Annotated in this window: 45 protein-coding genes and 1 pseudogene; 24 read left to right on the top strand and 22 right to left on the bottom strand. The window is 70.9% G+C overall.

The window, feature by feature from the left end; all coding sequences use genetic code 11:
* Window positions 1–204 precede the first annotated feature (204 nt).
* Window positions 205–1803, bottom strand: a complete 1599-nt coding sequence (locus Apa02nite_RS37420) for a cellulase family glycosylhydrolase (protein WP_203829256.1) — start codon at window positions 1801–1803, stop codon at window positions 205–207.
* A gap of 169 nt (window positions 1804–1972) precedes the next feature.
* Window positions 1973–4786, bottom strand: a complete 2814-nt coding sequence (locus Apa02nite_RS37415; protein ID WP_203829255.1) for an RICIN domain-containing protein — start codon at window positions 4784–4786, stop codon at window positions 1973–1975.
* Window positions 4787–4990: 204 nt separating this feature from the next.
* Between Apa02nite_RS37415 and Apa02nite_RS37410 the strand changes: the two genes are divergently transcribed.
* Genes Apa02nite_RS37410 through Apa02nite_RS37400 form a run of 3 tightly spaced genes read left to right on the top strand, consistent with a single transcriptional unit; the run spans window position 4991 to window position 8400 of the window.
* Complete coding sequence (locus tag Apa02nite_RS37410; protein ID WP_203829254.1) at window positions 4991–5878, top strand: alpha/beta hydrolase family protein; 888 nt, start codon at window positions 4991–4993, stop codon at window positions 5876–5878.
* Window positions 5879–5917: 39 nt separating this feature from the next.
* The gene (locus tag Apa02nite_RS37405; protein ID WP_203829264.1) at window positions 5918–6169 is read left to right on the top strand and encodes a hypothetical protein; all 252 of its coding nucleotides are present in this window, start codon (window positions 5918–5920) and stop codon (window positions 6167–6169) included.
* Window positions 6170–6174: 5 nt separating this feature from the next.
* The gene (locus Apa02nite_RS37400; RefSeq protein ID WP_203829253.1) at window positions 6175–8400 is read left to right on the top strand and encodes a putative bifunctional diguanylate cyclase/phosphodiesterase; all 2226 of its coding nucleotides are present in this window, start codon (window positions 6175–6177) and stop codon (window positions 8398–8400) included.
* Here the strand turns inward: Apa02nite_RS37400 and Apa02nite_RS37395 are convergent.
* The gene (locus Apa02nite_RS37395; protein ID WP_203829252.1) at window positions 8397–8684 is read right to left on the bottom strand and encodes a helix-turn-helix transcriptional regulator; all 288 of its coding nucleotides are present in this window, start codon (window positions 8682–8684) and stop codon (window positions 8397–8399) included. The two genes, Apa02nite_RS37400 and Apa02nite_RS37395, sit on opposite strands and share 4 nt — an antisense overlap.
* 159 nt (window positions 8685–8843) lie before the next feature.
* On the opposite strand from Apa02nite_RS37395, the gene Apa02nite_RS37390 reads away from it, so the two are divergent.
* The gene (locus Apa02nite_RS37390) at window positions 8844–9461 is read left to right on the top strand and encodes a class I SAM-dependent methyltransferase (RefSeq protein WP_203829251.1); all 618 of its coding nucleotides are present in this window, start codon (window positions 8844–8846) and stop codon (window positions 9459–9461) included.
* A 48-nt stretch (window positions 9462–9509) separates the two neighbouring features.
* On the opposite strand, the gene Apa02nite_RS37385 is transcribed toward Apa02nite_RS37390, so the two are convergent.
* Entirely contained in the window at window positions 9510–10166 is a 657-nt protein-coding gene (locus tag Apa02nite_RS37385) for an HAD family hydrolase (RefSeq protein ID WP_239164811.1), read from the bottom strand.
* Between the two features lie 89 nt (window positions 10167–10255).
* On the opposite strand from Apa02nite_RS37385, the gene Apa02nite_RS37380 reads away from it, so the two are divergent.
* Both Apa02nite_RS37380 and Apa02nite_RS37375 read left to right on the top strand, forming a co-directional pair.
* Window positions 10256–11077: a hypothetical protein gene (locus Apa02nite_RS37380; RefSeq protein ID WP_203829250.1), complete on the top strand. Its 822-nt coding sequence runs from the start codon at window positions 10256–10258 to the stop codon at window positions 11075–11077.
* 78 nt (window positions 11078–11155) lie between these two features.
* A complete protein-coding gene (locus Apa02nite_RS37375; protein ID WP_067698578.1) occupies window positions 11156–11737 on the top strand; it encodes a hypothetical protein in 582 nt (193 codons plus the stop codon).
* Window positions 11738–11791: 54 nt separating this feature from the next.
* Here Apa02nite_RS37375 and Apa02nite_RS37370 read toward each other — a convergent pair whose 3' ends face one another.
* The 4 genes from Apa02nite_RS37370 to Apa02nite_RS37355 all read right to left on the bottom strand — a co-directional run bounded on the left by Apa02nite_RS37370 (window position 11792) and on the right by Apa02nite_RS37355 (window position 16208).
* The gene (locus Apa02nite_RS37370; RefSeq protein WP_203829249.1) at window positions 11792–12982 is read right to left on the bottom strand and encodes an LCP family protein; all 1191 of its coding nucleotides are present in this window, start codon (window positions 12980–12982) and stop codon (window positions 11792–11794) included.
* A gap of 174 nt (window positions 12983–13156) precedes the next feature.
* Window positions 13157–14344, bottom strand: a complete 1188-nt coding sequence (locus tag Apa02nite_RS37365; RefSeq protein ID WP_203829248.1) for an ABC transporter permease — start codon at window positions 14342–14344, stop codon at window positions 13157–13159.
* Window positions 14341–15009, bottom strand: a complete 669-nt coding sequence (locus tag Apa02nite_RS37360; protein WP_373873086.1) for an ABC transporter ATP-binding protein — start codon at window positions 15007–15009, stop codon at window positions 14341–14343. The genes Apa02nite_RS37365 and Apa02nite_RS37360 overlap by 4 nt, the downstream gene beginning before the upstream one ends.
* Window positions 15010–15011: 2 nt before the next feature.
* Complete coding sequence (locus Apa02nite_RS37355) at window positions 15012–16208, bottom strand: efflux RND transporter periplasmic adaptor subunit (protein ID WP_203829247.1); 1197 nt, start codon at window positions 16206–16208, stop codon at window positions 15012–15014.
* Between the two features lie 91 nt (window positions 16209–16299).
* Between Apa02nite_RS37355 and Apa02nite_RS37350 the strand changes: the two genes are divergently transcribed.
* Window positions 16300–16995, top strand: coding sequence for a response regulator transcription factor (locus Apa02nite_RS37350; RefSeq protein WP_067698572.1), 696 nt, complete (start codon window positions 16300–16302; stop codon window positions 16993–16995).
* Entirely contained in the window at window positions 16992–18794 is a 1803-nt protein-coding gene (locus Apa02nite_RS37345; protein WP_239164810.1) for a sensor histidine kinase, read from the top strand. Before Apa02nite_RS37350 ends, Apa02nite_RS37345 begins: the two co-directional genes overlap by 4 nt.
* On the opposite strand, the gene Apa02nite_RS37340 is transcribed toward Apa02nite_RS37345, so the two are convergent.
* The gene (locus Apa02nite_RS37340) at window positions 18737–19363 is read right to left on the bottom strand and encodes a TetR/AcrR family transcriptional regulator (RefSeq protein ID WP_203829246.1); all 627 of its coding nucleotides are present in this window, start codon (window positions 19361–19363) and stop codon (window positions 18737–18739) included. The two genes, Apa02nite_RS37345 and Apa02nite_RS37340, sit on opposite strands and share 58 nt — an antisense overlap.
* Window positions 19364–19449: 86 nt before the next feature.
* Here Apa02nite_RS37340 and Apa02nite_RS37335 point away from each other — a divergent pair, with 86 nt between their 5' ends.
* The gene (locus Apa02nite_RS37335) at window positions 19450–20625 is read left to right on the top strand and encodes a macrolide family glycosyltransferase (protein ID WP_203829245.1); all 1176 of its coding nucleotides are present in this window, start codon (window positions 19450–19452) and stop codon (window positions 20623–20625) included.
* On the opposite strand, the gene Apa02nite_RS37330 is transcribed toward Apa02nite_RS37335, so the two are convergent.
* The 5 genes from Apa02nite_RS37330 to Apa02nite_RS37305 all read right to left on the bottom strand — a co-directional run bounded on the left by Apa02nite_RS37330 (window position 20622) and on the right by Apa02nite_RS37305 (window position 27735).
* Complete coding sequence (locus Apa02nite_RS37330; protein ID WP_203829244.1) at window positions 20622–20906, bottom strand: hypothetical protein; 285 nt, start codon at window positions 20904–20906, stop codon at window positions 20622–20624. The two genes, Apa02nite_RS37335 and Apa02nite_RS37330, sit on opposite strands and share 4 nt — an antisense overlap.
* A gap of 215 nt (window positions 20907–21121) precedes the next feature.
* Window positions 21122–22576 carry a beta-propeller fold lactonase family protein gene (locus Apa02nite_RS37325; protein WP_203829243.1) on the bottom strand — a complete coding sequence of 485 codons (1455 nt, stop codon included), beginning with the start codon at window positions 22574–22576 and terminating at the stop codon, window positions 21122–21124.
* 241 nt (window positions 22577–22817) lie between these two features.
* On the bottom strand, window positions 22818–25616 hold the full coding sequence (locus Apa02nite_RS37320) for a S8 family serine peptidase (protein ID WP_239164809.1): 2799 nt from the start codon (window positions 25614–25616) through the stop codon (window positions 22818–22820).
* Window positions 25617–25750: 134 nt separating this feature from the next.
* Window positions 25751–26953, bottom strand: coding sequence for an MFS transporter (locus Apa02nite_RS37315; protein ID WP_203829241.1), 1203 nt, complete (start codon window positions 26951–26953; stop codon window positions 25751–25753).
* A gap of 374 nt (window positions 26954–27327) precedes the next feature.
* Entirely contained in the window at window positions 27328–27735 is a 408-nt protein-coding gene (locus tag Apa02nite_RS37305) for a DUF6069 family protein (RefSeq protein WP_203829239.1), read from the bottom strand.
* A gap of 310 nt (window positions 27736–28045) precedes the next feature.
* Between Apa02nite_RS37305 and Apa02nite_RS37300 the strand changes: the two genes are divergently transcribed.
* Both Apa02nite_RS37300 and Apa02nite_RS37295 read left to right on the top strand, forming a co-directional pair.
* Window positions 28046–29206, top strand: a complete 1161-nt coding sequence (locus Apa02nite_RS37300; RefSeq protein WP_203829238.1) for a sensor histidine kinase — start codon at window positions 28046–28048, stop codon at window positions 29204–29206.
* Window positions 29194–29883, top strand: coding sequence for a response regulator (locus Apa02nite_RS37295; RefSeq protein WP_203829237.1), 690 nt, complete (start codon window positions 29194–29196; stop codon window positions 29881–29883). Before Apa02nite_RS37300 ends, Apa02nite_RS37295 begins: the two co-directional genes overlap by 13 nt.
* 275 nt (window positions 29884–30158) lie before the next feature.
* On the opposite strand, the gene Apa02nite_RS37290 is transcribed toward Apa02nite_RS37295, so the two are convergent.
* Complete coding sequence (locus Apa02nite_RS37290) at window positions 30159–30443, bottom strand: antibiotic biosynthesis monooxygenase (RefSeq protein WP_203829236.1); 285 nt, start codon at window positions 30441–30443, stop codon at window positions 30159–30161.
* Between the two features lie 95 nt (window positions 30444–30538).
* Between Apa02nite_RS37290 and Apa02nite_RS37285 the strand changes: the two genes are divergently transcribed.
* Complete coding sequence (locus Apa02nite_RS37285) at window positions 30539–30976, top strand: MarR family winged helix-turn-helix transcriptional regulator (protein ID WP_203829235.1); 438 nt, start codon at window positions 30539–30541, stop codon at window positions 30974–30976.
* A gap of 39 nt (window positions 30977–31015) precedes the next feature.
* Here the strand turns inward: Apa02nite_RS37285 and Apa02nite_RS37280 are convergent, their stop codons facing one another.
* Window positions 31016–31708 carry a hypothetical protein gene (locus Apa02nite_RS37280; RefSeq protein WP_203829234.1) on the bottom strand — a complete coding sequence of 231 codons (693 nt, stop codon included), beginning with the start codon at window positions 31706–31708 and terminating at the stop codon, window positions 31016–31018.
* A 790-nt stretch (window positions 31709–32498) separates the two neighbouring features.
* Window positions 32499–32831, bottom strand: a complete 333-nt coding sequence (locus Apa02nite_RS37275; protein WP_203829233.1) for a hypothetical protein — start codon at window positions 32829–32831, stop codon at window positions 32499–32501.
* Between the two features lie 16 nt (window positions 32832–32847).
* Between Apa02nite_RS37275 and Apa02nite_RS51415 the strand changes: the two are divergent.
* A pseudogene (locus Apa02nite_RS51415) lies at window positions 32848–32997 on the top strand (hypothetical protein); the annotation flags it as partial.
* Window positions 32998–33074: 77 nt separating this feature from the next.
* Here Apa02nite_RS51415 and Apa02nite_RS37270 read toward each other — a convergent pair.
* The gene (locus Apa02nite_RS37270) at window positions 33075–33923 is read right to left on the bottom strand and encodes an SDR family NAD(P)-dependent oxidoreductase (RefSeq protein ID WP_239164807.1); all 849 of its coding nucleotides are present in this window, start codon (window positions 33921–33923) and stop codon (window positions 33075–33077) included.
* Between the two features lie 124 nt (window positions 33924–34047).
* On the opposite strand from Apa02nite_RS37270, the gene Apa02nite_RS37265 reads away from it, so the two are divergent.
* The 5 genes from Apa02nite_RS37265 to Apa02nite_RS37245 all read left to right on the top strand — a co-directional run bounded on the left by Apa02nite_RS37265 (window position 34048) and on the right by Apa02nite_RS37245 (window position 39553).
* Window positions 34048–34893, top strand: coding sequence for a helix-turn-helix transcriptional regulator (locus tag Apa02nite_RS37265; RefSeq protein ID WP_307872018.1), 846 nt, complete (start codon window positions 34048–34050; stop codon window positions 34891–34893).
* A 186-nt stretch (window positions 34894–35079) separates the two neighbouring features.
* Complete coding sequence (locus Apa02nite_RS37260; protein WP_203829232.1) at window positions 35080–36936, top strand: alpha/beta hydrolase family protein; 1857 nt, start codon at window positions 35080–35082, stop codon at window positions 36934–36936.
* Between the two features lie 33 nt (window positions 36937–36969).
* A complete protein-coding gene (locus tag Apa02nite_RS37255; protein WP_239164806.1) occupies window positions 36970–37503 on the top strand; it encodes a S1 RNA-binding domain-containing protein in 534 nt (177 codons plus the stop codon).
* A 102-nt stretch (window positions 37504–37605) separates the two neighbouring features.
* Window positions 37606–38862, top strand: a complete 1257-nt coding sequence (locus Apa02nite_RS37250; protein ID WP_203829231.1) for an alkaline phosphatase — start codon at window positions 37606–37608, stop codon at window positions 38860–38862.
* Between the two features lie 28 nt (window positions 38863–38890).
* Window positions 38891–39553 carry a hypothetical protein gene (locus Apa02nite_RS37245; protein WP_203829230.1) on the top strand — a complete coding sequence of 221 codons (663 nt, stop codon included), beginning with the start codon at window positions 38891–38893 and terminating at the stop codon, window positions 39551–39553.
* On the opposite strand, the gene Apa02nite_RS37240 is transcribed toward Apa02nite_RS37245, so the two are convergent.
* Window positions 39550–40311 (bottom strand): GNAT family N-acetyltransferase, encoded by a 762-nt coding sequence (locus Apa02nite_RS37240; protein WP_239164805.1) that lies wholly within the window; start codon window positions 40309–40311, stop codon window positions 39550–39552. The two genes, Apa02nite_RS37245 and Apa02nite_RS37240, sit on opposite strands and share 4 nt — an antisense overlap.
* Before the next feature lie 470 nt (window positions 40312–40781).
* Between Apa02nite_RS37240 and Apa02nite_RS37235 the strand changes: the two genes are divergently transcribed.
* Window positions 40782–42002 carry an MFS transporter gene (locus Apa02nite_RS37235; protein ID WP_203829228.1) on the top strand — a complete coding sequence of 407 codons (1221 nt, stop codon included), beginning with the start codon at window positions 40782–40784 and terminating at the stop codon, window positions 42000–42002.
* Between the two features lie 225 nt (window positions 42003–42227).
* Here the strand turns inward: Apa02nite_RS37235 and Apa02nite_RS37230 are convergent, their stop codons facing one another.
* Together Apa02nite_RS37230 and Apa02nite_RS37225 are read right to left on the bottom strand one after the other, a co-directional pair.
* Complete coding sequence (locus tag Apa02nite_RS37230; protein WP_203829227.1) at window positions 42228–44495, bottom strand: S9 family peptidase; 2268 nt, start codon at window positions 44493–44495, stop codon at window positions 42228–42230.
* A 25-nt stretch (window positions 44496–44520) separates the two neighbouring features.
* Entirely contained in the window at window positions 44521–45186 is a 666-nt protein-coding gene (locus Apa02nite_RS37225; RefSeq protein WP_203829226.1) for a DUF4097 family beta strand repeat-containing protein, read from the bottom strand.
* A gap of 265 nt (window positions 45187–45451) precedes the next feature.
* Here Apa02nite_RS37225 and Apa02nite_RS37220 point away from each other — a divergent pair, with 265 nt between their 5' ends.
* Window positions 45452–46090, top strand: a complete 639-nt coding sequence (locus Apa02nite_RS37220; protein WP_203829225.1) for a hypothetical protein — start codon at window positions 45452–45454, stop codon at window positions 46088–46090.
* A 27-nt stretch (window positions 46091–46117) separates the two neighbouring features.
* On the opposite strand, the gene Apa02nite_RS37215 is transcribed toward Apa02nite_RS37220, so the two are convergent.
* A complete protein-coding gene (locus Apa02nite_RS37215; RefSeq protein ID WP_239164804.1) occupies window positions 46118–49210 on the bottom strand; it encodes a PAS domain S-box protein in 3093 nt (1030 codons plus the stop codon).
* A 218-nt stretch (window positions 49211–49428) separates the two neighbouring features.
* Here Apa02nite_RS37215 and Apa02nite_RS37210 point away from each other — a divergent pair, with 218 nt between their 5' ends.
* The 4 genes from Apa02nite_RS37210 (at window position 49429) to Apa02nite_RS37195 (ending at window position 54571) form a co-directional block, all read left to right on the top strand.
* The gene (locus tag Apa02nite_RS37210) at window positions 49429–51063 is read left to right on the top strand and encodes a methyl-accepting chemotaxis protein (RefSeq protein ID WP_203829224.1); all 1635 of its coding nucleotides are present in this window, start codon (window positions 49429–49431) and stop codon (window positions 51061–51063) included.
* 425 nt (window positions 51064–51488) lie between these two features.
* A complete protein-coding gene (locus Apa02nite_RS37205) occupies window positions 51489–52499 on the top strand; it encodes a DUF3500 domain-containing protein (RefSeq protein WP_203829223.1) in 1011 nt (336 codons plus the stop codon).
* On the top strand, window positions 52499–53896 hold the full coding sequence (locus Apa02nite_RS37200) for a nickel/cobalt transporter (protein WP_203829222.1): 1398 nt from the start codon (window positions 52499–52501) through the stop codon (window positions 53894–53896). The genes Apa02nite_RS37205 and Apa02nite_RS37200 overlap by 1 nt, the downstream gene beginning before the upstream one ends.
* A 54-nt stretch (window positions 53897–53950) precedes the next feature.
* Entirely contained in the window at window positions 53951–54571 is a 621-nt protein-coding gene (locus Apa02nite_RS37195) for a TetR/AcrR family transcriptional regulator (protein ID WP_232344521.1), read from the top strand.
* The last annotated feature ends 107 nt before the right edge of the window (window positions 54572–54678 follow it).

Raw genomic sequence — 54678 nt, 5'->3', positions numbered from 1 at the left:
CGCCGGCCAGATCGTCGTGGTGGACTGCGAGGGTGACCCGTCCAACATCGAGAAGTCCAAGTTGGTCTTCCGCGGCGCCGAGAAGGCGGGCGCGGTCCCGGAGACGGTCCCGGACGATCTGGAAGCCGCTCCCACCACCGAGGAGTGACGCACTGAACCGAACGGCCCGCCCCGACCAGGGGCGGGCCGTTCGTCGTTGTGCTGTCAGCTGCAGGTGGCGCCGTTGAGTTTGAAGGTGGTGGGTGCGGCGGCGTTGCCGGTGTGGTTGGCCTGGTAGCCGATGGAGGTGGAGCCGCCGGCCGGCAGGGCGCCGTTGTAGCTGGCGTTCGTCGCGGTCACCGTGCCGCTGGCCGGGGTGTAGGTGGCGCTCCAGCCGGAGACGATCGTCTGCCCCGAGGGCAGGGTGAAGGTCAGGGTCCAGCCGTTGACGGCGGCCGTGCCGGTGTTGGTGATCGTGATGGTGTTGGTCAGGCCGGTGTTCCACGCGTTGACCGCGTTCACGACCCGGCAGGTGCCGCTGGGGCCCGCCGTCGGAGAGGAAGTCGGCGCGGAGGTCGGAACGCTGGTCGGTGCCGAGGTGGGTGTGGTGGTCGGTTGGGTGCCGCCGGCGGCGGTGACGATCGCGCTGATGATGCCCTGCTGGGTCACCGTGGCGGAGCTGCGGTTGAACAGGCCGAAGCCGTGCTGGCCGTTGTAGCCGTTGTCCCAGTAGGCGGTGGCCGCCCCGTACTTCTTGGCCGTGGACACCAGGGCTTTCGCGTAGTTCGCGCGGTACGTGTTGCTGGCCGCGTCGTAGGTCGTCTTGTCGATCGCGCCGTACTCACCGACGAAGACCGGGTAGCCGCGCGTGACGAAGGCGTCGTACATCTTCTTCAGCATGGTGTCCATGTAGTCCTCCTGGCCCCAGGTGGACTTCTTCGCCGGGTTGGTCGCGGCCGCTCCCCACTGCGTGATGGTGCCGTCCTCCTGACCCGCGAAGTCCCAGGGGTCGTAGTAGTGGACGGAGATCATCAGTCGCTGCTCGGCGCTGGGGATGGACGTGGACCGGTACTGGTCGGTGGGCAGCACGAAGCCGTAGTTGCCCGCGGTGTACTCGATGTTGGTGTTCCAGCCCGGCACCAGCAGCCAGCGCGAGGCGTTGGTGCCGCCGGTCTTCCGGACGGTGTCCACGAAGATCTGGTTGTAGGCGTTGATGTTGGAGTAGCAGGCCGAGGTCGGGTTGCCGTACTGCCCGTCGAACTCCTCGTTCATCGATTCGAAGACCAGGTGCTCGTTGTAGCTCTGGAACTTCGTCGCGATCTGCTGCCAGACCTTCTGGTACTTGTCCTTGATCGTGGTCTGGTCGGCGGAGTCGCAGATCAGCCAGGAGCCGGTGACGGTCTTGTAGCCGTCGCCGTGCATGTTGATCAGCACGTACAGGCCCTGGTTGTAGGCGTAGTTGACGACTTCCGCGACGCGGGTCAGCCAGGCGGCGCTGACCGTGTAGTTCGGGCCGGCCCCGATGTTGCCCAGGTAGGAGACCGGGATGCGGATCGTCTTGAAGCCCGACGCCTTCACCCGGTCGATGAGGGCCTGCGTGACGACCGGGTTGCCCCACGCCGTCTCGTTGGGGATGCCGTTGGCGTTGGCTTCCAGCTGGTTGCCGAGGTTCCAGCCGGCACCCATGTCGGCGACCAGCTGAGAGGCGGTCAGCTGGGCGGTGACGTCGGCCGAGGCGGGCCTTGTCGCGCCGTACACGGCTCCGGTGAGGGCCAGGGCTGCGGCGACGATCGCGAGCCCGGCCCTTCGTGCTGTCGTACTCATGGCTCTTCCTCTCGTGGGGACTCGAACGCTGGAACCGGCGGTGTCTCCGGTCCGCGCCCGGCGATGGGGGTCGCCACGGCGCGCCAGCAAGGCCATCGAAGCGCTTCGATAGCGCCGCGGTCAAGAGGAAGGGGCCGCCGGTGATTCCGGCGGCCCCGTGTCCGTCCGGCTACGCCGGGATGATGCGCCAGCGCTGGTGGGGCAGGCCCAGGTCGGGCCATTGGCCGACATCGGCGCTGTTTGTCGTGGACTGGCCCTGGACCTCCAGGACCTTGCCGCTGTGCCTGGCGACCAGGGTGAAGACGTTCGGGGTGGTCCAGACGAGGCGGAACTGCTGGTTGGTGCCGCCGACGTTGTCCCACTGGACGGCTTTGGCGCCGTCGGCGGTGGACTGGCCGGAGATGTCGACGCACTTGCCGGTCAGGGTGCTGACGATGGTGAACCAGCCGCTGCCGGCGTCCTGGAATTTCCAGACGTGGTCGGGGGAGCCGACCGGCGGGTACTGCTGCAGCTGGGCGCCGTTCGCGGTGGACATGTTGTTGATCGCGAGGACCTGGCCCGAGTGGGTGGCCTGCAGTTTCACCGAGCCGTCCGGGATCAGGTGCCAGTTGTGGTCGGCCGAGCCGTTGTCGGCGAACTGGACGACGTTCGCCGAGTCCGCGGTCGACATCCCGGCGACCGCGAGCACCTTGCCGGAGTTTTTGTTCTTTATCCGGACATAGCCAGCAGCATCCTCGACGATCTGCCACAGGTGATCAGCCGTACCGTTGTCCTCGTACTGCACGACCTGCGCCGAGTCCCCGGTCGACATGGTGGAAACGCCCAGCACCTTGCCGGAGTTCACGTTCTGGATCTTCAGCCAGCCGCCGCCGTTGTCCAGGATCCGCCACAGGTGGTCCGCCGTGCCGGTGTCGCCGAACTGGACGACCCGGGCGCTGTTCGCCGTCGACATGCCGTCGACGCCGAGGACCTTGCCGCTGTTCTGGTTCTGGATCCGGAACGCGACCCCGGGGGTCTGCCACGGCGTGCCCGCGCCGATCGTCGGGAACGAGGTGATCCGCAGCCGGGCCGCGCCCATCGGGATCAGCGTGACCTGCTCGAGCGGCTCGCTGGACGGCGTGGGGCTGTCCTGCAGCGGCGTGACGATCGTGTCGGCGTCCGCGGTCCAGCCCGGGATCTTCCGCGCCGGGGTGGTGATCCGGATCGGGGCGGTGGCCGGGGTGAACGGGTCGTTGGCGTTGCCCAGGCCGGTCGTCACGGCGAACTGGGTCGCGCCGTCCAGCCCGTAGTTCCAGGCCGAGCCGGGGCGCACCTCGCGGGTCGGCCAGGTCGCCGTCCCGCCGGTCTGCGACCAGTTCTCCGTGATGGCCAGGGAGAACGTGAGCGGGCCGAAGTCGACCGAAACCGCCTTGCGGTTCGCGGGCCAGCTGCGGGTGGTCGTCCGCATCGGCAGACGGAAGACGATTTTGTCGCCGTTGTTCCAGGTCCGGGCAATTTTTGCGTACGACGGACCGGCGGCCACTGCCACTGCCGACCCGTTCACGGTCAGCGTCGGACTCGCACACCACGCGGGCACGCGCAGGTAGACCGGGAAGGCGAGCGCCTTGGGCGTGCTCACCTCGTACGCAATCGTGTCTTGAAAGGGATAAGTGGTGGTGGCCTTGATCGAGACGGTGGTGCCGTCGCCGACCTTCGCGGTGACCGTCGCCGGGCCGTGCAGGGTCGCGGCCAGCCCGCCGTCCGGGGTGGCGACCCACATCTCCTCGACGTAGTACGGCCAGCCCATCCCGTAGTTGTGCGGGCAGCACCGGTAGTTGTCGATGCCCAGCATGTACGCCTGCATGGCGAACCCGTTCTGGAACTGCCCGGCGTGCCCGGGGGAGTCCAGCAGCGCGACACTGTTCGCGCTGGTGATGTAGTGGATGCCGCGCTGCTGCGGGTCGAGTGACGCGGGCAGCGAGTTGAACGCCAGGTCCTCGGTGCGGTCGCCCCAGACCGGGTCGCCGGTGATCCGGGTCAGCATCTCGTGGCTGGCCATGAACTCGACGATCCCGCACGTCTCGAAGCCCTGCCGCGGGTCCCCGAAGCCGGGCCGGGCGTTCTCGTCACCGGCGAAGCCCCCGCCGGCGAACTGCCCGTACGTACCCATGATGGTGTTGTAGTCGGTGTAACTCGCCTGGCGGTGCGCCGCGTCGCCGCTGAGGATCGAGTAGACGGCCGGCTCGCGGAAGCCCTGAGCCAGGTTGACGTTGTGCAGCGACGGCAGGTTGTTCAGGTAGTTCGCCGAGTTCGTGTGGATCTTGCGGGCCAGGTCGAGCAGGAACGCGTCGCCGGTCCGGTTGTACGTCCAGAACACCACCTCGAGGGTGTCCGCCCAGCGCAGGCTGCCCCAGCTCTGGTTGAACGCGCCCGGCCCCTGCGCGTTGACGAACCGGAAGAACCGGGTGAAGAACGGCACGATCCGGCTGTCACCGGTGTACTCGGCGTAGGAGCGCAGCGCGTGCAGCATCGGCATGTGCGGCCAGAAGTCCGGCCCGCCGCCCAGGCTGGTGCGCAGCCCGGCCGGGCCGAAGTAGCCGTCGCCCGCCTGAGTGGCCAGCACCCCGCCGACCCAGCGCGTGGTCTCGGTCTGCACCCGCGCGTCGCCGGTCACGTAGCCGAGGCTGGAGAAGCCCTTGAGCCAGTACGGCAGCTCCTCCCAGCCGCCCAGCTCCGGGCGCACCCAGCCGGTGTTGTCGTACTGCAGGAAGTGCGAGATCTCGGTCATCCGGCCGTTGATCCCGGTCAGCTGGTAGTTCAGTTGTGTCGCCAGCCAGCCGCCGGCGCGGGTGGCACCGGGCGGCAGCCGGAGGAAGGCGTCGGGGCGCAGCGGGGAGCGGTTGACGACGTATCCGGGCGCGGCGGCCTGCGCCGATGTCACCCCGGCGAACGGGGCGGCAGCGGCCGCGGCTGCCGCTGAGGCCAACAGGGTACGACGATCCACGACGACCTCCAGCGTGCGCTTATGCGCGATTATGTGCGACCTTTTGCGTTACAGGATCGTAAACTTTCTATTCAGATATGTAAATGGATGAGAACGCACGGATGTCGCCCTGATCACCCTCCCGGCTGTTGGCGAAACGGAACCCGGTTCCGTATGGTTCAAGCGGAACAAGGTTCCACTTGATTCGTCGCTAGGAGATGCTCCATGAACACTCCCGTCATCTCGGTTCGCCCGGTCGTCCTGCCCGCCCCGGAGCGCGGCGACGACCTGCAGGTCCGGGTCACCGCACCGGTGGCCGGCGGCGACCTGCCGGTGATCGTCTTCTCGCACGGCTTCAGCAAGTCGATGGACGACTACGCCCCGCTGGTCGATCACTGGGCCGCGCAGGGGTTCGCCGTCGTGCAGCCGACCCACCTGGACTCGACGACGCTGAACGTGGTGCCCGGGGACCCGCGGTACTCGTCCATCTGGGGTCATCGGGTCGACGACCTGGTCCGCGTGCTGGACAGCTTGGACCGCATCGAGGCGGCCGTGCCCGGCCTCGCCGGGCGCCTGGACCGGAGCCGGATCTCCGCGGCCGGGCACTCCTGGGGCGCGCAGACGGTGAGCATGCTGCTCGGCGCGCGGGTCCTGGACGCCGACGGCGTGCCGGGGGAGAACCGTCGCGATCCGCGGATCACCGCGGGGGTGCTGCTCGCCCTGACCGGCACCGGCGGCGACAACCTGACCCCGTTCGCCGCCGAGCACTTCCCGTTCATGAACCCGGACTTCGCGCAGCTCAGCACGCCGTCGCTGATGGTCGCCGGTGACAAGGACCAGTCGATGCTGAGCCCGGCCGGCCCGGAGTGGTTCACCGAGGCCTACCCGCTGAGCCCGGGCGTCACCAGCCTGCTCACGGTCTTCGGCGCGGAGCATTCGCTGGGCGGGATCACCGGGTACCTGAGCACCGAGACGACCGACGAGAGCCCGGAACGGGTCGCTCTGATCCAGCGGGTCACCACGGCGTTCCTGCGCGGCACGCCGGTGCCGGCGGACGCCGCTGGGGCGCTGGGGCGGCTCGACACCAAGTTCTCGGCGGGAGACTTGCGATAACCGCTGTCCGGACGGCCGCGGGGGCCGATCGTGGTACTCGTGACGAACGAGACGGGCACGGCCACGACCGGCCGCCGACGGTGGCTGGCCGACCGCCGGGTCGGCACGAAGATCATGGTCGCGGTCGGGGTGGTGACCCTGTTCGGGATGGGTGACGGCCTGTTCGCGATGGACGACTACCTGCTCGCCTCGAGCACGGCCGAGGGCGCCACCGAGACGTCGCAGACCGCGGCCCAACTGGCCGACACCGCGGCGGAGCTGCAGGCGACCGTCGCGGCGTACCAGGTCTGACCGGCGTGCGCAGCGAACCGCGGCGCCGGACCCCGGTCGTCCTGGCCCTGATCGGGCTGGTGACCGCCGGCCTGGTGCTCGCCGTGCTCGGCGACCGGGGACGACTGGTCGCCATCAGCCTGTCCGCGCTGGTGCTGGACCTGATCGGCGCCGCCTACAGCTGGCGGGCGGCGCAGTACAGTCCGGCCGGCCGGGCACCGTGGCTGCTGGTCGCCGGGGGCCGGGCCGCCTCGGTCGGCGTCACCGTCGGGCTGTGGGGTGCCGCGCTGGATCACACCACGGGATGGTGGGCCGGGCTGGGCGCCGGTCTGCGCGTGCTGATGTACGCGCTGCTCGCGGCAGGTGTGCTCATCCCGATGTTCCGGCTGTACACCGGCCGGTCCCGGACCGCCCTGCTGGCCGAGGTCGGGACGGTGATCGCCGCCGGTTTCATGGTGGTCTGGTACTTCGTCCTCGCCCCGGTCCTGACCCGCCAGGGTTCGGCCGAGCCGGGCGTCGGGACGATCGGCTGGCCGCTGGGCGACCTGCTGCTGCTCGGAGCGGTCGCGTCGATCGTGCTGCGCGGGGCGATCAATCGGATCGCCGCCCCGATTTCCCTGTTCGGCGTGGGTCTCGCGCTCTACCTGGCCGGGGACGTGATCTGGATGGCGAACGGCGCCGACGCGGCCAACGAGGACCTGCCCGTTCTTATCGTCATGGTCCTGGCCGGCCTGTTCATGACGGCTGCCCCGATCCTCACGGTCTCCCGCAGCGGCCACTACGTCACCACCCGGACGAACCGGCCACCGGCCTGGGCCACCCACCTGCCGATGGCCGCCATGCTGGTCGGCTGCCTGCTCATGCTGACCGTGACGCTGCTCGAGGGGCAGCTGCTGCCGTGGGGCGGGCTGGTCTGCGGGCTGATCGTGATGACCTGCACGGCGGCCCTGCGGCAGCTGATCTCGCTGCGGCAGACCCGCGACCAGCTCACCGCGGACGCGCTGACCGGGCTGGCCAACCGGGCCGGCCTGGACGAGGCCATCGACCGGGCGATCAAGCGCGGCGACCCGGCCGCCCTGCTGCTCGTCGACCTGGACGGCTTCCGGCTGGTCAACGACGCGTACGGGCACGCCGCCGGCGACACGTTCCTGATCCAGGTCGCCCATCAGCTGCGCTCCGCGGTCCGCAGCACCGACGTGTGTGCCCGGATCGGGGCCGACGAGTTCGTCGTCCTGCTCACCGGCGCCCGCGCCGGCGGCGTCGAGACGGCGGTCGAGGTGGCGGAGCGGATCCTGGCCGACGGGGCCGGCCGCCCGGTCCGGATCGACGACGACGTGGTGCCGGTCCGGGCCTCGATCGGCATCGCGTGCGCCGTGGACGACTACGACGGCAAGCTCCTGCTGCGGCAGGCGGACACCGCGATGTACCACAGCAAGCGGGCCGGCAGTCACAGCTACGCCTGCTACCAGCCGTCGATGGTCGACCACCGCGCCGACGACGCGGCCCTCGCCGAGGATCTGCAGCACGCCCTGGACCGGGGTGAACTGCACGTGCTCTACCAGCCGCAGGTGGACCTGGCGACCGGTGCGCCGATCGCCGCCGAGGCGCTGATCCGGTGGCAGCACCCGGCTCGCGGCCCGATCTCGCCGGTGCGGTTCATCCCGGTCGCGGAACGCTCCGCGACGATCATCGGTATCGGCCTCTGGGTGCTGGAACAGGCGCTGCGGCAGATGATGGTCTTCGACGACCCGTTCCACGTCAGCGTCAACGTCTCGCCACGGCAGCTGCGCGAGCCGACGATCGTCCACGACATCCTGGCCGTGCTCGGCCGGGTGGGCGCCGACCCGCGCCGGCTGGTCCTCGAGGTGACCGAATCTGCCCTGGTCGACGAGGCCGGTGAGATCGCCGCGCTGCGGGCTCTGCGCGAGCACGGCATCCGGATCGCCATCGACGACTTCGGCACCGGCTACTCGTCGCTGCAGTACCTGACCCGCCTGCCGGTCGACATCCTCAAGATCGACCGCAGCTTCGTCGCCGAGATGGACGACACCCCGGAGGGCTCGGCGGTCGCCGCGGCGGTCATCCGGCTGGCCCAGGTACTGCATCTGAGCACGGTCGCCGAGGGGATCGAGACCGAGGACCAGGCGGCGGAGCTGCGGGCGCTCGGCTGCGACATCGGGCAGGGATTTCTGTACGCGAAGCCGCTCAGCCCGTCAGACCTGGTCGCCTTCGCTCAGGTGCCGGCCCGCTAGGACGCGAGTCGCTCGTCCACGGTGATCTGGGCGCTGCCGGCGGTCTGGTTGATCTCGGACCACACGGCGTCCAGGGAGAGGCCGAGCACGTCGGCGATGGCGGCGATGGTCGGGAACGCCGGTGTGGCGACGCGACCGGTTTCGATCTTCCGAAGGGTCTCCGGTGAGACGCCGGCTTCCAGCGCGGTGTTGAGCATCGACCTCTGTCCCCGGGCGCGCCGCAGGAGCGCGCCGAGGCGCTGTCCGCGTTCGACCTCGGCGGGATTGAGCGGCAACCTGACCATGGTTCCGATACTAGTACCGGGATTATATGGCCGGGATAGTTATCGGCACGCCGATCGTGCCACCCGGCTGCGGATCCGGGACTGCTTCGCCGGCACGAACCCGCGCTGGACCCTGCCCTGACCCTCTGAAGAAGACGGCCGTTTTCGTATAGTCACCCGATGAGCACGGAACAGGTCCGGGACGCTTACGGTTCGCTCGCCGGTCTCTACATCAACCTTTTCGGTACGACGGAGCAGCACCACGCGGACGATCTCGCCCTGGTCGAGCGCCACCTGACGATCCGCCCCGGCCGGGTGCTCGACGTGGGCTGCGGTCCCGGGCACTACACCGCTCACCTGCGCTCGCGCGGCGTCGACGCGGTCGGGATCGACCCGGTCCCGGAGTTCATCGCCCACGCGAAGGCCACCCACCCGGACGGCGACTACCGGCTCGGCTCGCTGGCCGGCCTCGACGCCGGGGACGGCGCGGTCGCCGGGATCCTGGCCTGGTACTCGCTGATCCACCTGCCGCCGTCCGACCTCGACGGTGCGCTCGCCGAGCTGCGGCGGGTGACGGCGCCGGGCGGCACGCTGGTGGCCGGCTTCGTCGACGGCGACGAGGTGTCCGCTTTCGACCACAAGGTGATCACGGCCTATCGCTGGCCCGCCGAGGAGTTCTCCGCCCGGCTGGCCCACGCGGGTTTCCGGGAGATCGAGCGCCACCAGCGCCCCGGCGACGGCGCGGTCCGCCCGCACGCCGCGATCGTGGCGGTGACCCCCTCGGCCGAACGTCCGTGATCGTGCACTCACCGCCCGATCGCCGGAGCGGCGGACGGGTGTGATCGCTCAGGGCAGGGAACGGATGACCGGGAGGATCTCGGGGAACGTGTCGACGGCGGCGGTGACGTGGGCCGGGTCGAAGTCGCCGAGGGCACGGACGCCGCTCTGCAGGCAGGCGATGAACCGGATGCCGGCCCCGCCCGCGGCGACCGCGTCACCGGGGGAGTCTCCGACGTAGACGCACTCGCCGGGCCGGATGCCGGTCTCGGCGAGCAACTCGTCGAACACCCGCGGGTCCGGCTTGTGGAAGCGGGTGTTGTCCTGGTGATAGGCGGCGGTCACCCGGCCGGCGAGCAGGTGGTCCGGCGCCAGGAGGTGCCCGACCTCCGGGCCGGTGCGGGAGGTCAGCAGCAGCACGGTACGACCGTCGGCGACCAGCTCGTCGAGGGCGCCGAGGTTCTCCGGCGGGATCACGTCCAGTTTGCCCTCGGCCAGGTAGCGCTGGTGGAACACCGGGAACAGGGCGGCGAACCGGTCCAGATCCAGGCCGGGTGAGCGGTGCTGCATGGCGTCCAGCAGCTTCTCGCCCCAGGTGGACAGGTGCACCGTCCGGGACATCGGCGGCCGGCCCAGTTCGGCCAGCACCTCGTTCTCCAGGTCGAACGACGCTGCCTCGGTCAGGCACAGGGTGTCGTCGACATCGATGATGACGGCTCGGATCATGGCACCATCTTTCATGATCCAGGTGACCGGGGTGATGGTGGCACCACGAGACGTGTCCCCTTCCATCGTCGTACGCATAGTTTGTCGTTATGACGTCGACTTCCTCGCTCCGTGCCGTTCCGGTGCTCGGCGCCCTCGCCGCCGTCTTCCTGACCGCGCTCGTCGCGGCCCCGGGCGCGCTGGCCGGCGCCGGGCCGACGATCAACCTGGCCGATCCGCGCAACCTGAGCGAGACGTTCCGTGAGGCTTTCGCCGAGTACTGGTCGTCGGGCGAGCGCACCTTCGCGCCCGAGCTCCAGGAGACTGTCGACTTCTGGTTCCGGTACCACGTCACCAAGGGTGTGTTCGCCGGGCTGCTGCTGCTCGTGCTGATCCCGCTGGTCCTTCTGCTCGGCCGGGCGTTCCTGCGTGCCGGCGGGCGGGCCCTCGCGGCGGCCGGGGTGCTGGTCTCCGGGCTCGCGCTGCTCGCGGTGGCGACCGTGCTGGCCAACATCCAGGGCGCGGTGGCGCCGTTCGCCTCGCTGCTGTCCCTGCTGCCCGGCAGCGAGGGCGACCCGGTGACCCGGCGGCTGGCCGGTTCGGCGGGGGACCGGGCCTACCCGCCGCTGGCCGCGATGATCGACGACTTCGGCCGGTACCACGCGGCGATGGCCGTCCTCGCGCCGATCACCGCGCTTCTGCTCGCCGGCGTCAGCGTGCTGGCCTGGCGGGCGTTCGGGCGAGCGGCGCGCGCCGGCGCCGGGTCAGCGGATGTGCGGCGGGGCGTCGGCCGGGCGCGGCGGGTGTTCGGGGCGCTCGGCATCGTCGGCACGGGGTCGGCGCTGGCCCTGATCGTCGTCGGAGTGGCGAACATGGGTGTCGCCTCCGACCCGGCCCCGGCCCTGCTGGCCTTCTTCCAAGGCGGTTGGTGAACCTGATCAGTTCCTGACGAGTGGTCGGCAGGCTCACTCTCCGACCGGGACGGTCCCGGCGTGGGAGGAGAACTACCGATGCGGAGAACGCTTGTGCTGGTGGCGGTGGCGACGCTCGCCCTGTCCGCCTGCGGATCACCCGAGCAGACCGAGGCGGCCGGGAACACCGCGACAGGTGGCCAGGTGGCCACGCTGACCAGCCCGTCGGCCGCGGTGTCCGCCTCGCCCAAGGCGCAGCGCCCCCGGGAGCGCCTGGACACCACGCCCGAGGAGTACGAGCAGATGCTCGGGCCGTACACCACGTGCATGACGGAGCACGGCGTCAACCCGAAGGGGGTGGGCGGCACGGGAAGCGGGACAGGGGCGAAACCGGCCTCGGAGAAGGACGTCGCGGAGTTCGACGAGGCGAACCGGGTCTGCGAGCCGCAGTACCTGCCGCTGCCGCCGTGGGAGAAGGACCCGGCGAACCCGGAGGCGAAGGACTTCGCCCGCGACGTGGTCAAGTGCCTGCGGGCGAAGGGCGTGAAGTACGTCGAGGTCGACGCGGACGGCATCAGCATCGCGCTGGGCGGCGACCAGAACGACTCCCGCTCGATCTCGATGGGCCTGGACCTGATCCCCGGCTGCGAACGCAAGATCGCCGCCGCGTTGAAGGACTGACAACACAAGCGGCGGCCGGGGAGACCCGGCCGCCGCTTGTCGGTGAGTGTGGCGTTACGACGTGCTGTTGCTGTCGATGACCATCTCCGGGTGGCCCAGCAGGAACGGCTCCATCTTGTCCGCGGCCGCCGCCTCGAAGAGCTGCTTGGTCACGTCGTTGATCAGTTCGCCGTTGTTGTTCTGGCTGGAGTTGAAGTTGCCGCTGTTGCTGCGGATCGGCATCATGTCGGCGGTCGCCAGGTTCTTGAGGCCGAAGAAGAAGTCCTGCGTCGAGACCTTGTTGGTGTCCATCTTCAGCGAGGAGCCGGCCGCGGCGAGCAGCTTCGACACCTTGCTGAGGTCGGTCAGCACACCGCTGCTGGTGGCCTTCTTCGCCATCGCCTTGAGCAGCTGCTGCTGGTGCCGCTGGCGGTCGTAGTCGCCGTGCGCGGAGTGCCGGATCCGGGAGTACTCCAGCGCCTCCCAGGCCGCCATGTCCCGGCAGCCCTTCTTGAACCACAGGGCGTTCTTGGGCGCGGTCAACGGGTCGGCGCCCTTGGCGTACTCGACCTTGCCCTTGGAATTGATGATGTAGTGGCTCGACCACATGTCCATGTCGACGCACATGTGGACGCCGCCGAGCGCCTCGAGGATGTCCTTGAAGCCGGCGAAGTCGATGACGATCACGCCGTCGAAGCTGATCCCGGTGAGGTTGTGCACGGTCTTGGCGGCCAGCGTCGCGCCACCCTTCCAGCCGCCCTTGCCGGTGGAGCCGTAGTAGAACGCGCCGTTGATCTTCTCGGTGCCGGCGCCCGGGATCTCGGCGAGCGTGTCCCGGGGGATCGAGATCATCTGGGCTTTGTCGTGTGCGGCCGGGATGTGCAGCACGATGATCGTGTCGGAGCGGGAGCCCTCACCGGACTCCTCCCAGCCGGCCCGGGTGTCCAGGCCTAGCATCAGCAGGTTGATCGCGCCGGTGGGCAGCTTGCCGGTGCTCACCGCGCCCACGCCGTCGCCGCTGTCGAGCACCGATTCGGTGGTCTGCACGTTGCTGGTGACCTGGCTGAGCAGGTATTTCGCGGTGACGCCGGTGCCGAGGCTGGCCAGCAGCAACAGCGCGCCGAGCGCGGTGGTCAGCTTGGTCCACAACGGCGACCGGCGACGTTTCGGCTTGGCCTTCTTGGCCTTGCCACCTCCGGAGCCGCCGCCGTACGTGCCGCCCGGTGAGCCCTCGGCCAGGGGCTGGCGGTTTGTTGCCACTGGCATGCGATGACTCCTCGAGCTGAAGGGCGGAACGCGGCGCTCGCATCCAGCCCGCGGCGGGAAGGATAGTGAACCGATCTCACCATCGGAAGATGGGGTTCTCGGGCGAACGCAAGCTGTGAATGAACTGAAAACTGTGGCCATAAGGCCTGGCGAATGTGATGCCGCCGCATTCTGCTACACCGTCGCCAGTGCCCGGGTCGGCGTCAGACGGGCCGCGCGCACGCACGGGTACACCCCGGCCAGCACTCCGATGACGATCGCACCGCCCACACCGAACAGTGCCGACTGCGCCGGAATGACCACCGGCCAGTCCTGCCAGGCCGCGTAACCGACGGTGGCCAGCAGACCGAGGGACGTTCCGGCAACCCCGCCGGCCGTGGCCAAGATCACCGATTCGGTGAGAAATTGGCTCCGGATCTGACCCCTTGTCGCGCCGAGCGCCCGCCGCAGCCCGATCTCGGATCGCCGCTCCAGCACCGACACGACCATGGTGTTGGCCACCCCGATGCCACCGACCACCAGCGCCACCCCGGCCAGGGCCAGGAACAGCACCGAGAAGCTGCTCTCGGTGGCCCGTTTCGCGGCGAGCGCGTCGGACGGCCGGGTGACCAGGACGGCGCCCGGGCGCTCCGGCGAGACGGTCTCGGCCAGCACCCCGCGGACCGCCTCGATCTGCGACTCGTCGGACTGCACGTAGAGGACCGTGGGGTGCCCGTCGAAGGCCAGTTCGGACTTCGCGGCGGGCCAGCCGACCAGCACCGAGCGGTCGATGTCCGGGGTGAGCGGGGTGGTGGCCAGGATGCCGACCACGGTGAACCGGCGATCGGCGATCATCACCTGCGGTGCGGGCCCGCCGGCCGGCAGATCGGTGACGCCGAGCCGGGTGGCCGCGACCGAGCCGAGCACCACGGCCGGGAACCGTTCGGTCGCGGTGGTCAGCCACCGGCCGGACCGGACCCGGGCGTTGATCACGGACGGCAGGTCGAGACGGGCCGCGAGGACGGTCAGGCCGGATCCGTCGTGCGGGTCGGTGCGGTCGTTACGTCGTACAAAAGCATGGGTGTTGGCGACCGCGCTGCCCGCGGACACCGGGCCGATCCGGCGGACCATCTCGACAGCGGTCTCCGGCAGCGAAGCCGGCGGTTGGGTGTCCGGTAACGCCATCACCTGCAGCGTGTTGGTGCCGAGCGCGCTGAGCCTGGCCAGCAGGGCGGCCTGGCTGGACGCCGGGATGCCGGTCACCACGATCATCGTGGCGATGCCGATCGCGATGCCCAGCCCGGAGAGCGCGGCGCGGGCCGGCCGGGTCCGCAGACCGATAAGGCCCAGCCCGAGCAGGTCGAGGGGAGCGAGGCGGCTCATGAGGCGACCTGATCGCGGACCAAGCGGCCGTCGCGGATCTCGATCTGGCGGGGCAGCGACGCGGCGATGTCCCGGTCGTGAGTGATCAGCGCGATGGTGGTGCCCTCCTCGTTGAGCCGGCGCAGCAGCTGCAGCACGGCCTGGCCGGTGGTGCTGTCCAGCGCGCCGGTCGGCTCGTCGGCGAGCACCAGCGACGGCCGGTTGACCAGGGCGCGGGCGATCGCGACGCGTTGCCGCTCGCCGCCGGAGAGCTGCTGCGGGCGGTGTCCGGCGCGGTGGGCGAGACCGACTCTGGTCAGCGCGTGCCGGGCCCGTTCGCCGCGGTGCCGGCGGGGCACGCCGGCGTAGAGCAGGCCGGTGGCGACGTTCTCCAGCGCGGTCAGCCCGTCGGTCAGGTGGAACTGCTGGAAGACGAAGCCGATCTCGCGGGCCCGCAGCCCGGAGAGCCTCCGGTCGCTGAGCGTGGCGACGTCCTGGCCGTTGAGGTGCACGGCGCCCGAGGTGGGCCGGTCCAGGGTGCCGATGATGTTGAGCAGGGTGGACTTGCCCGAGCCGGACGGGCCGACGATGGCGACCAGCTCGCCGCGGGCGATCTCCAGGCTCACCCGGTCGAGGGCGGTCACCGGACCGGGATAGATCATGCTGGCGCTGCGGACCGAGAGCACGCTCACGACGCGACCACCACGGCCGTGCCCTCGGTCAGCCCGGCGCCGGTGATCTCCACCCAGCCGTCGGCGAACATCCCGGTCTCGACGCCTACCATGCCGGCCGGGGCCTGCACCGCGTACCCGCCCTCGCGGAGCGCGATCAACGCCTCGATCGGGACGGCCAGGACGTTGTCCGCGGTCTTGCCGGCCACGTTCACCGCGACGTCGGCCGCGTCCAGCCGGGTGATCGCCTTCGGGTCGTCGACGGTCACCGTCACTGTCAGTTTCGGATCGCCGTCCGCGACACCGCCGTCCGCCGCCGCCAGGCTGCGGCCCACCGAGAGGATCCGAGCTTTCACCGTACGGTCGTCCGGCAGCGTCACCGTCACCTTGTCGCCCCGGCGCAGTGCCGCGGCCTCGGTGAGCGCCGCCGCCACGGTGATCACCTTGCGGGTCGAGGTGACCGACATGAGCGGGGCGTTCGCCGGAGAACCGGGCTGCACGGCGATCGACTCGACCCGGACCGCGCCGGCGAGCACCTCGACGTCACCGAGCGCGATCGACCCGGTGCTCGGCAGGCCGAGGTCCTCCTGCCACTTCTTGATCGCCTTGACCAGGGCGGGGGTGAGGACGCTCTCGCCGTCCTTGACGGTTTTTTTCACGGTCGCCGGTGGTGCTCCCGGAGCCGCCGGTGAGCCGCCGGCCTTGGGGGAGTCGACGACCGACGGCTGCCGTCCGATGTCGTAACCCAGTGCGTCGAGATTGTCCGCGACGATCCGCACGTCCCGGCCGACCAGGTCCGCCCCCGTGATCGCGCGGTAGAGCGGCATCCCGCCATAGAACAGCGGCACCGGCCGGTCATCGGCCCGGAACAGCTGACGACCGCGTTTGATCGTCGCGCCGACCGCCGGCAGCCAGGTCACCGTCGCCGCGGTGTGCCCGGACAGCGGCCGTGCCGTGCCGAACCCGATGCTCCCGCTGAGCTTGCGGGTGGTGGACAGGTCCCGCCGTTCGATCCGTACCGTCTCGGCCGCGACCGGCTCCGCCGCCACCGGCGCGCCGGCCGGCCGGTGCCGGGTCACCAGGACGGCCGTTCCGGCGCCGAGCGCCGCCACCAGCACGACGCCGACCAGCCACGTCACGGCCCGGCGCCGCCGCGGTGGCGGTTCCGGGGCGAGCGTGATGATCTCGGTGGGGGAGTCAGCCGTCGGTTGCATGGCGACGAGCGTGGCCGGAGATCGTTAGGAAGCTGTCAGGTATCGCCGGAAGTTCGCCGCACCCGGGCGCGGCAGACCTATCATCGCCGCCATGTGTGCACAGGTCCTGGTCGCCGAGGATGATCCCCGCCAAGCCGAGGTGGTCCGACGCTACCTCGCCGCGGACGGCCATCGGACCCTCGTGGTGCACGACGGCCGGGCCGCGCTGGACGAGGCCCGGCGCTGGCGGCCCGACCTGCTGGTGCTCGACGTGATGATGCCCGGCCTCGACGGCCTGCACGTGTGCCGCACGCTGCGCCAGGAGTCGGACGTGCTGGTGCTGATGCTGACCGCGCGTACCGGTGAGGACGATCTGCTGCTCGGGCTGGAGCTGGGAGCGGACGACTACCTGACCAAGCCGTACAGCCCGCGGGAGCTGATGGCGCGGGTGCGGACGCTGCTGCGGCGGGTGTCCCGGGGCGCGCCGGTGGAGGCCGGGCCGCGGGTGCGCCGGATCGGCCGGCTCGGCGTGGACCCGGCCCGGCGGATCGTCACCGTGGACGACGTCGAGATCGAGTGCACCCGCGGCGAGTTCGCCATCCTGGCCGCGCTCTCCGAGCAGCCGGACCGGGTGTTCACCCGTGCTCAGCTGCTGCATCACACCCGGGGCATCGATCGGAGCTCGACCGAGCGGACCATCGACGTACACATGATGAATCTGCGTCGCAAGATCGAAGCGGACCCGCAGCGTCCCGCCTGCCTGCTCACCGTCTACGGGGTCGGCTACAAGATGGCGGCCGGTACGTGAGCCGGGCCCGGGTGCCGCTGCGGCACAGCCTGGTCACCCGGTTGCTGGCCACCTCGGTGCTGATCGTGGTCGCCGCGATCGTGGCGACCGCGTGGCTGGCCGCCAGCACCGCCACCCGGGCCATCTCGCAGGAACAGGGCCGCTCGCTCACCGAGGACAAGGGCGTGTACGACCTGCTCCTCGGCTACGCCGCCACGCACAGCGACTGGTCCGGCGCCCCCGCGCTGATTCAGGCCCGGGCCGCGAAACTGGACCGCCGGATCACGCTGATGACCCCGGACCGGGCGATCATCGCGGACTCCGGGCCGGGCCCGTCGCTGGCGGCCGCCCGCCCGTCGGCCACCGTCGACCCGCTCAACGTGGACACCGCTCTGACCGGCGCGACCGAACGGATCGACACCCGGGCGGCCGGTCCGTTCCGGGTCTCCGCGGCCCAGCGCGCCGAGCTGGGCAAGGTCGTCGCCGACGTGCTGTCCTGCGTGCGCAAGACCGGCGCCGAGGGCAAGGTGGTGGAGTTGCCGAGCGGCCGGCCCTCCGTCACGGTGTCCGGTTTCGACCCGGACCAGAGCGCGGCCGGCTGCGTGACACAGTTGACCTACTCGGTCACCAAAGGTGAGGTCAAGCCGCTGCGGGAGCTGGGCCGGCTGGCCGGCCGCTGCCTGGGACTGTCGGCGAACTACCAGCTCGGCGTGTGGCCGGACCTCACCACGTACGTCGCGAAGGCGGACGTCCCGTCCGAGCTCGGGACCGGGGTGAAAGCGGTCGCGCCGGCCAGCAACGACGGCCGGACCCGCGGCTGCCTGGAGAAGTCCCGGCGGATCATGCTGCAGCCGTTCGTCACCCCGCCGGCGCTGCTGTTCGTCACCGACCCGCGGACCGGCGCGGACCAGACCCGGTTCACCCTGTCGCGCGCGAACACCATCCGGATCGTCACCGTCACCGGCGGCGTCCTGCTCGCCGCGATCCTGGTCACCGTGCTGGTCGGCCACCGGCTGATCCGCCCGCTGCGCGCGCTCACCGACGCCGCCGACGGGCAGTCGCCGGTCCCGGTGTCGACCCAGGACGAGATCGGCCGGCTGGCCCGTGCCCTCAACGCCGCCACCGAGCGCCGGGACCGGGCCGAGGGGCAACGCCGGGCGATGGTCAGCGACGTGGCGCACGAGCTGCGTACCCCGCTGACCAACATCCGCAGCTGGCTGGAGGCAGCCCAGGACGATCTCGCGCCGACCGACGGGCAGCTGCTCGACCTGCTGCACGAGGAGGCGGTGCTGCTGCAGCACATCATCGACGACCTCAGCGACCTGGCCGCCGCGGACGCGGGCACGCTGCGTGTCCATCCCGAGCCGACCTACGTCCGGGACGTACTGGTCCAGGTGACCGATTCTCATCGGGCCCCGGCGCATGCCGCGGGTGTCACCCTGACCATGCGGATCGAGGGCGATCCGGTGCTGCCGGTCGACGCGGTCCGGTTGCGGCAGCTGGTCGGCAACCTGGTGGCCAACGGGATCCGCTACACCCCGCGAGGCGGTTCGGTCACCGTCGCTGCCAGCGAAAACACCATTTCGGTACGGGACACCGGCGTCGGCATCGCGCCGGAGAACCTACCGAAGATCTTCGACCGGTTCTGGCGTGCCGACGAGTCCCGCAGCCGGGCGACCGGCGGGAGCGGCCTGGGCCTGGCGATCGCCCGCAAACTGACCGAGGCGCACGACGGCACGCTGGCGGTGGAGAGCGTCCTCGGTCAGGGCACGGTCTTCACGATCGAGCTGCCGCCGGGCGTTTCTGTTCCGCCTGGCTGACCGATCGCGGTCATCGCCAGCTCCACGATCCCGTCGGCGTAGGCGTCGGTGAGCGGCCCGGTGCGCAGCAGCCACCGGTGGTAGAGCGGCCCGAACAGCAACTCCACCGCCTGGCCGAGGTCCACGTCGGCGCGGATCTGCCCGGCCGCCTGCCCGCTGCGCAGCCGGTCCTGGACCGCGTCGAGCTGGGGCCGCAGCAGCCGGTCCCGGACCTGGCCGGCGAGGTCGTCGTCGGCGAGCGTCTCGATGGTCAGCGCCCGCGTCGTCGCGGACAGCCGCGGGTCGGCGAACTCGGCGACCGTCGCGCGCATCACGGCCCGCAGGTCGGTGTGCAGGTCACCGGTGTCCGGCAGCGCGAGATCGGCGTTGGCCGCGGCGTCGACCAGCGCGTCCAGGATGACCGCGCCCTTGCCGCGCCACCAGCGGTAGATGGTCTGTTTGCCGACGCCGGCGCGGGCCGCGATCGCCTCGATCGTCAGGTCGGCGTACCGCGTCTCGGCCAGCAACTGCCGGGCGGCGTCCAGGATCGCCAGGCGGGAGCGGTCGTTACGGCGGGCGGGGTCGGGCATGGCGTGAAGTGTATTGACTTCCGGCCGCGCTCTGCGCAAGCTAGAGAGACGAGACGTTGCGTCTCGTTATGCGCGAGGAGGACCCCATGACACACATCGCCGTCGTCAGCATCCCGGCCCACGGGCACGTCAACCCGAGCCTCGACCTGGTCCGCACCCTGGTCAATCGCGGTCACCGGGTCACCTATGCCAACGCGCCGGGCTTCGCCGCCGCGATCGAGGGCGCCGGGGCCGAGCTCAAGCCGTACCGATCAGGTCTGCCTTCTCCGGACGACACCTGGACCGATGATCCGATCGAACAGCTCACCCTGTTCCTCGACGACGCGATCACGATGCTGCCCCAGCTCCGGGCCGCTTTCACCGACGACCGTCCGGACCTTTTCCTGTACGACATCGCCGGCGCCCCGGCCCGCCTGCTCGGTGAACAGTGGAGCATCCCGGCGGTCCAGCTCTCCTCCACCTTCGTCGCCTGGGACGGCTACGAGCAGGAGATGGCCCCGGCGATCGAGGCGATCCGCGCCGACCCGCGCGGCGCCGACTACTACGACCGGTTCACCGCCTGGCTCACCGAGAACGGGTCGTCGGCCACCGACAGCATCGCGTTCCAGGGCCGCCCGCCGCGGTGCCTCGCGCTGATCCCGGAGGCGCTGCAGCCGAACGCCGACCGGGTCGACCCGTCCATTTACACGTTCGTGGGCCCGGCGCTGGGTGACCGCTCCGCGCAGGGTTCGTGGCAGCGTCCCGCGACTGCGGAGAAGGTGCTGCTGGTGTCGCTGGGCTCGGCCTTCACCCGGCACGCCGGCTTCTACCGGCGCTGCGTCACGGCGTTCGGCTCGCTCCCCGGCTGGCACACGGTCCTGCAGATCGGCCGGCACGTCGACCCGGCCGAGCTGGGCGAGATCCCGGACAGTGTCGAGGTGCACCCCTGGGTCCCGCAGCTCGCCGTGTTGGAGCAGGCGGACGCGTTCCTGACCCACGCCGGGATGGGCGGCAGCAGCGAGGGCCTCTACTGCGGCACCCCGATGATCGCCGCACCGCAGGCCGCCGACCAGTTCACCAACGCGTCCCGCCTGGCCGAGCTGGGTGTGGCCCGGGTCGTCGACTCGGCCATCGTGACCGCCGACGAGCTGCGCGCGGCGCTGCTGGAGCTGACCGGCGACGCGACTGTGCTGGCCCGGTGCGCCGACGTGCGGCGTCAGGTGCGGGAGCAGGGGAGTGCGGAGCGGGCCGCCGACCTGGTCGAGGCGGAGCTGCCCGCTTAAAGAACGGCGCAGGGTTCGCCGTAGACCTCGGTGTAGTTGCAGATCTGCACCGAGCCGGCCGAGTCGCCGTTCCGGGTGGCGACGGCGTAGTACCGGCCGTGCAGCCCATAGACCGCGACCGGGCCGACGCTGCCCTCGTCGTTGTAGAACACCTGGACGTTGGTGTCGGCGTCCCAGACGGCGACCGACCGGACGTTCGCGGCGTAGACGCGGAGCCAGTGCCGGGTGCTGTTCGCGGTGATCGTGCCGGTCGTGCAGTACGCGCCGGTCGAACGGCTCACGCTGCACTTCCCCACGTCGTTCGCGGCGAGTGCCGGTGCCGGGAACCCGGCCAGAACCATCAGTAGGGCGACCGGGGAAACCAGCCACCGCGATCGAACCCTGCTTCGCATAACGCCCCTTCGCCCGAATCCACCGCGAACAGCGTAAATCGGTCCGGGCGCGGGCATGGCGCTATCGCGCGAAGCCGGCCCGGACCGGTTCCGATCAGCCGTCGTCAGCCGCTGACCGTGATGTCACGGGTGGTGGCGGCGGCCGCGGTGCCGTTGCGCAGGACGCCCTGCCCGGTGGAGACCAGCACGGTGGAGCAGCCTTCGTTGTCGGTGACGGTGAGCGTCACCCGGAACGTTCCGGCCCGCGCGTAGCGGTGGGTGGTCCGGGGTGCGGTGGTGGTCGCGGTCGTGCCGTCGCCGAAGTCCCAGCCGTAGCCGGCGACGCTGCCGTCCGGGTCGGCCGACGACGACGCGTCGAAGGTCACCGATCGGTGGTCGGCGACGGCCGCGAAGCCGGCGACCGGGCCCTGGTCGGGCAGGACCGAGGCGGAGCTGTAGGCGGGGCCGAAACCGCGGGTGTCGAACGGCGTGCCGTCGAGCGGCTTCAGCTTGCCGTCCGCGCCGATCGCGAACGCGCTGAGCCGGCCCGCGTCGAACCCGCCCGAGGCGTAGGCGAACCGCCCGCTCGGCACCACGACGAACCCGACCGGGAACAGGTCGGCCCGGACCGGTTTCGCCACCGCGGTCAGCGAGCCGTCCGCGCCGATGGCGAAGCCGGTCACGTAACCCGGGCCGTCAGGCGTGCTCAGACCCACGCTGGCGATGTAGACGAACCGCCCGTCCGGCGTGGTGGCGATCCCTTCGGGCCAGTCCGACACCGCGTACGGTGACCGGGGCAGCGCGGTGAGCCCGCCGCCGGCGCCGATCGCGAAACCGAACACCTGGTCGGTGTCGGTGCTGGTGAGGTAGAGGTACCGGCCGTCCGGGGTGGTGGCCATCGTCCCGTCGAACCGGCCCACCCGGACCGGTGATCCGGCCTCGGTCAGGCCACCGTCCCGGCCGATGACGAACGTGCTGATCCCGCCGACGGAGGTGGGCCGGCCATCGGTGACGTCGCCGTAGCTGAGGAAGAGGAACCGGCCGTCGGGTGACAGCGCGAGCCCGCGGGGATTGTTCACCGCGACGGGGAAGGTGCGGAACTGCCGGATGCTGCCGTCGGAGCTTATCCGGAAGGCCACCACCGTGTTGCTGAAGACATTCGTGACGTACAGGGTCCGCCCGTCGAGAGTGACGGCGACGCCCAAGGGGGTTTCTCCTCCGGAGCTGACGGTTTCCTGCGGCGTCAGCCGGCCGTGCGGGCCGACGCGGTAGACCGAGATGGTGCCGAGGAGATCCGGGCCGAGCTCGACTGCGGAGTTCGCGGCGTAGGCGGTCCGGCCGTCCGGGGTGAAGGTCATCTGCCGGACCCCGGCTCCCGCCCGGGTCGGCTTGCGGTCGGTCAGGACCGGGTGCCCGGTGGTCACGTCGGTGGCGAACGTGGAGATGTCGGCAGACTCGGCATTCGTCACGTACACCGGCCGTTCGCCGCCGGGCGCCCCGGCCGGAATGACCGTTCCTACCGTCAGCGAGAACACTCCCGCGACGATCCCCATCCGGCCCTGTCTGAGTTCGGTGAACACAATTCCTCCCTGATCCGTGCAGTCCTCATTTCCTGGTGCTCATTGACGTTCACGAATTTTCCTGGAGGCCGGCTCCGATGTCCCCGTTCAGTCGGGTATCACCGTCCGGCCCGAATCCGCGCGGGGCGGGAGCGCCGGTCCGGGAGCGCCGTGACGCCCCCGGACCGGTTCTTCGATCAGACCGACTTTCTCGTCAGGCCGACTTTCTCGTCAGGCCGGCTTTCTCGGGCCGGCTTTCTCGTCAGGCCGGCGCGAAGCCGGTCAGGTGCAGCGAGAAGGCCCGGATCGAACCCACATCCGCGTTCGCCGCGTCGGTCACCGTGAACTTCCACGTACCGTCGGCCGGCGAGACCCGCAGCGACGACAGTGCGCCGGCCGGCTTCCACGACCCGGTGAACGGCGCGTTGCTCGACGTCACCGTGGCGAACGGGGTCGCCGCCGCGTCGTCGAACACCACCTGGCACAGGTTGTTGCCGCCGCCGCCCCGCCGGGCGAACAGCGTCGCCGTCCGGCCGTCCGGTGCGGTCAGCGTTCCGGTCAGGTCACCGACGAAGGTGTGGTCGAGCCCCACCGTCGTCGACGCGGTGTCGGTGGTGCAGGTGGTGCCGTCGATCGAGAACGTCAGGCCGGAGGCGTACCCGACCCCGCTGACGTCGACGGTCGCGGTGGCGCCGGTCGGGTCGTTGTCCGGCACCGGGGTGACCGGGCCGGTGTAGGCGAAGTCGGTGACCGTCGCCGACGGCTGCCCGGTCGGTACCACGACCGTGCTGGTGGTCGGCGATAGCGAACCGGCGAACGAGATCTTCACCAGGAGCGTGACCGGCCGGCCGAGCGGATACCCGGCGGCCAGCTTCAGCTTGTAGTTCTTCGACTTGGTGGCGCCCGCGGCCAGGTTCCCGTACGACGCGGCCCTCGGGGTGACCGTCGCCAGCGGGTCGTCCGTGTCGACCACCACGTTCACGCCGGTGGCCGTGCCGTCGCCGTTGTTCACCGCGGGCAGCGCCACGGTCGCCTGCTCACCCGGCTCCAGGTACGCGTCCCCGTCACCGGTCGACGGCGTGACCGTCGGCGTGCCGGCCTGGACCAGTGGCTGCGGGGTGGCGCCGGTGTTGCGCAGCAGCAGGTCGGCGCGGACCACGCCACTGCCGGTGCGGTTGTCGTACCCGGCCGGCGCCAGGTCCAGCGCGGTGCCGGTCAGCGCGGTACGGATCTCCGCGTTGGACAGCCCCGGGTTGCCGGAGAGGGCCAGCGCGGCGATCGCGGCGGCGTGCGGAGCGGCCGCCGAGGTGCCGAAGAACGGGTCGAAGTCGGCGATCGACGTCCGCACCCCGTCCGCCGCGGTGATCTGCGGCTTGGCCCGTACGGTCCCGCCGGTCGCGCTGAAGTCGCCCGGCGTGATCGCGGTCCCGTCGGCGTTGAAGAAGATCCGGCGCGGCCCGTCCGAGGTGAACCGCTCCGGCTTGGTCTGCTTGGTGAACACCTCCGGGTACGGCCCGGCCGGGTTCGCCGGGTCGCCGGTCTCCAGGGCGAACGGCAGCGGCGCGGCGGCCGGTGCCGCGGCCACCGAGAACGCCTTCTCCGCGGCGCTGTGCCCACGGGTGACGCCGGGCGTGGAGAAGCCCTTGAGCGCGCCCACGTCCACGAACCGGCCGCGGAACACCGAGAGCTGCAGGTACCGGTCGGCGCCCGCGTACTTCACCACGGCCAGGCGCTGACCCGCGCCGGAGCCGGCGGCCAGGATCTCGAACGGATCGTCGTTGCCGTCCTGGGTGTCCTGCGAGAAGTCGGTGACGTTGCCGGCCGAGTCGGTCAGGTACAGGTCGTAGTCGTTGGCCGAGCCGGCCAGCGGGTCGGCCCACCAGAGCGTGGTCACCCGTCCGGCGCTGTTCGGCGACAGCGGGTTGAACACCTGCACGCCCGGCCCCGGGTCGAAGTCGTGCGCGACGCCGGCGAACTTGCCGATCCCCTTGCCCGAGTCGGCGAAGTCGCCCTCCCAGTTGCCGGAGGTGCCGTCGAGGGTGTTGCCCTCGTTGCCGGCCGAGCTGAAGTAGTACGCCCCGTCCGCGGTGACCGCGTTGACCGCCTGCGCCGGCAGGCCGTCCTGGAACGGGCTCTCGTGGTAGTACACGACGTCGTCGACGATGATGTCGCAGTGCGCCTGGGAGCGCAGCGCGCGGATGTTCTCGGCGAAGCTCGCCTCGCTGGTGAACGCGGTCGCGAAGCCGAGCTTCGCGGTCGGCGCCAGGTCGTGGATGATCTCCAGCATCGCGGTGCCCTCGTCGCCGGAACCCTCCTGGCCGGGCAGCACGTCGAGGTCGGCCGGCAGGTCACCGGTGGCCTGCGACTCGGCGAGCGAGTCGATGCCGTCGGAGAGCGCGCAGACCTTCACGCCCACGCCGGTCACCTTGTACTTGGTCCGCGCGGTGTCGGCGGCGTGGGTGCGGTCACCCTCCGAGACGACCGATCCCTGACTGGGCGCGGCGAGTTTCGGCGCGGCGGCCTTCGCGGCCTGCAGGGCGCCCTCGATCCGGGCCACCTTCGCGGACTTCGACTCGGTGACCGGCTTCTTGCCCGGGTCGGTCTCCCGGCTGCTGATCAGGCCGTGCTTCAGGTTGACGCCGGTGACGTCCTTCCAACCGGCGATCGTCGGCAGCGCGGTGAGCGGCGCCTTGACCAGCACGGTGCCGGTCGCCGCGGACGGGAAGCGGATCCCGGCGCCGACCCCGCGCAGCCGGGCGAGCAGGTCGTCACCGACCTTGTCGGCGTGCACCTCGACCTCGGTGGTGCCCGATTTCGATACCTCGACGCCGGTGGACACCTTGGGCAGCGCGCCGGCCGGCACCTTGCCGCCGCGTTGACGTAGCTCGATGGCGAGCCGGCTGTCGAGCTTGCGCTCGGCCGGCGTGAACGACTTCTTGAGCTGCTGGAGCGCGGCGATCTGTGCGTAGGTGCGCGCTGCCGGATCGTCCGGCGCCTTCGCGTTCGCGCCGGGCGTGGTGAGACCGACGGTGGTGACCCCGATCGCCAGGATCGTGGTCACCCTCCGGAGATGACGTCTGCTGACTTCGTTCAATGCTCAGCCCCCACTGATCAACATCAATACGATGTCTGTGGATGCTAGTGGGGGCTGATCAATATGTCACTGATGGTGGTCAATCTTTAACAGCGTGTTGATCAGCCGGTGCGAAGCTCCGGGTGCTGCGGGGTCACCGCCAGGATCAGCACCGACAGGGCCGCGCAACCCGCGGCGCCGACAAAAATCAAACCCGGATTTCCGTACGAAAGTGACCACCCGAACACGACGCCGCCCGCGACCGGAACAGCGGTCTCCGCGAGCGCGCCGATGCCGGTCAGCGCACCTTGCACCGCGCCCTGCTCCTCGTCCCCGACGGCGCGCGAGATCCACGCCTGCCCGGCCGCGGCGCCGACCGCACCCAGCACTCCGATCGTGAGCAGCACGAAGAGCATCCACGGCTCGGAGGCGACGACCATGCCGGCGAAGCTCACGACACCGACCAGGCCACCGGCGACTGCGGCCCGCTTGTCGCCGAGCCGCCGCACGATCGGATCGACCGCCCGCGCCTGGAACAGCGCACCGGCCAGCGCGCTGCCGGCGATCACGGCGCCGACCTGCGCGGTGCCCCACCCGAACCGGTAGGTCAGGAAGAACGCCCAGCTCGACTGGTGGATCATCCGGGCCACGTCGCTCCAGAGCCGGGCGTGCGCGAGCCGCCCGAGCACCGGCCGGCGCAGCACGTCGAGGACCGCGGTGATCGGGTTCGTGGTCCGGAGGGTGAGCGGGGTGCTGCGGTCGCCGGCCCGGGACTCGGGCAGGACGAACCATCCGTACGCGACGTTGGCGAACGACAGTGCCGCCGCGGCGAGGAACGGCAGCCGTACGTCCACGGCGCCGAGCAGCCCGCCGATGGTCGGCCCGGCGATGAACCCGAGCCCGAACGCCGCGCCGATCAGCCCGTACGCCTTGGCCCGCCCGTTCGGTGGGGTGACGTCCGCGATGTACGCGTTGACCACGGTGTTCGTGCCGGCGCACGCCCCGGCGATCGCGTGGAAGACCAGCAGGGTCCAGGGGCTCGGCAGCGCGGCGTGGGCGAGCCAGTCGACGCCGAGGCAGCCCAGTGAGGTGAGCAGGACGGGGCGCCGGCCGTACCGGTCGGAGAGCCGGCCAAGCAGCGGCGCGGCCACGAACTGCAGCAGCCCGAACACCGACCCGAGCAGCCCGGACCAGAGCGCGGCGGTGCCCGGATCGGCGGTCACGGAGGTGAGCAGGGCCGGCGTGATCGGCACGATCAGGCCGAGCCCGAGCATGTCGACGAAGACGGTGACGAGCAGGAAGGAGAGGGCGGGTGCCCGGTGCATCGTGGCTCCAGAGTGTCGAGAGGGCAGGGCCCCCTCGCCTCTCGCCGTCCGCTCTCACGGTCCGCCGAAGATACGGAGGATCAGATTATCGGCACTGTCAAACAATTTTCTGACCAGCCAAAATTCCAACCCCACCCCCCGCGTGTCCCGTGTTCTTGCGGGTCTCGCGGGTCTCGCGGGTCTCGCGGGTCTCGCGGTGCTCGCGGTGCTCGCGGTGCTCGCGGTGCTCGCGGTGCTCGCGGTGCTCGCGGTGCTCGCCCGTCTGACGGTGCTCGCGGTGTGCGGGGTGCTTGCGGTGCGTGCGTGGCTTGTGTGTGAAGTTTGGGTGCGCTCCGCACCTAAACTTCACACACTCGGTGGCCGTGCTGGTGGGGTCAGCAGCCGCGTCGGGCCGGGAGGCCGATGATCAGCGCCAGGCCGACGGTCAGGTGCAGGCCGAGCAGGCCGAGCTTGCTGCCGAGGTCGACGCCGCTGCCCAGCGGCCCGGCCAGCGAGATCAGCAGCACGATCGTCGCGATGATCCGGTAGGTCCGGGCCGGCCGGCGGGTGCCGCGCTCCAGCACCGCGAGCAGGCCCCACGCGGCCAGGCCGGCGACCAGGGCGGTCACCGCGACCGCGACCGGGCCGACGTGCTGGACCGTGCCGCCCTGGCGGACGGTCAGGTCGTGGCCGGCCCACGGGTCGTCGACCACCCACAGCAGGAGGGCTCCGGCGGTACCCGCGGCGACGGTGACGGCCCGGCCGATGGTCGAGTTCTTCCTGGTACGCATCTCGGTTGTCATGCCGCTGAGCGTGCCGGTCCGGCCACGGCGGCCACATCGGACCGCGGGCTGCCCGGCCACCCGCCTTCGACGGTGGCACCTACAACTTTGGATGGTGTCGCCGCTCGCCACCTGCCGGTTACCGTCGCCTGGTGAACATCTCCGCCTCCGTCGAGCCTGCCTCGGCCGGGTCTGCTCTCTCCAGGCGCGCCTCGGCCCATGTCGGTTTTGTCCCGGCCGGGCCTGCCTGCGCCTTCGCCGGACCGGCTGTCTCGACTGGGTCTGCGCTCTTCCGGGCCTGCGGCATGAGCGCGTTGTCCGGGTCGTCGGTGTGAATGCCTTTGAGCCGTCCGAGCGCGGGCGGCACGAGGTCGTCGGCGCGGTCGCCGTCGTGACGGCGGTTTCGGGAGCGTTGATCGCGGTGACGCTGGTGTCCTGGTGGAGCGACCGGCCGACTGGGTCGCTGTTCGTGCTCGACCTGGTCATCGGCGTGCTGAGCTGGGCGTTGACCCCATTGATCCTCTGGCGGCCGGTCCTCGGCACGGTCGTGCTCACCGTCCTGGCCGCGCTGTCGCCGGTTGCCACCGCGCCGGCCACCATGGGCGCGCTCCAGGTGGCGCGCCGCCGCCGTTTCCCGGTCGCGATCGCCGTCGCGGCCGGTGGTGTCGTCGCGCACGCGGTCCAGGGCGTCTGGCGAGCCAACGGCGGGATGTCCTACGGCTGGTGGCTCGCGCTGATCACTATCGGATACGGCGCGCTGCTCGGCTGGGGCGCGTGGGCCCAGGCCCGGGAGGCGCTGATCCGGTCGTTGCACGAGCGGGCCCGCCGCGCCGAGGCGGAGCAGGGCCGCCGGGTGGCCGAGGCGCGCATGCTGGAACGCCGCAAGATCGCCCACGAGATGCACGACGTGCTCGCGCATCGGCTGTCGCTGCTGGCCACGTTCGCCGGCGCGATGGAATACCGGCCGGACTCCTCACCCGAGCGCCTGTCGCAGGCCGCCGGGGTGGTCCGGGCCGGGGTGCACCAGGCCCTCGAGGAACTGCGCGAGGTGATCTCGCTGCTCCGCGACGACGAGCCGCCGGCGGGGGAGGGCACTCGTCCGCAGCCGGTGCTCGCCGACGTACCGCGCCTGGTCGACGAGTCCCGCGACGCCGGGACCGAGGTGCTGCTGCGCGACGCGGTGGACGAGCCGGCCGAGGCGCCACCGGCGGTGGCCCGCACCGCGTACCGGGTGATCCAGGAGGGACTCACCAACGCCCGCAAACACGCCACGGGCCAACCGGTCGAGGTCGAGCTGCGCGGTGGTCCCGGCGCGGGGTTGCTGATCGACGTACGAAATAAACTGCCACCCCGGCCCGCGCCACCCGGATGGCCCGGGGGAGCGGGCCTGGTCGGGCTCACCGAACGGGTCAGCCTGGCCGGCGGCACGCTCGACCATCAGGAGATCGGCGGCGAGTTCCGGCTGCACGCGTCGATACCATGGCCGGTGTGAACCCCCCGGTACGTGCGCTCGGCGACGACATTCCGGTGCGCGTGCTCGTGGTGGACGACGATGCCCTGGTCCGCGCCGGGCTGACGATGATGCTCGACGGCGCGCCGGGCATCATCGTGGTCGGCGAGGCCACCGACGGCGACGAGGTGTCGGCCGTGGTCGACGCGCACGCCCCCGACGTCGTACTGATGGATCTGCGCATGCCGCGCGTCGACGGGATCACCGCGACCCGGCGCCTGCGGGCCCGCCCGCGACCACCCGAGATCATCGTGCTGACCACCTTCGACACCGACGAGAACATTCTGCACGCGCTGCGCGCCGGAGCCAGCGGCTTCCTGCTCAAGGACACCCCACCGGCCCGGATCGCCGAGGCGGTCCGCCAGGTCGCGGCCGGCGAGCCGATCCTGTCGCCGCGGATCACCCGCCGACTGATGGACCGGGTCGCGGTCCAGGCCGGCGCCTACGCCCGGGCCCGCGCGACCCTGGCCGCGCTCAGCCCACGGGAACGCGACGTGGTGATCGCCATCGGTCAGGGCGGCAGCAACACCGAGATCGCCCGCTCCCTCGACATGACCCTGGCCACGGTCAAGACCCACGTGTCGCACATCCTGACCAAGCTCGACCTGGACAACCGCACCCAGATCGCCCTGCTGGTCCACGACGCGGACCTGGCCTGACCTCCCGGCGTGGCACCCTCCCCGAACCTGACCAGATCGGCGCGGCTGCCCACCGCTCTGCAGCTCCTCGGACTGTGTTCAGCGCGGCTGCCTTGTGCTCCGCGCTTTCCTTGTGTCCTGTCGGCCCGGCTGCCTTGTGCTCCGCGCCTTTCTCAGCGCTTGTCGGCTCGGCTTCCCGCTGCTTCGCACCTCCTCGGAGTTTGTTGGGCTCGGCGCTTGCGTGGCTCGGCTGGTTTGCGGCTCCGCGCCCTCGGAGCGCTCGTCGGCTCGGCCGTCTACTGCTCCGCTCCCTCCTCTGAACTGATCAGCTCGGCGATCGTGGCGAAGAAGGCCGTGATGCCGGGCAGGTTGGCGCCCTTGGCCCGGGACGCGGCGAAATCCGCCGGGCTGTCCCAGAACACGATGTCGAGCCACTCGTCGCCGGGCAGCTGCACCAGGTGCGCGTCGCGGAAACCGGCACGGTCGGCGCGGAAGTCGGCGAGCATCGCCGGCCGGGCCGCGACCAGGTCTGCGGCACGCTCCGGGACGACGCGGAATCGGGTCAGTTCAACGGTGGCCATGAGATCCTCCAGGTCGCTTCGGCTACTACCACAATATAGTCCAGAATTTGGACCGTCCAATCCTTGGACTAATCCAGAAGGGTGGCGTAGGTTACATGGGTCGCACCGCACGCAAGACGGAGTCGCCGGACCTCGGCATGCTGGCGGCCCGGCTGCTGTTCAGCCTCCAGTCCGAGCTGTTCCGCCGCGGCGCCGAGCTGGGGTTCGGCGACTTGCGCCCGCAGTACGGCGCTGTCCTGGCCTATCTCGACGAGGAGGGTTCCCGTCAGACCGAGCTCACCCGTCTCGCCGGTCGTAACAAGCAGACGATCGGCGCGATCCTCGACGAACTGGAGAAACTTGGCTACGTCTCCCGCGTTCCGGACCCGGCCGACCGTCGCGCCCGCCTGATCGTCCCGACTGCCCGCGGCCGGGAGTGGATGGACCTCTCCGACGGCATCGTCGCCGACATCGAACGCCGGCACTCCGCGGAACTCGGCGCGGCGACCTACGCCGCCTTCCGCGAAACCCTGCAAGCGATCACCGAGGCTTGATCCGGGCGGCTTGATCCGGATGGCTTGATCCGGGCCGGCTCACTCGGCGGGTTCGACGCCCAGCCTTTCGAAGGCGCGGGCGGCCTCCCGGTGGTTCTTCGCCTGCCAGAGTGCGCCGGGTGCCAGGCACAGGGCGGCGAACCCGGCGAAGAAACTCACCCCGAACCAGACGTCGGTGGGCGCGTCCTCCTCGACCGTCTGCCCGGCCTTGCTGAAGAAGTACCGCGCGGCCACCACGAAGATCACGATGCTGATCAGGCCCACGGCCATCCAGATGCGTCCGCGCACGGTCTCGCGCTGGGCGCGCGCCTGCGGTGGGAGGTCGGCCACGCCATTGCGCCGCAGCCGTTCGGCCTCCAGGATCGCGCGACCCTCGGCGGCCGTGAGGTTCAGTTCGGACAGCAGGCGACGCTGCGGGATGAGCAGCAGCGCACCGAGGGCGAGCCCGATCGGCGCTCCGAGCCCGACCGGGAAGTCGGTGTCGGTGGCGATCAGCACGACGAGCAGGAGCAGCACCACCGTGATCGTGACCAGCATCGAAATCTTCAACCGCCGGTTGCTCCGAACCAGCCGGTCCAATTCAAGTGGCTTGAGAACACGCATCGTCATCCATCCCCCGCACGCAGTGGCCGACCGTCTTGACCGGAATCTACCGCCCGCCGCCCAACCCGAAATCCTGCGATCGGCCATCATGGACAGTGCGTGCCGCCGGATTTCGGCCGCCTCTTCCATCGGTCAGGACGGTGATCCGCCCCCCGCCTTGCCGTGACCGCAACCTGTTGCTGCCCCGGCTGGTGCTGGTGGCTGCCTCCGGCCATCCGAGACGGCCGCCGGTGCCAGCTGACCGCGACCAATACCACTCAGCTTAAGTTGATCTTGATGGAGCGCCGGCGGCTGGAACCGTCTGGCCCGCAGGGGCATCCCGGTCCGGGCAGTGGCGCGGGTGACCGGATGTCGGCGAGTACCCGGCCGTGCGCTCGCGGCCGGGGGTGTCACCGGCCCCGGTCGGGGGGTGAACACGGTGTCTGCCCGGGAAGCGTCGAGCACGATAATCGCCGGCTGGTCACCCTCGATCACCCGGTGGGCGGCGAGGGTGCACATGCCCGCTCGGATGTACCTGTCGCCGCCGGGCGGGGCGGTGAGAGTCCGCAATGCCAGATCGCGTGCGGCTACCGCCCACCTGGGGGCGGTAGCGGCACGCACCACCGGATCGCGGACCGCCACCGCCCCCGAACCCGACCGAGCGCGGACTCCGGCCGCCCCTTCGCCGAGCGCGGACTCCGGCCGCAGCCGGATCGCGCCGACCAGCGCGAGCAGATCCCGCGGCAGTTTTTCTGTCATCTCCTCGAGTCTTCCGATACGCCGTATCAGGAACCGATACGCCGTATCGGCATTTCGTACGCCGATACGATCGCGCCGTGACAGAGACCCGCGGACCGCTCTGGACGCGTCCGGCCAACCCGAATGCCTCACCAGGAAGGCGGTTGTCTCCTGCGCCGTCGGTCTTGCTGACCGAGAAGGATCAGAAGCAGTTTCGGTACGGCGGATAGCCGCCGAACTCTTCGCCCGGCCGATGAGCCTCTACTCGTTCTTTGAGCGCAAGGAGGACCTGATCGACCTCATGGTGGATCACGTGTCCGGCGAGATGCTGCTCGACGAGATCCCGGCGGGGGACTGGCGTGCCGCCCTGCGCGCCGTGCTGCACCGGCAGATCGCGGTCGGCCGGCAGCACCCCTGGCTGATGAGCGTGCTCGGGGCGCGGGCGGCGATCGGCCCGAACGCGGCTCGCCACGCGGAACAGCCGCTCGCCGCGATCGCCGGACCGGGCGCTCGCGCTGCTGCGGGCCGTCGACACGTACCTGTTGGGGTTCGTGACCGTGGCCGGGCAGGAGGCGGCCGCCCGGCGGCGCGACCAGGACTGGCAGGCGTCGACGGACGCGTACTTCGCCGAGCTCACCGCCGGTGGCGACCTGCCGCATCTGGCCGCGGCGGGCCGGCCGGGTCTGCTGCGCGGCGCCGGTGACGACTGGATCGCGGACTTCGACGAGGGGCTGACCTGGCTGCTCGACGGCTTCGCCCGGACGTTGCCGGGCGGAGGTCAGCCGACGAGCGCGGCCGTCGCCTCCCACAGTTCCCGGGCCACCGCCGCGTCCTGCCCGGCCCGGCTGGGCTTACGGATCAGCGGATATCCGGTGAAGCTGAACAGCCCGTCCGGCCCCACATAGGCGTTCCCCGGCACGTCCTCGGTGGCCGCGTAGAGCAGCGGCAGCGCACCCTGCTCCATCCCCTGCACCAGGAACGGCATCCGATTGATCAGCCCCAATGACGAATGTGACACCAGGCCGGTCCGCGCCACACCCGGATGCGCGATCACCGACCGGACCGGGCTGCCTGCCGCCGTCAGCCGGCGCTGCAATTCCAGCGAGAACAGCACCACCGCGAGCTTCGACGCCTCATAGGCGGCCAGCGAGTTGTACTTGCGAGCCCGCCAATCAAGATCGGACAGGTTCAGCTTGGCGAACCGGTGCAGCTGGCTGCCGACCGTCACCACCCGGCCGGTGATCCGGGGCAGCAGCAGGTCGGTCAGCACGAACGGCCCGAAGTAGTTGGTCGCGGTCTGCACGTCGAAGCCCTGCGCCGTGCGTGCCGCCGGGACGTCCATCACCCCGGCGTTGTTGAGCAGTACGTCGATGTCACCGGTCCAGGAGTCGGCGAATTGTCGTACCGAATCGAAGTCAGCGACATCGAGCCGGCGGACCTCGAACTCTCCGCGCATCCCGGCCACCGCACGCCGCGCCTTGTCCACGTCACGCACGGCCAGCACCACGTGCGCGCCCACCCGGCCGAGCTCACGCGTCGTCACCAGCCCGATCCCGCCGCCCGCGCCGGTGATCACCACCGTCTTGCCGGTCATGTCCATCAGCTGCTCCGCGGTCCACTTGGCCATGGTCGAGACTCCTCAGGTAGGGGCCTCCAGTAGGCACCGCCCGGCCCACCCGGATGAAGGCCCTGCTCAACCGCTGAATGCCAGGGCGTGGCTAACCCCCGCCCGGCTGCTGGACGATGAGCGGGTGGACACAGCACTGGACCGGGCCGGCCTGGCCGCCTTCCTGCGCGGACGCCGGGAGGCCCTGCAACCCGAGGACGTCGGACTGCGCCGCGGCCCCCGCCGGCGCACCAGCGGCCTGCGCCGCGAGGAGGTGGCCGAGTTGTGCGACATGTCGGCTGACTACCTGGCCCGTCTCGAACGCGGCAGCGGCTCGCAACCATCCGCGCAGATGGCCGCCGCCATCGCCCGCGGCCTGCGCCTGACCCCGGACGAACGTGACCACCTGTTCCTGCTCTGCGGTCACCGTCGGCAACCCCAGCACCGCGGCGACACGCACATCAGCCCCGGACTGCTCCGCGTCATGGACCGCCTGCAGGACACTCCGGCCCAGATCATCGGCCCGATCGGCGAGACGCTGCTGCAGACCCCGCCCGCGGTCGCGCTGCTCGGCGACGAGACCCGGTACACCGGCCCGGCCCGCAGCGCCCTCTACCGCTGGTTCACCGATCCGCGCGCCCGCGACCGCTACCTGTCCGAGGATCATCACCTGCACAGCCGCGTCTACGTCGCCGTCCTGCGCACCATTGTCTCCGCGCAGGGCCCCGGCTCACCGGCCGCGTCATTTGTCGCTGACCTGCAGGAATACCCCGAATTCACCGACCTGTGGCACCGCCAGGAGGTCGGCCTGCGCTGGAGCAACGCGAAACGCTTCGTCCACCCCGAGGTCGGCCGCCTCGACCTGTTCTGCCAAACCCTGCTCGACCCGGACCAGAGCCAGTCCCTGCTGATCTTCACAGCCTCGCCCGGTACGGAGAGTCACGACAAACTCTCCCTGCTCACGGTCCTCGGCACGGAAACGTTCGCTTAAAACCCCATATGGTACGAATACGGAGCGCCCGTCCGCAGGCTACAAGCCACGTCCCGTGACGGTCTCGCGCGACACCGCAGCCACTCCCGACCGCGGCGCGCGTCGCGGCACGCCGGCTGGCTCCCAGGGGTGTGTCCGCCCCCTCGAGACACCCCTGACGGCCAGCCGGTTGGCACACTGACCCGCATGACAGGTCTGACCGCGGAACACGTGGTGGATGGTCGCACCCCGCAGACCCCGGCCCTCGCCCCGGACGGGCGGCGGGTCGCCTACGTCCTCGCGCCCGCCAGCCGGCGCGGTGGCCACGCGAACACCGAGGTCTGGCTGCTCGACGGCACCGCCCGCCGGATCACCGCGGACACCGCGACCGAGTCACAGCCCCGCTGGTCCGCCGACGCGCTGTTCTTCCTGTCCGATCGTGCCCACCGCGGCCGCCCGCAGCTGCACCGTTTCACCGCCGGCACGGTCACCGCCGTGACCAGTTGGGGCGCCGGAATCCTCGACCACCTGCCACTGGCCGACCCCGATCTGGTCGCGCTGCTGGCCGAGGACGAGCCCACCGAGCGCCCCGGCGACGTCATCGTCGTCGGCGAACGCGAACCCCGCGCCCGCCTGCGCCTGCTCGACCTGCGCACCAACCGGATCACCACACCTGACGTGTTCCCCGACCGGCACGTCGTGGGGCTGCGGCAACGCCCCGACGGCGGCCCCCTCGCGGTGCTCACCCAGGCGAGCGCCGACTACGACTACGGCCCGCGCACCGGCCGGCTCCACCTGTTCGACCCGGTCACCGGCGTCGCCGAGGAGCTGGGGCCGGTCGGGGCCGACGCGCACTCCCTGGCCTGGTGGCCGGCCGAGGACGGATGGCACATCGGATATGTCGCCCTCACCCCGCCGGTGCTGCACGCCGGCACGGCCGTCTTCGACTTGTCCCTGACCAGCGGGTCCCGGACCAACCGCACCGCCGGCCTCCCGATGTGCCCCACGGAGCTGTGCCAGACCGGCACCGCCCCGCTGCTCCTGTGCGCCGACGGCCTGACCACCGTGGTGAGCCGCCTCGACCCGGCTGGCCTCACCACCCTGCTCCACCATCCGGGCCGCCTCGACGCGCTCACCGCCACGCCCGACGGCGCGCGGATCGCGGTCCTGGCCACCACCCGCTACCGCCTCGCCGACGTCCACCTCGGCCCGCCGACCGGCCCACTCGACCGGGTCACCGACACCCACCCCGAACTGAACGGCATCCCGCTCGGCACCCAGCAACCCCTCACCTACCACGCCGCCGACGGCCTGGCCCTGGACGGCCTGCTCGTCCTCCCGCCCGGCCACACCGCCGCCGACGGCCCGTTCCCCCTGGTCACGATTGCGCACGGCGGCCCGTACGACCGCTACGCCGACCACCTCCAACTGTCCTGGGCTCCCAGCGCCCAGTGGCTCGCCACCGCCGGTCACGCGGTCTTCCTGCCTAACCCGCGGGGCGGCAAGGGCCACGGCCACGACTTCGCCGCACGGGTCGCCGGCCGAGTCGGGCAGGAGGAGTGGACCGACATCCTGACCGGAATCGACCTGCTCGTCACCCGGGGCATCGCCGACCCGGACCGGCTGGGCATCGCGGGCTGGAGCCACGGCGGTTTCCTGGCCGCGTGGGCCGTCGGCCAGACCGGCCGGTTCCGCGCCGCCCTGGTCGGCGCCGGCGTCACCGACTGGGGAATGCTCGCCGCGACCGGCGAGAACGGTCAGTTCGAGGCGGCTCTCGGTGGCAGCACCGGCTGGTCCGGCCCCGGCCCGCACCCGCACGACGCGGTCAGCCCGATCTCCTTCGCCGGCCGCATCCGTACCCCGGTCCTGATCCTGCACGGCGCGGACGACCCGAACGTCCCGCTGGGCCAGGCCGTCTACCTGCACCGGGCGCTACGCCACTTCGGCGCGGAGCACGAGTTCGTGATCTATCCGAGGGAGGGCCACCGCATCCAGGAACGCCACCACCAACTCGACCTCCTGCACCGCACCCGCGCCTGGTTCGACCGCTGGCTCCGTTCCTGAGCAGCCCGCGCCGGCCGTGGAATCATCCGGTGGGTGAACGAGTCCGAGAATCCTGAGCTGTGGGCCTTTCTCGAGGCGCTCCGCCCGGAACAGTTGCTGACCGGCACGGTGGCGGCCATCGAGCGCTTCGGCGTCTTCGTGGACCTGGACGAGGGACCGAAACATCCCACTTTCCCCGGCGTCGGCTTCATCACCATGCCCGAGCTGACCTGGCGCTGGTTCACCGACGCGTCAGAGATCATCTCCGTGGGGGAGCGGGTCACCTGCGAATTCCTGCAGTTCGACACCACCAACGGCGAGGCCCGCCTGTCGCTGCGCGCCACCCAGCCCAACCCGTTCCAGCAGTTCGCCGCGGCTGTTCGGCCGGGGCAGGTCCTGCGCGGCCCGGTCACCAAGCTGGTCCCGTTCGGCGTCTTCGTCCGCGTCGCGGACGGCATCGAGGGCCTGATCCACCTGAACGACCTCGCCACCGCACCCGAGACGATCCAGGTCGGCGACGAGGTCACCGTCACGATTCTCGAAATCGACCCGCCGCGGCGCCGTGTCGTCCTGTCTCAGCGCCTCTGACCTGCTGAAATGGATCTGGCGACCGCCGAGGCGTTTACTGAGAATCGACGCCCGTCACTGGGCGGACACTCACGGTGAACGCCGACGCTGGAGGAGGACACGATGGTCAGGGACGTACGCCGGGTGACGGCACCGATCGTGACGGGAGTGCTGGCCGCCGCCGGTCTGCTCCTGGCGCACCCGCTCCAAGGAACGCAAGGTTCCAGCCGCCCCGCGGTCCGCAACGTCATCTTCATCAACGGCGACGGGATGGCCGCCGCCCACCGCGAGGCCGCCCGCCTGTACTACGCCGGCCTCGACGGGCAACTCACCATGGACACGTTCCCGTCCTCGGGGCAGTTGACCACCAGCCCGGACGACCCCGAGGACGTGGTGACCGACTCGGCCGCGGGCGCCAGCGCGTGGGCCACCGGCGTACGGACGTACAACGGCGCGATCAGCGTCGACCCGGCCGGTAAGGCGCTGCCCACCCTCGGCGCGCAGGCCAAGGCGGCCGGCAAGGCGACCGGCCTGGTCACCACCGCGCAGGTGACCGACGCCAGCCCGGCGGCGTTCTTCGCCAACGCCACCGACCGGGCCGTGCAGGACGACATCGCCCGGCAATACCTGCAGGTCTCCAAGCCGGACGTGATCCTCGGTGGCGGCGAGGACTGGTGGCTGCCGGCCGGCTCACCGGGCGCCTACCCCGATCAGCCCGCCGAGGATCCCACCGAGGGCAGCCGCGGCACGAAGGGTGACCTGATCGCGCAGGCCCGCGCCGACGGCTACCGCTACGTCTCCACCCCCGCCCAGCTCGCCGCGGCCGGCCCCGGCAAGCTGCTCGGGCTCTTCGCCAACCAGGAGATGTTCCAGCAGCGACCGGAGGGTCAGGGCGACGTCTACGCGCCGGTGGTCAGCCTGGCCACCATGGCTCGCAAGGCGCTGGACACCCTCGCCACCGACCGGGACGGCTTCTTCCTGCTGATCGAGGAGGAGGGTGTCGACGAGTTCGCGCACAACAACAACGGCGCGCGCACCCTGCAGGCGATGGGCGAGCTGGAGAAGGCGGTGACGGTCGCCCGCGACTACGCCGCCCGGCACCGCGACACCCTGGTCGTGGTGACCGGTGACCACGAGACCGGTGGCCTGGCGGTCGAGGAGGTCAACGCCACCGACGAGTCGGGTGACGGCACCTCCGCCGAGGACGGCCCGTTCCCGGTCAAGGGCAGCACGTTCCGCTTCGTCATCGACTGGACGACCACCGCGCACACCGGCCAAGACGTGCCGATCACCGCTTACGGTCCGCTCGCCGACAGGTTCACCGGAAAACACCCCAACACCTTTGTGTACGACGTACTGAAGCCGGTCTTGACCCGTTGAACCACCCGCGGTCCGGTTGAATGGGGCGGTGACCGTCCACGATCTGGCTGCTGCCCTGCCCGGCATCCCGTTGCTCCGTGACCGGTGCCGGGCCCTGGCCATGGTGGAGGAGATCCTGAACCCGGATCGGGAGACCAGGTACTACGCGTTCGACGCGCACTGGGCGCCGGACCAGGAGCTGGCCTCGATGCGCAACGGTGCCGGCGACGCCTGGTCGATCGTGTTCACCCCGGCCGGCGCGTTCCTGCGCGGCTTCGACCACGAGTCGCCGATGAACACCACCGGCGACTCCTTCGATCCGTGGCCGGGCCTGCTCACCGGCCTCCCGGAGGTCTTCGCCGCGCAGGTCACCGAGCCGGCGTTCCTCATCGACGGCACGCTGGCAGCGACCCTCTGCCTGTGGCGCCGGCACGACGACGACCGCTGGCGGGCCGGCCAGATCGACTTCCCGGACGGCGACGACCCGGACGGCGCCGGCTGGTTGTTCCACGTCCTGCTCCAGGGCACCCCGGCGGCGTATCAGGACTTCGCCGAGGCCTACTACGAGACCACCGTCCACCTCGACGCGGTCACGTCCGTTTTCGCCCACCACCCCCTCTCCGACGACCTGATCCACCGTCTGAACCCCGACCTGACCCTGCGAAACCTGGCCGCGGACGCCGCCGAGATCGGTTACCCGGTGCCGGCCTAGCGGAGCACCAGCTCCAGGTTGCTGCCCGCCCGCCGCGCGCCGACGCTCTCGAACAGCGCGATGGCCGCACCGTTGGCCTGGTTCACGTCCGCCGACGCCATCTCGATCCCGCGCCGGTGCGTCGCACCGAGAACCTCGGCCAGCAGTGCCTGCGCGATCCCCCGGCGGCGCAGCCCGTCCCGCACCGCGATCAGCCCGATCCGGGGCTGCCGTGGCAGTGGCGCCACCCGGACCAGTCCCACGTACTGCCCGGCCTGCACGGCAACCGTGTACCTGGCCGGGTCGAGCAGGGGAGTGCCGTCCGGCCGGGCGAGCACTTCCGCCGGCATGTTCTGCCATCCGAGCGTGGCCTCGACCTCGTCCCGGATGACCCGGTCCAGTTCACGCAGCGGCCCCTCGTCAGGCACCGCGATGGTCACCTCCGGCGGAGGCAGGGCGGCGCCGAGCCCGGTGAGCCGCGGATCGGTGGGCATCACGTACTCCCACTCCCTGCGCCGGGGCCCGAACCCGATCCGTTCCCAGCTGATCAGCAGGTCGAGGTCGGCCTCGTCCACCACGGTGTAGAGCGGCCGCGGCAGGTCCGTCAGCATGGCCGCGGCGAGCTGCGCGAACACCGCGCCGTCCCACGCGTCGACGCTGAGAAACATCCGCCCGTCCGGCCGCCGGTTCCCCTCACCGCGCCCGATCACCTGATCGTCGCCGAGGGCGTGCCAGTGCCGCTCGGAAACCCGCGTGACCACGATGACGTGCTTGTTCATATCCATGAGCCTTCCGAGAGCTACTCGTCGAGAGGCTCCCCAGCGACCCTTACGTCAGTCGCCACCCGTGACAACGAGGGGGAGCACCCACATCGAACCAACGTTCACGGGGTCTCACCTCCTCCAGCAGTGCCACGGCCACCCGTACCCTATCGCCACCCGCCGCGGGCATGAACGACGACGGTCGCGTTGCCAGATCGCGTGCGGCTGCCGCCCACCTGGGGCGGTAGCCGCACGCACAAGCCGACCGCGGACCGCCACCGCCCCACCGCGGACCCCTGCCGAGCTGTCGATGAGTGAGCTCGTCGACGTATGGTCAGGTTCGGTGAGGGGAAACCCGGCGAGGAGTTGAGGATGCCCGGTCGTAAGAGCGCGCGTTGACGTCATGGCCGTGAGCGGCCCGTCAGACGCGTGCTGCTCCTGACACGTGCGGCACTGCGGAAACCACCTCGCCTTCCAGGGGTTCCTTCGTGCTGCGCAACGCCGATTTTCGTCGTCTCTGGTTCGGGCAGACCGCTTCTCAACTCGGTGAACACACGAGTCTGGTGATCCTGCCGCTGGTCGCGGTGCTGACGCTCGGCGTCGGCGCGGATCAGCTGGGTGTGCTGCGGGCCGTGGGCCAGGCGCCGCAACTGCTGTTCACGCTGCTCGCCGGGGTGTGGGTGGACCGCCGGCGCACCCGTACCGTGATGGTTCTGTCGGACCTCGGACGGGCCTTGACGCTGGGCGCGGTCGCTCTCGCCGCCCTCGTCGGTGGCCTCGGTCTGCCGGTCCTGCTGGTCGCCGCGTTCGCCACCGGCACCCTGTCGGTGCTCTTCGACGTGGCCTATCAGGCGTCGCTGGTCCGGCTGGTGCGCCGTGACCAGCTGCTGCGCGGCAACAGCGCGCTCGAGGGCAGCCGATCCGTGGCGCAGCTGGGCGGCCCGGCGCTCGGCGGGACGATGATGTCGCTGCTGTCCGCGCCGGTCGCGGCGGTGTCCAGCGCGCTGTTCTTCGTGCTGTCGGTCCTGGCCATCGCGCGGATCCGGCGCCCGGAGACCGTCCCGGAGCCGGCCGTCGGCGGCCGCCGGATCCGTGAAGCGCTCCGCTTCGTCGCCGGTCACCCGCTGCTGCGGCCGATCTGCCTGGCCTCGGCCGGGTTCCAGATGTCCTTCGCCGCTCTGATGACCGCCTACCTGCTCTTCCTGCCGAGACAACTGCACCTTTCCGGTACGACGATCGGTCTCGCCCTCGCCGCCACCGGCCCGGGCGCGGTCCTCGGCGCACTGCTCGCCGCGCGGCTCCCTGTCCGATTCGGATATGGCCCGGTGCTCATCGCGGCCGCGTTCCTCGGCGACGGGGTGATGCTGTGCCTGCCCGCCCTGCACGGAGCCTCCGGTGGCACCGTCGCCGCGCTGATCCTGGTCAACCTGGTTTTCGGCGCGTTCGGCCAGCTGGTCAACGTCACGGTGATGGCCGTGCGGCAGGCGGTCACCTCCGACGCGATGCAGGGCCGCGTCGCCGCGACGATCTCCTTCGCCGGGATGGGCCTGGCCCCGATCGGTGCCCTGCTCGGCGGCCTGCTCGCCGAGCACTGGGGTCTCCGCACCACGCTGCTGCTCACCGCGGCCGCCATGCTGCTGCCACCCCTGGCCATGGCGTTGTCGCCGTTGCGCAGGCTGGGCCCCACCCTGCCCACGCCGGCAGAGTGAGCCCGGCACCGGCCGGTCCCGCCCCGGGCTGGTGCTCACGGAGCGGCCGGTCCCGACCCGGGCTGGTGTTCACTGCTGTCTCGGGCCCGTTGAGGCAGCCGCCAGCACCAGCCCGGGTCGGGAGGTGAGCTGCGATCCCGGCCCCGGCTGGGCACACCCCTGGGGCCCAGCCTGCGGGCCGGAGGCGCGCGGCGGCCGGGTGGGGCGGCCGCGTCGCGCTGCGGGTCAGGCGAAGAGTTCGCTGAGGAGGTCGGGGTCCAGGAGGATGGGGGCGGGGCGGTAGGCCGGGGGATCGGTGGCCAGGAGTTCGCGGGTGAGGAAGTCCCAGGCGCGGGTGCGGACATAGGACAGGCAGTCGATGAAGGCGTGTTCGGCGCCCGGCACGATGAGCAGGTCGAAGGGCTTGTTCGCGGCGACCAGCCGGTCGGCCAGGCGCAGTGTGTGGTCCGGGTGGACGCGGTCGTCCATCTCGCCGTGCACCAGCAGGAGCTTGCCCTCCAGGCGGTCGGCGATCTCCACGTTGGAGGCGCTCAGCCACGCGTCCGGGTTGCCGGCGCCGTCATAGGCCTCGACGAAGTCCAGGCTGAAGAAGCGGGCGTCGTGATAGCCGGACATCGCCACGCCGACCTTGTACAGCGACGGGAAGTCGAGCATCGCCCGGACCGTGGCGAAGCCGCCGCCCGAGTGACCGAAAGCGCCCACCCGCTCCAGGTCCATCCACGGCCGGCTCTCGGCGAGCTGCCGCAGTGCCGCGACGTGGTCGGTCAGCGTGCCGGCGTCGGCGAGCCGGGCCTCGTGGAACGCCTTGTCACGGCCCGGGGTGCCCCGGCCGTCCACCGCGATCACCACGAAGCCGAGTGCCGCGAGAGGTTCCGCGTCGAGGCCCATGCCGCCCGGGTCGAAGCCCGGCGCGACCCGGTTGACCTGCGGACCCGGGTAGATCGTGTCGATCACCGGGTAGCTGCGGGACGGGTCGAAGCCGTGCGGGCGGTACAGGATGCCGTAGATGTCGGTGACACCGTCGGCGGCCTTCACCCGGAAGCGCTCCGGCGGGGTCCAGCCGGTGGCGGTGAGCTTGCCGATGTCGGCGCGCTCCAGCTCGACGAGCACCCGCCCGCTCCAATCGCGGACCGTGGTCACCGGGGCGGTGTCGACGGTGGAGGCGGCGTCGAGGAAGTAGCGGCCGTGCTCCGGCAGCGTGACGACGTGGTCCAGGGCGTCGTCGGTCAGCTTGCGGAAGTCGGTGCCGTCCAGACCGATTCTGCACACGGTACGGCGGTACGGGTCCTCCGCCACCAGTCCCGCCGCGACGAAGTAGACGACCCGCTCGGCCTCGTCCACGTGCAGGATCTGGCGTACCGCCCACGCGCCGGTGGTGACCTGGCCGAGCAGCTCGCCGGTGTGCAGGTCGTAGCGGTAGAGGTGGCCCCAGCCGTCACGCTGCGAATACCAGAGCACCTCACCGCCGAGCACCCGCACAATCGGCAGGTCGTACGCCCACTGGTTCGGCTCGACCCGGGTGGCGCCGGTCTCGCTGAGCACCGTGGTGACCGCGCCGGTGATCGGGTCGAGCCGGTGCAGGGTGAGCGTGCGCCGGTCGCGGGGCTGGCTGAGGTAGTAGACCGCGGAACTGTCCGGGGCCCACCACGCCGAGCCGCCCATCACCGGGGACATCATCGGCATGTTCACCGGCTCGGCCTGCGCGCGGACCAGGGTGCCGGTGGCGACGTCGAGCACCACCAGCTCACCGCGGGGCAGGTGCTCGTCGCCGGCGTACGCGTACCGCTGGGTGTGCAGTTGTGGCGGGCCGCCGTCGGTGGGTCGCGCCTCGATCAGGTGGGTCTCGCGGACCTCGCGTTCGTCGGTGCGGTGGGTGAGCACCTTTGTCGAGTCGGGTGACCAGGCCACCGCGGGCGGCAGGTGCGGCAACCCGAATTTCCGCAACAGGGTGCTGTTGCCGAGGCATTCCGGGCTGGAACCGTACCGGTAGGCGGGCGCGCCGTCGCTGGTCAGCGCCCACTCGTGGCCGTCGGTGAGCGAGCGCGCCCAAAGGTCGTGGCCGCGCTGGGACACCGCGACCTTGTGATCCGGCGACGGCACGTCGAGCGGGCTGCCCGGCATGGTGAACTCGGCGCGCTCGACCGCGTAGGTGTCCAGGTGGCAGCGCCAGTACTCGCCGAACGCGTCGAACTCGACGGTGGATCCGGCCGGGTCGATGGCCGTGATCGGCAGGGCGTCCGGGTCGACCGGGTGGCCGGCCGCGGTGGCCAGCGCGGCGGCGAGCCGGGCGTGATCGAAAGCGGGCTCGCGGGTGCCGGCTTCCGGGTCGACCAGCACAAAGCGTTTACCGGCGCCGGTGCTCACCGCGTACCAAAAATGGTCCTTGCCGTTGATCCACCGCGGGCGGACGCGGTCACCGATGACGAGTTCGCCGGGGCGGGCCGGGCGGCGCAGGAGGAGCTCGGCGGTCTGGTAGTTCTCGGTCATGCTCATGGTTTCGGGATCCTTGTCGTGAGAGTCAGAGACTGCGGGCGGTGATGTCGCCGTGAGCGGTGGTGGCCTGGATCGTCACGCCGGCACCGCCGGTGTTCGACAGGGCGTTGCGGATCCGGCCGTGGGTGGTTCCGGCGTCCAGGGAGGCGGAGACGCCGCGGGCCGCGTCGGCCGAGATGTTGCCCGATTGGGTACGAAGGACAAGCGCCCCGGCAACTGCCTCGGCCACGCGGATGTCGCCGTGCTGGGTGGTGATCTGGGCAGAACCGGTCAGGCGGCCGACGGTGATGTCGCCGTGGAGCAGGGTGAGGCTGGCCGCCGCGCTCTCGTCGAGCTCGATCGAGCCCTGCGCGCCCTCGACGGTGACGTCGCCGAGCCGGCCGACCCCGCGGACCTCGCCGGCCGCCGTCTTCGCCTCGACCCGGGAACCGGCCGGGAGCTGGACGGTGACCTCGACGACCCCGGAGCTGCCGAGCAGCTTGTGCTGGGGCGCCGGCGTCTCGATCCGCAGCACGCCGTCCCGGTAGTCGACGGTGATCTGCTCGGCGGCCTTGACGTCGCGGCTCTTCGCGGCGTCGGCCGGCCCGATCTCGACGGTGGTGTCGGCACGGTCGGCGGCGATGAACTGGATGCGCCCGGCCGGGATGTCGAGGACGGCGGTGATCGGGCTGGTGGTGGCGAACTGCTGCATGACGAACTCCTTCGATCCGTTGTTTCCGATGTGCAAAACGCTACGTTGCGTTCGCGCATCGAGCAACGGATAAGTTGCCCGTCCACCGCTTTATCGCAGCTAAATCCGATGCAATCGTTGCAACGGGTGGGATTTCAATGCAACGCATCGTTGCATTGGGTGAAAACTGAACGCTATGGGAGCACCCGAATCGCAACCGGGGGAGGAGCCCGTTCGCACCCGGGCGGGGCCAAGGTGGGCGACACCCCCGCATCAAGGAGTAACCGTGAATCTGCGTCGCACCGCTGTCGCCGTCGCCCTGTCCGTAGTGGTCACCGTTCCCGCCGTCACCGTGGGGGTTGCCGCCTTCGCGCAGCCGTCGTCCGGGGTGAGCGCGCTCGGAAAGCCGGCCAAGAGCCCGAAGACCAAACCGGCCAAGCCCGCCAAACCCGCCAAGCCGGCGAAGGCCGTCTTCGCGGTGAACGGAACGGTCACCGCCGTCGACGCCACCGCCGGGACGGTCACCGTCGCGGCGAAGGCGGGCACCAAGAACGTCAAGGGCAAGACCGTGGTGATCACGGTGCCCGAGGACACCCGCATCGTTCTCAACGGCGCCCGGCGGAGCCTGGCCGATCTCGCCGCCGGCAACCGGATCACGGTGACCGGCACGCAGGTCGGCGCGGTCTTCACGGCAGCGAGGATTCAGGCGACCGGCCGGCGCGTCACGCCGTCACCGACGGCGACGCCGACGGCCACGCCCACCGCGACGCCCACCGCCACCCCCACCGCGACGCCGACGGCCACCCCCACCGCGACGCCCACCGCCACGCCGACGGTCACCGTCGCGCCCACGGCCACGCCCACCGCCACTCCGGACCCGACGGACTCGGCCGACCCGGACGCGTCCGCCGACTCGGGTTCCTGACCCGCGGACCGGCTCGTCGTAACGGGGTCAGGTGGTCTGCGGGTGCCGTTGCGGGGCCTGCGGATGCCGGTCCCGCGGCAGCGGTTCACGCTCGTCCGGCCCGGCCGCCGGTCGATGCAGCACGCCGCGCACCCGGCAGAGCAGATCCCGGCTGGTGAAGGGCTTCTCGATGATGGTGACGCCGTCCTGCAGGGTGCCGTTCTCGGTCAGGACGGGCTCCGCGTAACCCGACATGTAGAGCACCGGCAACGACGGCCGGATCGCCTGGACGCGTGCGGCGACCTCGTTGCCCATCATCTTCGGCATGATCACATCGGTGAGCATCATGTCGATGCGGTCCGGGTGGGTCTGAGCGATGTGGATGCCCTGGGCGCCGCCGGTGGCGGCCAGGACGTGGTATCCGGCCCGGCTCAGGATCCGGACGGCCACCTGCCGGAGCGCGTCCTCGTCCTCGACCAGCAGGATCGTCTCGGTCGCCGGGCCGGCCGCCGCCGTGACGTCGACCCGGACGTCGGTGGCGGGGACGTCGGTGGGAGCGTCCACGGCGGGAAGCACGACCGTGACGGTGGTGCCGATGCCGGCCTCGGAGTAGAGATGAACGTCGCCGCCCGCGGCGGTGGCGATGCCGTACACGGTGGCCAGGCCCAGTCCGGTGCCGGATCCCTTGGGCTTGGTGGTGTAGAACGGCTCGAAGGCACGCTCGATGACGTCCGCGGGCATGCCGGTGCCGGTGTCGCTGACCCGCAGGCGTACGTAGCGGCCCGGCTGGAGATTGGTCGCGGACATGTCGTCGGCGTCGATGTCGGCGTTCGTGGTGTCGATCGACAGGGTGCCGCCGCCGGGCATCGCGTCGCGGGCGTTCACCGCCAGGTTGACCAGGATCTGCTCGATCTGACCGGGGTCGGCGTAGACCGGCCACAGCTTCTGGTCCCGGGTGGTCACCAGGTGGATGTGCTCGCCGAGGGTGCGGCGCAGCATCGGTTCCACGTCACCGATCACGTGGTTGAGCACGAGCACCTGCGCTTGGGTGATGTCCCGGCGGCCGAACGCGAGCAGCTGCTTGGTGAGCCGGGTGGCCCGCTCGGCGGCCCGCGCGATCTGGTCGAGATCGGTACGCACCGCGGCCGTGTCCTCCGGGCCGGCCGCCGGGTCCTCGAGGGTCTCAATGATCAGCTCGGTGTAGTTGGTGATCACGGCGAGGATGTTGTTGAAGTCGTGGGCGACCCCGCCGGCGAGCTGGCCGAGGCTCTCCAGCCGCCGGGTGTGCTGCAGGCGGCGTTCGCTCGCGTCCCGCTCGGCCTGGGCGATCAGCCGTTCCCGCTCGGCCTGGGCGATCATGCGGTCGGTGACGTCGCGGATGGCCGTGGAGACGATCATGCCCTGCTCGGTCTCGAGCGCGGACAGGCTGATCTCGGCCGGGAACTCGCTGCCGTCCTTGCGGACCGCGGTCAGCGCCTGCCCGGCTCCCATCGGCCGGCTCCTCGGCTCGGTGAAGTAGCCGTCGCGTTGATGGGGATGGGTGCCGCGCAGCCGCTCCGGCACCAGGACGTCGACGGACTGTCCCACCAGCTCCTGCCGCTGGTAGCCGAACAGCCGCTCGGCCTGGGCGTTGATCAGCGCGATGGTGCCGTCCCTGGTGACCCAGATGATCGCGTCCGGGGCGGCCTCCAGGAGCCCCTCGAACATGGCGTCGGCGCGCTGCCGGGCGGTGAGGTCCCGCGCGATCGACGCGATACCGGCGATCCGATCGTCCGGGCCGGTGATCGGTGACAGGGTCAGCGACACCGTCACGGTGGACCCGTCCTTGCATACCCGTTGCACCTGCTGCTGCTCGATCCGCCCGCCCCGGGCAATGCTCTCGACCAGCAGCGACGCGGCCTCCTGCTGGCTCGGGTGGACCAGCATGGACGTCCGGCGGCCGACCGCCTCGGCCCGGGGGTAGCCGTAGAGATTCTCGGCGCCGGTGTTCCAGTCGGTGATGACGCCGTCGACGGTCGTGGCGATGATCGCGTCGGACGACGATTCGACGATCACGGCGAGACGTTCCCGTTCGGCCAGCGCCCGGGCCCGCCCGGCCAGCGCGGCGGCCTGCCCGGCCAGCTCGGTGAACTGGGCCAGGTCGTCCTCGGCGAACAGGCTGCGATAGCGGCCGAGCACCAGGAGCGCGCCGAGCCCGTCGGAGGTGTCCACCGGCGCCACGGTCACGAACCGGGTGCCGGTCGCCCGGGCGAATGCCACGGCCACCGCGGGCGGCTGGGTCCAGCCGGCCAGCGCGTCGATGAGCTGGCGGCCGGCCAGTAGTTCGTCCAGGTCGGCTCGCGTGAATTCCGGCTGGCCGGCAGTCGGGCCGGCCGCGCCGGACACCCGCGCCGGGCCGTTCTCCGGCGCGGTCAGCACCACGACCGCGTCCGCGCCGAGCACCCGCGCGGCGCCCTCGCAGTAGCACTGCCAGGTTCGGGCGGCCGGCTCGTCGGCCGGAGCCGCCAGCAGGCGGCGCATGACGGTGTACGCCGCCCGCCAGGACCAGGCCCGGCGCAGCCAGCGTGGTGGCACGAACGCCAGGAGGTACAGGATCGCCGACAGCAACGCGATCATGCGGGCGTCCGCGGCCAGCTTCCGGCCACCGCCGGCGACCAGCAGCGCGACCCCGAACAGCGCGGTCCCGCCGGAGGCGGCCCACAGCCGGAGGCGGGCCGCTCCGCCCCGGCTCCGGGCTTCGATCGCCAGGAACCACGCCGCCGTGGCCTCGACGGCGAAGAACACCACGACGCAGGGCCAGATGACGTGGGGTGGCAGCGGATACGGCAGGACCAGCACGGGCACCGCGCTGAGCGCCCAGGCGCCCGTGGCGCCGATCAGCAGGGACCTCGGCACCGGCCGGAGCCGGCCGGCCAGCCGCAGGGTCAGGACCGGCTGGGCCAGCAGCAGCGCCGAGAAGAGTCCGCGTACCGACCGGGACGGCTCGCCGACCAGACGGCTGAAAATGGCCAGCACGAACAGCATGCCCACCGCGGCGAAAACGTAGATGACGTCACGGAGCAATGGGTCGCGATCGCGGAGATACCGCCATGACACCCAGAGCAGGATCAGGACAAAAATTGCGGTTACCGACAGCGTCATGGTGCCCTCTGTCCCGCCGTGGCCATCCCGGCATCAGGTTTGTGGCCGGTTCAGCGTAGGCCCGAAATGTGGCGACCAGCCGCGAAGTCGGTTACCGGGGCAAGGACTGACCTTTCACGGGGTTTCCCGAATGAAGCCCTGAGCAGGCCGGGAGTCGCATAGTGAGGTGATCACCGGTAGTGCCCGGTGTCCACGACGAGGAAGGCCTGGGTGTGAGGATGAGCTTTGCCGACATCACCACCGCAGCAGCGGACGTGCGGCCCCGCCGGGCTTCGCTGGCCGACCTCAGTGTCCGGGTCAAGGTGATCGCCGCGGTGGTGACGGCGGCCGCGGTGGCGCTTATCGTCGGCATCGTCGGATTGGTCTCGCTCAGCAGCGCGAGCAGTTCGGCCCAGCTCATTTATCGCAGCAACGTGGCGAGCATCAAAGCGGTGGGTCAACTCAAGAGTGTCGTGACGCAGGCCCGGGTGGACACCGCCAATCAAGCATTGTCGACGGACGATGCCTCGACCAAGAAATTCACCGACGCTTTCCTGGTCGACATGCAGGATTTCACGACGGCGATGCTCGCTTACCGGGACAGCGGGCCCGCCTCCGAGGCGCAGTTGATCGACGATCTGCAGGCCGACTGGGATTCCTACACTGACCTCGCGACCAAGAAATTGATCCCGGCCGGCAAGCGGAACGCGCTGGTCGAGTGGGCGTCGATCCGGGACGGTGAGGTGCTGCCGTTGCTCAAGAAGGTCTACGCCGGTCTGGCCACCCTGGACTCGATGGAGACCGCCGACGCGGCGCGGAACGCCGCGGCGGCCAGGTCGGGCTACGAGTCCAGCCGGACGATGTCGATCATCACGCTGGCCATCGGGCTGGTCCTCGCCCTGGCGCTGGGCTTCCTGGTGGCCGGCAAGATCGTGAAGTCGCTGGCCAAGGTCACCTATGTGTGCGACGGGCTGGCCGAGGGTGACCTGACCCGGCACACCGGCCTGGACAGCCGTGACGAACCCGGCCGGATGGCCCACTCGCTGGACGCCGCGATGACGCGGCTGCGCAGCACCATCGCCACGATCGAGGGCTCGGCCGCCTCGCTGGCCGGCGCGTCCGAGCAGATGACCGGCACCACCGCCCAGATCGCCGCGTCCGCCGAGCAGGCCTCGGTCCAGGCGCAGGCCGTCTCGGCGGCCGCCGAGGAGGTGTCCCGCAGCGTCGAGACGGTGTCCGCGGGCAGCGGGGAGATGGGCGCGTCGATCCGGGAGATCTCCCAGAACGCAGCCGAGGCCGCCCGGGTCGCGTCGGAGGCCGTCACGGTCACCGCGGCCACCTCGGCGACGATGAACAAACTCGGCGCCTCGTCCGCGGAGATCGGCAACGTGATCAAGGTGATCACCTCGATCGCCGAGCAGACCAACCTGCTCGCCCTGAACGCGACGATCGAGGCGGCCCGGGCCGGCGAGCTCGGCAAGGGGTTCGCGGTGGTGGCCAGCGAGGTCAAGGATCTCGCGCAGGAGACCGCCCGGGCGACCGAGGACATCTCCCGCCGGGTCGAGGCGATCCAGGCCGACACCAGCGGCGCGGTCTCCGCGATCGAGGAGATCTCGACGGTGATCGGGCGGATCAGCGAGTTCCAGACCACCATCGCGTCCGCGGTCGAGGAGCAGACCGCCACGACGGCCGAGATGAACCGCAGCGTCGCGGAGGCGTCCAGCGGCACCGGCGAGATCGCGCGGAACATCACCGGGGTGGCCGAGGCGGCCCGGATGACCAGCCAGGGCGTGGTGGAGACCCAGCAGGCGACCTCGGAACTGGCCCGGATGTCCACCGAACTGAACAGTTTGGTCTCCACGTTCCGCCTCTGAGGGCCCCGTTCGTCATTAATATCGTCGACAATCCTGTTGTCAGTTTTGCCGACGACGGCGCCCCGCTTCCCGTTCGTCTGCCTGCGTATCAGCAGGTCAGCGGCCCGGAGTAGCCGCCGGTAATTGCCGTAAATGGCGCGGAAGAATGTGAACTTCTTCCGCGCTCCGTGCTATTTAAAATAGCTCCACCGGCATTCTCGTCAATGGTGTTAAACGGCCGTCACGGCTGTCCTGAGCTGGGTAAACGGCATACGATCCGTGGTATGTAGCCGGTGGTATGCGTGGGGGCCACGGAAAATTGGAGCTTGCGCGGACGGTGAAGGCGAATATGCTCAACGCCTATTCATGCCTGTCGATCTCAGGCGTGAAATCACACAGGAAGGCCTGTCCCCGTGAGAACGAGATCCGCTCTCATCGCCACCGGCGTGACCCTCGCACTGGTGACCACCGGCGCGGCGCCCAGCGCCCACGCCGCCACCCCGGCACCCGCGCCGGCCGCGGCGGTCGCCGACACCACCCCGGCCATCGTCAGCGCGGCGAACGCGTTCCTCGCCACCCTGACCACCGCACAGAAGACCGCGGTGCAGTACGCCTGGACCAACACCACCCAGCGCAAGAAGTGGTCCAACCTGCCACAGGGCCTCTACACCCGTACCGGCCTGATGTGGGGGAACCTGACCGCGGCTCAGCAGAACGCCTGGCTGGCGGTCATGCAGGTCACCCTCAGCCCGGAGGGCTACCAGCGGGTCCGCCAGGAGTGGGCCGCCGACGACAAGCTGGTCAGCGGCGGCGGGCTGCTCTACGGCCAGAAGTACTACTGGATCGCGCTGATCGGCACCCCGTCGGCCACCACACCGTGGCAGTGGCAGTGGGGTGGTCACCACGTGACCGTCAACGCCACCGTCTCCGGTGCCTCGGTCGCCCTCTACCCGAGCTTCATCGGCGCGCAGCCGGGCACCTACACCGGCAGCACCGGCAGCACTGTCACGCCGCTCGGTGACATCTGGACGTCCGCGTACTCGCTGGTCAGCTCGTTGACCACGGCGCAGAAGGCGCAGGCGGTGCGCGGCAGCACGTACATCGACCTGCTCTACGGCCCCGGCCAGGACACCCGGGCGCCGCTCTACGAGGGTGTCGCCGGCTCGGCGCTGACCGCCGCGCAGAAGACCCAGCTGCTCACCCTGATCAGCAAGTACGGCAACTTGGTCAACGCCGAGGACGCGGCGACCCGGCTCGCCGAGATCCAGGCCACCCTCGATCAGACGTACTTCGCCTGGTACGGGCCGACCACCAGCACCGGGGCCGCGTACTTCCGGGTCACCGGTCCGCGGGTGATCATCGAGTACTCGCCGCAGGCGATGGGTGGCACCGCCGCGAACCACATCCACGGGATCTACCGCGACCCGCAGAACGACTACGGCTCAGCGATCGACTGATGACGACCTCGGCCTCCGGCCGCGCGCGGAGGGTGCCGGCCCTGCTGCTGGCGCCCTTCGTGGCGACGGTCCTCCTCCTGCTGCTCCCCGCGAGCCCCGCCTGGGCCCATCCGCTCGACGTGTCCCGGCAGACCTCCTACGTCACGGTCGCCCCCGACGCGGTCACCGTCGAGGTCGAGCTGGCGGCCGGGGTGCTGGTCGCCGCGGACTTCATCGCCGATCTCGACCGCGACCACAACAAACTCTTCAGTACGGACGAGGGCCGTGCCTACGCCCGTCGCGTGGTGGCGAAACTGTCCCTGCGCGTGGACGACACCCCGGTGCCGCTCGCGCTGACCGATGTGGAACTGCCGACCTACCTCCAGTCGCAAGCCGGGTACGGCGTCCTGCACCTCACCGCGACCGCCCCGCTGATCCCGGCGGCCGGCGACCACACGCTGTTCTACCGCGACGACTTCACCCCGGCCAAGCCGCAGTACCAGGTGGCCGTGCTCGCGCCGAAGCAGGCGCCGGTCACGATCGGTGAGCAGCGGCACGACGAGGCGCAGCAGCAGGTCAGCGCGACGTTCACGGTCCTGGGCGACACGGCCATGGTGCCGGCGGCGCCACCGGAGCCCGGCGGGTGGGGGATCGAGCGCCTGCTGTCGATGGTGCAGGATCCGTCCCGGTCGGTGTGGGTCACGGTGGCCGCGATCGCGCTGGCCATGGTGCTCGGCGCGTTCCACGCGCTCACCCCGGGACATGGCAAGACCATGATGGCGGCGTACCTGGTCGGCAGTGGCGCGCGGGTCCGGGACGCGCTGGCGCTGGGCGTGTCGGTGACCGTCACGCACACGTCGTCGGTGCTGGTGATCGGGGCGGTGGCGCTGCTGGCGAGCCGGTTCGCGGTGCCGGACGTGTTGGTGCCCGCACTGGAGCTGATCTCCGGGGTGCTGGTGCTCGGGCTGGGACTGCGGTTGTTGTGGCAGCGCCGGGGGGTGCTGCCGTGGGTGCACGGTCACCGTCACTCCCACGCGCACGACCACTCCCACGCGCACGACCACACCCATGACCACGATCACTCTCCGGCCGCTGCCCGGCCGGGGCTGGGGTCGGTGGTGGCGCTGGGGGTCTCCGGCGGGCTGGTGCCCTGTCCGGAGGCGCTCGGCGTGATGATCCTGGCGGTCGGGCTCGGGCACGTCGCCGTGGGGATGTTGCTGATCCTGTCGTTCAGCGCGGGACTCGCCGCCGTGCTGATCGGGATCGGCGTGCTGCTGGTGCGGGCCCGGAGGCTGGTCACGGTTTCTGACCGTTTCCGGCCAGGCGGGTGGGCCCGGCTGCTGCCTCTGGCCAGCGCGGTCGTGGTGGTCGCGCTCGGGACCGGTTTGATCATTCGTACGATGGAGGGAACGGTCTGATCGCACGGCGGACCTTGCCGGGCCGCATCGATCGGGTCGTGAGAGGCTTGCGGGGTGACAACCGCCGACTCGGTACCCCAGATGCGCCGGGGTCGCGGCCGGCCCGGGTATGACCAGGCGGCCGTGCTGCGGACCGCGGTGGAGTTGTTCAACCGCCGGGGGTACGACGCGACGAGCGTCGGCGACCTGGCCAAGGAGCTCGGGCTCACCAAGTCGGCGATCTACCACCACTTCGCCAGCAAGGACGACCTGCTGCGGCTGGCCCTGGCCGACGCGCTCGACGAGCTGACCGAGGTGGTGTCCGAAGCGGTCGGTGACGCCGCGGAAGGTGGCGCCTACGACCGGCTGCGCGAGGTGGTGCGCCGGTCGGTCGAGGTGCTCGTCGCGCACCAGCCGGCGGTCACGCTGCTGCTGCGGGTCCGGGGGAACACACCGGTCGAGGTGGAGGCGCTGAAGCGGCGGCGCTGGCTCGACGAGCAGCTGGCCGGGCTGGTGCGGGCGGCGGTGGCCGAGGGCGCGCTGCGCGACGACCTGCCGCCGGAGTTGGTCAGCCGCCTGTTGTTCGGCATGGTGAACTCGCTGGTGGAGTGGTATCGGCCGGACGGCGCCTTCGACGCGCCGGCGGTCGCGGCGGCGCTGGCGGCGACCGCTTTCGACGGCTTGTTGCGCCGCTGACAGCCCCGAGCGTGTGAAGTTGCGGTCCGCTCCGCACCACAACTCCCCACGCAGAGCCGTGGTGAGCCGTGCGTGGGGAGTTTGGGTGCGCTGCGGACCGTAACTTC

The organism is Actinoplanes palleronii, from assembly GCF_016862315.1.
GTDB classification, from domain to species: domain Bacteria; phylum Actinomycetota; class Actinomycetes; order Mycobacteriales; family Micromonosporaceae; genus Actinoplanes; species Actinoplanes palleronii.
The sequence above is the reverse complement of the archived record's forward strand: the minus strand, read 5'-3'. Positions and strand labels throughout refer to the sequence as shown.

Coding starts and splice junctions, on each gene's coding strand:
- Apa02nite_RS37420 (WP_203829256.1), bottom strand. CDS start 1,803: ATGAGTACGACAGCACGAAGGGCCGGGCTCGCGATCGTCGCCGCAGCC.
- Apa02nite_RS37410 (WP_203829254.1), top strand. CDS start 4,991: ATGAACACTCCCGTCATCTCGGTTCGCCCGGTCGTCCTGCCCGCCCCG.
- Apa02nite_RS37395 (WP_203829252.1), bottom strand. CDS start 8,684: ATGGTCAGGTTGCCGCTCAATCCCGCCGAGGTCGAACGCGGACAGCGC.
- Apa02nite_RS37390 (WP_203829251.1), top strand. CDS start 8,844: ATGAGCACGGAACAGGTCCGGGACGCTTACGGTTCGCTCGCCGGTCTC.
- Apa02nite_RS37385 (WP_239164811.1), bottom strand. CDS start 10,166: ATGATCCGAGCCGTCATCATCGATGTCGACGACACCCTGTGCCTGACC.
- Apa02nite_RS37380 (WP_203829250.1), top strand. CDS start 10,256: ATGACGTCGACTTCCTCGCTCCGTGCCGTTCCGGTGCTCGGCGCCCTC.
- Apa02nite_RS37375 (WP_067698578.1), top strand. CDS start 11,156: ATGCGGAGAACGCTTGTGCTGGTGGCGGTGGCGACGCTCGCCCTGTCC.
- Apa02nite_RS37370 (WP_203829249.1), bottom strand. CDS start 12,982: ATGCCAGTGGCAACAAACCGCCAGCCCCTGGCCGAGGGCTCACCGGGC.
- Apa02nite_RS37365 (WP_203829248.1), bottom strand. CDS start 14,344: ATGAGCCGCCTCGCTCCCCTCGACCTGCTCGGGCTGGGCCTTATCGGT.
- Apa02nite_RS37355 (WP_203829247.1), bottom strand. CDS start 16,208: ATGCAACCGACGGCTGACTCCCCCACCGAGATCATCACGCTCGCCCCG.
- Apa02nite_RS37350 (WP_067698572.1), top strand. CDS start 16,300: ATGTGTGCACAGGTCCTGGTCGCCGAGGATGATCCCCGCCAAGCCGAG.
- Apa02nite_RS37340 (WP_203829246.1), bottom strand. CDS start 19,363: ATGCCCGACCCCGCCCGCCGTAACGACCGCTCCCGCCTGGCGATCCTG.
- Apa02nite_RS37335 (WP_203829245.1), top strand. CDS start 19,450: ATGACACACATCGCCGTCGTCAGCATCCCGGCCCACGGGCACGTCAAC.
- Apa02nite_RS37315 (WP_203829241.1), bottom strand. CDS start 26,953: ATGCACCGGGCACCCGCCCTCTCCTTCCTGCTCGTCACCGTCTTCGTC.
- Apa02nite_RS37305 (WP_203829239.1), bottom strand. CDS start 27,735: ATGACAACCGAGATGCGTACCAGGAAGAACTCGACCATCGGCCGGGCC.
- Apa02nite_RS37295 (WP_203829237.1), top strand. CDS start 29,194: ATGGCCGGTGTGAACCCCCCGGTACGTGCGCTCGGCGACGACATTCCG.
- Apa02nite_RS37290 (WP_203829236.1), bottom strand. CDS start 30,443: ATGGCCACCGTTGAACTGACCCGATTCCGCGTCGTCCCGGAGCGTGCC.
- Apa02nite_RS37285 (WP_203829235.1), top strand. CDS start 30,539: ATGGGTCGCACCGCACGCAAGACGGAGTCGCCGGACCTCGGCATGCTG.
- Apa02nite_RS37280 (WP_203829234.1), bottom strand. CDS start 31,708: ATGGAAGAGGCGGCCGAAATCCGGCGGCACGCACTGTCCATGATGGCC.
- Apa02nite_RS37270 (WP_239164807.1), bottom strand. CDS start 33,923: ATGGCCAAGTGGACCGCGGAGCAGCTGATGGACATGACCGGCAAGACG.
- Apa02nite_RS37260 (WP_203829232.1), top strand. CDS start 35,080: ATGACAGGTCTGACCGCGGAACACGTGGTGGATGGTCGCACCCCGCAG.
- Apa02nite_RS37250 (WP_203829231.1), top strand. CDS start 37,606: ATGGTCAGGGACGTACGCCGGGTGACGGCACCGATCGTGACGGGAGTG.
- Apa02nite_RS37240 (WP_239164805.1), bottom strand. CDS start 40,311: ATGAACAAGCACGTCATCGTGGTCACGCGGGTTTCCGAGCGGCACTGG.
- Apa02nite_RS37230 (WP_203829227.1), bottom strand. CDS start 44,495: ATGAGCATGACCGAGAACTACCAGACCGCCGAGCTCCTCCTGCGCCGC.
- Apa02nite_RS37225 (WP_203829226.1), bottom strand. CDS start 45,186: ATGCAGCAGTTCGCCACCACCAGCCCGATCACCGCCGTCCTCGACATC.
- Apa02nite_RS37215 (WP_239164804.1), bottom strand. CDS start 49,210: ATGACGCTGTCGGTAACCGCAATTTTTGTCCTGATCCTGCTCTGGGTG.
- Apa02nite_RS37210 (WP_203829224.1), top strand. CDS start 49,429: ATGAGCTTTGCCGACATCACCACCGCAGCAGCGGACGTGCGGCCCCGC.
- Apa02nite_RS37200 (WP_203829222.1), top strand. CDS start 52,499: ATGACGACCTCGGCCTCCGGCCGCGCGCGGAGGGTGCCGGCCCTGCTG.